Source organism: Saccharothrix longispora (genome assembly GCF_030852425.1).
GTDB lineage: Bacteria > Actinomycetota > Actinomycetes > Mycobacteriales > Pseudonocardiaceae > Actinosynnema > Actinosynnema longispora.
On sequence record NZ_NSDM01000001.1, the window covers coordinates 1 to 56477 of the forward strand.

The window sequence follows — 56477 nt, forward strand, 5'->3', positions numbered from 1 at the left end:
CAACTCGCCGACGCCACCACCACCACCCCCTTCACCCCACCCGACGACGACACGGCCACCCTGCACGTCGTCCACTACCGGTGACCGCCCACGCCCCACCAGACCGCGGACGGACGGGCGGACGAGCCGCCGCCAACGTCGCCGATCGGACCGGACACGTCCGCAGTGGACGGCACGGTCACACGTTCGTGTGTGACTGGCACCACACGCCCTTGCCCTGGCGGTCCGGGGCGAATCGATACAGCGCCCGTGCGGTGTCTCGTCGCTCACAGACGGGTCGGGCCGTTGGGTCGGCCGATGTTCACGGGACTAGCATCGGATGGTCAAGGTCCGCGTACTCAGTCAAGTACCGGAGACCAGTCCACCACTGACGCTGGAGGCCGTAGCTCATGGCCGGCACCACCGCACCCGAGCGGGCGGGCAGCAGCTCCAAAGGGGGCGGAACGCTCTACCGCGGCGACCTGGGCATGTGGTCCTGGGTCGCCCACCGCATCACCGGCGTGCTCACGTTCTTCTTCCTGTTCGCGCACGTCCTGGACACCGCGCTGGTGCGGGTGTCGCCGGACGCGTACGACAAGGTCATCGAAACCTACAAGAACCCGGTGGTCAACCTGTTCGAGGTGGGCCTCGTCGGCGCGGTGCTCTACCACGCGCTGAACGGCATCCGCGTGATGCTGATCGACTTCTGGGAGAAGGGCGCCCGGTACCAGCGTCAGATGCTGTGGGCCATCCTGGGCCTCTGGGTGCTGGTGATGATCCCCGGCACCTACTTCATGATGGTCCGCACGATCACGGACATGTTCGGCGGGGGTCACTGATCATGAGCGAACTGATCCTGGACAAGCCGCGCTCCCCGCGTCGCCCCGCCGCCCGCCGCAACAACTTCGAGCTGCACAGCTGGCTGTTCATGCGCATCTCGGGCGTCGCCCTGGTGGTCCTCGTGCTCGGCCACCTGTTCATCATGAACATCCTCGACGGCGGCGTGCACCGCATCAACTTCGGCTTCGTCGCGGGCCGCTGGGCGTCCCCCTTCTGGCAGATCTGGGACCTGGCGATGCTCTGGCTGGCGCAGATCCACGGCGGCAACGGCCTGCGCACCGTGATCAACGACTACGCCCGCAAGGACGCGACCCGGTTCTGGTTGAAGATGCTGCTCGTCGTCTCCATGGTGCTGATCCTGTTCACCGGGACGTACGTGATCTTCACCTTCGACCCGAACATCACCGACTGACCCGCCGCGGGAGCAGACAGCCATGCAGTTCCACAAGTACGACGTCGTGATCATCGGCGCCGGCGGCGCCGGGATGCGCGCGGCGATCGAAGCCGGCCAGCGCGCCCGCACGGCGGTGCTCACCAAGCTCTACCCCACCCGCTCCCACACGGGCGCCGCGCAGGGCGGCATGTGCGCCGCGCTGGCGAACGTGGAGGAGGACAACTGGGAGTGGCACACCTTCGACACGATCAAGGGCGGCGACTACCTGGTCGACCAGGACGCCGCCGAGATCATGGCGAAGGAGGCCATCGACGCGGTCCTCGACCTGGAGAAGATGGGCCTGCCGTTCAACCGCACGCCCGAGGGCAAGATCGACCAGCGGCGGTTCGGCGGCCACACCCGCAACCACGGTGAAGCCGCCGTGCGCCGGGCCTGCTACGCGGCCGACCGCACCGGCCACATGATCCTCCAGACGCTGTACCAGAACTGCGTCAAGCACGGCATCGAGTTCTTCAACGAGTTCTACGTCCTCGACATCTGCCTCACCGAGACGGAGAACGGCCCGGTCTGCACCGGCGCGGTGGCCTACGAGCTGGCGACCGGCGAGATCCACGTCTTCCAGGCCAAGTCGGTCGTGTTCGCGACCGGCGGCTTCGGCAAGGTCTTCAAGACCACTTCGAACGCGCACACCCTGACCGGCGACGGCATGGGCATCGTGTTCCGCAAGGGCCTGCCGCTGGAGGACATGGAGTTCTACCAGTTCCACCCGACCGGCCTCGCGGGCCTGGGCATCCTGCTCACCGAGGGCGCCCGAGGCGAGGGCGCGATCCTGCGCAACGCCTCCGGCGAGCGGTTCATGGAGCGCTACGCACCGACCATCAAGGACCTCGCGCCGCGCGACATCGTCGCCCGCTCGATGGCCCTGGAGGTCCTCGAAGGGCGCGGCGCGGGTCCGAACAAGGACTACGTGCTCCTCGACTGCACCCACCTGGGCGCCGAGGTCCTGGAGACGAAGCTCCCCGACATCACCGAGTTCGCCCGCACCTACCTCGCGGTCGACCCGGTGAAGGAACCCGTCCCCGTCTACCCGACGGCGCACTACGCCATGGGCGGCATCCCGACCAACATCCACGGCGAGGTGCTGCGGGACAACGACCACGTCGTCCCCGGCCTCTACGCCGCCGGCGAGTGCGCGTGCGTGTCCGTGCACGGCGCGAACCGCCTGGGCACCAACTCGCTGCTCGACATCAACGTGTTCGGCCGGCGCGCGGGCATCGCCGCCGCCGAGTACGCGAACGGCACCGAGCACGTCGAGCTGCCGGAGAACCCCGCGGCGAACGTCGAGGCGCAGGTCGCCCTGGTCCTGTCCGAGCACGGCGAGGAGCGCGTCGCGGACATCCGCACCGAGCTCCAGGCCACGATGGACGCCAACGCGTCCGTCTACCGCACGGAGGACACGCTCAAGCAGGCGCTGCACGACGTGCAGGCGCTGAAGGAGCGCTACCAGCGGATCACCGTGCAGGACAAGGGCAAGCGGTTCAACACGGACCTGCTGGAGGCCGTCGAGCTGGGCTTCCTGCTGGAGCTGGCCGAGGTCCTGGTCGTCGGCGCCCTGGCGCGCAAGGAGTCCCGCGGCGGCCACGCCCGCGAGGACTACCCGAACCGCGACGACACGAACTTCATGCGCCACAGCATGTACTACAAGCAGGGCGAGGGCCTGGCGTCCGACATCCGGCTCGACTACAAGCCCGTGACGTTCACCCGGTACCAGCCGATGGAGCGCAAGTACTGATGACCGCAACCGCTGAAGTCACGACCGGTTCGCGCGGCAACCAGCCCCCGGTGCCGGACGGCGCGATCACCGTCACCCTGAAGGTCCGGCGCTTCAACCCGGAGTTCGACGACGAGCCCCGCTGGGACAGCTTCGAGATCCCGGCGCTGCCCTCGGACCGCGTGCTGAACCTGCTGCACTACGTGAAGTGGTACCTGGACGGCACGCTCACGTTCCGCCGCTCGTGCGCCCACGGCATCTGCGGCTCGGACGCGATGCGCATCAACGGCGTCAACCGCCTCGCCTGCAAGGTGCTGCTCAAGGACCTCCTCGCGGGCGGCGGCAAGCGGACCGAGATCACCGTCGAGCCGATCAAGGGCCTGCCCGTCCACAAGGACCTCCTGGTGGACATGGAGCCGTTCTTCGAGGCGTTCAAGGCCGTCAAGCCGTACCTCATCACCTACGGCAACGAGCCCACCCGCGAGCGCGTGCAGTCCATCGCCGACCGGGAGCGCTTCGACGACACGACGAAGTGCATCCTGTGCGCCGCCTGCACCACCTCGTGCCCGGTGTACTGGACCGAGGGCAGCTACTTCGGCCCGGCGGCCATCGTGAACGCCCACCGCTTCATCTTCGACAGCCGCGACGAGGGCGCCGAGGAGCGGCTGGACATCCTGAACGACGTGGACGGCGTGTGGCGCTGCCGCACGACGTTCAACTGCACCGACGCGTGCCCCCGCGGCATCCAGGTGACGAAGGCGATCCAGGAGGTCAAGCGCGCGCTGCTCTTCAAGCGCGTCTGACCGGCAGGCACGGGAAGGGGCGGGGACCACGTGGTCCCCGCCCCTTCCGACGTCCGGCGCCGGTCAGGCGGGCGGGCCGGTGCCCGTCGCCGCCGTGCGCCGTGCGCGCGCCGCCCTGGCCCGCCGGGCCCGCAGGTACATGACGAACGCCAGCACGAGGCCCAGCCCGGCCACCGCCGTGATGGGGCCGCCGACGTTGCCGAACGCCTTGTGCATGGCCGAGTTCCGGGGGTCCTCGCCGGCGTCGGCGGCCTGGCCCGGCGCGGCGCTGGTCGGGTTGGTCGCCCTCGGCTCGGTCTCCTTCTTCTTCGCCTGGGGCGCGCCCTCGACGAGCCGCCCCACCGGGTTGCCCGCGGCGGCCGGCTCCAGGGCGAACCCGTAGTCGAGCAGCAGCGCGGCCTGGTCGGTGATCCGGATCGGCTGCTGCCGGCCGCGCAGCAGCACGACCACCAGCCGCTTGCCGCCGCGCTGCGCCGCGCCCACGTACGTGTGCTGGGCGTCGTCGGTGAACCCGGACTTGCCGCCCAGCGCGCCCTGGTAGGAGGTGAGCAGCCGGTTGTCGTTGACCACGGGCATCGTGCCGTTGCCGTCCGGGGACGGGAAGTCGATGCGCTGCGTGGTGACGGCCTTGGCGAAGTCCGGGTACGTCAGGGCCGCGCGGAAGATCAGCGCCACGTCGTAGGCCGACGTGGAGGTGCCCGGCGCGTCCAGGCCGGAGGGCGTCACGGCCCGCGTGTCCATCGCGCCCAGCTCCCTGGCCAGCGCGTTCATCTTCCGGATCGCGGACGGGATGCCGCCGAGCCGCCGGGCCAGGGCGTGGGCCACGTCGTTCCCCGAGGCCATGACCAGCGCCTGGAGCATCTGCTCGACGGTGTACTCGGCGCCGACCCGCAGGTTGATGCAGGTGCACTCCTGCGCGACGTCCTCGGCGTTGACCGCCACGGTGGCGCTCGGGGACAGCTCCTTGGCGACGACCATCGCCAGCAGCACCTTGATCACCGACGCGGGGCGCTGGCGGCCGTGCGGGTTGTTGGCGGCCAGCACGGCGCCGCTGTCCATGTCGGCCAGCAGCCAGCTCGCCGCCGTGATCGAGTCCGGCAGGGGCCGCGCGTTCGGCGGCAGCACCAGCCCGCACTCGCCGAGGCGCTCGCCGCCGACGGGGGTCTCCGGCACCTCCAGCGGCTGGGGCGCCTGCTGACCGGGTGGCACCTGCTCGGACGTGTCCACCGCGGGTGGCGGTGACACCTCGTTCGGGCAGGCGGGCTGGGCGCTCGCGACCGGCACCGCGGCGAACACCGCGGAGGCCGTCAGCGCGCAGGCAGCCAGGACTGTGGCAACGGGCCGTCGGAACGCGGAGGAACGCACCCGTCCAGGCTAGCCACCCCGGATGAGTGACCTGCACCCGCCACGTCCGATACTGCTCGGGTGAAGCTCTCCCGCGGCATGTCCTGGTTCCTGCTTGCCTTCGGGGTGTGGTCCTGGGTGATCTGGCCGAACTTCCTGCGCAACATCTGGAAGGACCCCCGCTCGTGGGACGCCGGGCCCACCGCGTTCTTCACCGTCCACCTGCTGCTCGTCGTCGCCTCCCTCGCCTTCGGCACCGTCATCGGGCTGCTGGGCGTGCGCGGCGTGCGGGCGGGACGCAGCAAGTAACCCCACCACACCTGGAGGCTCCGCCGTGGAGTTCGTGCGCCTACTGCTGGTGTTCCTGCACCTGCTCGGCATGGGCATGCTCGTCGCGATGTTCTTCGTCCAGCGCCGCGCCGGGGCCGACGCCCCGATGAACAAGGGCTGGCTGCACGGCAGCGCGCTCCAGCTGCTCACCGGCGTCGCGCTGGTCGGCCTGGCGCCGCTCACCGACCAGGACTACGACCACGTCAAGATCGGGGTCAAGACGCTGGTGCTGGTGGTCATCGCGGCCCTGGTCGCGGTCAACGTGAACAAGAGGCCCGCGTCGTGGCTGACCCCGGCGCTGGCCGGGCTCGTGGTGCTCAACGTGGGCATCGCCGTCTTCTGGACCTGAGCCGCCTCCCGGACCCGGGCCGCCTCCCGCACCCGGGCGGCGACCGCGGTCACCGGCGCCGGAACAGGGCGCCCAGCAGCACCCCCGCGCCGACCAGCCCGGCGGCGGCGCGGGGGCCGGGGCCCGAGCGGACCTCCACCACCGGCCGGATCACCGCCGGCGGTGGCGGGGGCGGCGGGTCCCTGAGCAGGTTCTCCCGGGCCGTGGCCGTCCAGGCCGTGATGAACAGCAGGAACTGCGCGACGAGGTTCGCGAAGAACAGCACGCCGATGACCGGGCCGAACGCCGCGCCCGCGGGCGACGCCGTGACGCTGCTCAGGTAGATCGTCCCGGCCTGCTTGAGCACCTCGAACCCGATCGCGGCGGCGGCGGCCCCCTTGAGCGCGCTGCGCAGCCCGACCGGCTTGCGCGGGAGCTTGGCCAGCACCCAGAGGAACACCAGCCAGTTCGCGACCAGCGCCAGCATGATCGTGCCGACCTTCAGCATCGCCTGCGCCCACCGGACGCCCTCCAGGCCGATCCACCGCAGCACCAGCTCGGCGAACCCGCTGCCCAGGGCGGTGAGGCCGAACGACACCACCAGCGCCAACCCCAGGCCGAGCAGGGCCAGCAGGTCCTTCAGGGCCGTTTTCAGGAACGGCAGGTCCGCCTTCGCCTGGCCCCACTGGGCGGTGAGCGCGTCGCGGAGGTTCCGCATCCAGCCGAAGCCGGAGAAGACGGCGGTGAGCAGGCCGAGCACGCCGACCGTGCCCTTGCTGTCGATCGCCTGCTCGACCACCTTGTTGATCGTGTCGCCGAGCGCGCCGGGCACCGCCTCGGCGATGCTCGCCTTCATCTCGTCCAGCAGTCGGGGCTCGGACGCCAGCACGAAGCCGGCGACCGCGAACCCGATCATCAGCATGGGCACGAGCGACAGCACGCTGAAGTACGTCACCGCCGCGGCGTAGTGCGTCCCGTACTGGTTCTGGTAGCGGTCGAAGGCCCGGAGCAGGTGGTCGAGCCACGGCTTCTCGCGCCGGAGCCGCTGGATCTTCGACTCGGCCTTCGCCTCTTCCGCCACGGCGAGAACGCTAGGCGAGCGGGTGATCACCTGCCACTCGAACGGGGCAGGTCAGGTCCGGGCCAGGAACCCGATCCGCTCGTAGGTCCGCGCCAGCGTCCTCGACGCCACCTCGCGCGCCCGCTCCGCGCCCCGCGCCAGCACCTTGTCCAGCTCGGGCAGGTCCGCCAGGTAGGCGTCCACCCGCGCCTGCACCGGCGTGACGAACTCGGTGAACACCTCGCCGAGCTCCTTCTTCAGGTCGCCGTAGCCCTTGCCCTCGAACCGGGCGACCAGCGAGTCCACCGACTCCCCGCTCAGCGCGGAGTGGATGACCAGCAGGTTGCTGACGCCGGCCTTGTGCTCGGGGTCGTAGACGATCTCGCGCCCGGTGTCGGTGACCGCCGACCGGATCTTCTTGGCCGACCGCTTCGGGTCGTCCAGCAGCTCGACCACGCCCGCCGGCACGGACTTCGACATCTTCGCCGTCGGGTCCTGCAGGTCGTAGATCTTCGCGGTGTCCTTGACGATGTACGGCTCGGGCAGCCGGAACGTCCTGCCGTACCGGGTGTTGAACCGCTGCGCGAGGTCGCGGGTCAGCTCCAGGTGCTGGCGCTGGTCCTCGCCGACCGGCACGTGGTGCGCCTGGTAGAGCAGGATGTCCGCGGCCTGGAGGATCGGGTAGGTGAACAGGCCGACGCCGACGCCCGCCTCCTGCCGCGCGGACTTGTCCTTGAACTGGGTCATCCGGCCGGCCTCGCCGAAGCCGGTCAGGCACTGCATGACCCACCCCAGCTGGGCGTGCTCGGGCACGTGGGACTGCACGAACAGCGCGGACCGCTCGGGGTCGATGCCCAGCGCGAGCAGCTGCGCGGCCGACACCCTGGTGTTCTGCCGCAGCACCTTGGGGTCCTGCGCGACGGTGATGGCGTGCAGGTCGACGACGCAGTAGAACGCGTCATGCGTCTCCTGGAGGGCCACCCACTGGCGCAGCGCGCCGAGGTAGTTGCCGAGGTGGAACGAGCCCGCGGTCGGCTGGATGCCGGAGAGCACGCGGGGGCGGCTCGTCGGCGCGGTGTTCTCGCCGGTGTCCCCGGCGGGGGTCTCAGGTGCCACGGGGTGATCCTCCCAGGCGGATCAGACCCCGGTGGTGGCGGGCCGCACCTCGGCCTGCGGGGCCGTCGCCGCGCGCACGACCGCGGCCCGGCGACGGCGCACCAGGCCGGCCACCAGGCCGACCGCGCCGAACGCCACCGCGACGATGCCGACCGGGCCGTTCACGGCCACCGGGCCGGCGGCGAGCACCGCGCCGTCCGCCGCCACCGCGACGCCCTCGACGACCAGGGAGGACGTCGCACCCAGCACCAGACCCAGGACCGCAACGCGACCGCGCACGTGCCCAGCCTCCTCACCAACACCGCGTGCACCACAACAGGGTGAACATCGTTGACGGACGGCCGCGAACCTACCGACGCTGTGGGGCTGGGGTGTTCGGTTCGGGTAAAGCGGCCGGCGGCAGACTAACCACCGCCGGCCGCCCGCGGGAACCCCACCCCCGTCACACGTGCCCCGGCAGCCCCGGGCTTCCCGCTCGGCGCACGGCGTCGACGCGCCCGTACGTGGTGGTCCGCTGCCGGGCCGGCCGCCCGGCCAGCGCCGCCGTCGCCGCCAGCTCCCGCGCCGTGCGGGCCGACCCGTGCTCCGAGCCGGCCATCCGGCTGATGGTCTCCTCCATGAGCGTCCCGCCCAGGTCGTTGGCGCCGCCGCGCAGCACCTCCGCCGTGCCCTCGTCGCCGAGCTTCACCCACGAGCACTGGACGTTGTCCACCCGCCCGTGCAGGGCGAGCCGGGCGAACGCGTGCACCGCCCGGTTGTCCCGCCGGGTCGGTCCGGGGCGGGCGACGCCGGCCAGGTAGATGGGCGCGTTGCGGTGCACGAACGGCAGGCCGACGAACTCGGTGAGCCCGCCGGTGCGGTCCTGGAGCGCGGCCAGCGCCCGGAAGTGCCCGAGCCAGTGGCCGGGGTGGTCGACGTGGCCGTACATCATCGTGGACGAGGAGCGGATGCCCAGCTCGTGCGCCGTGCCGACGACCTCCAGCCAGGTCGCGGCGGGCAGCTTGCCCTTGGTGAGCACCCAGCGCACGTCGTCGTCGAGGATCTCGGCGGCCGTGCCGGGGATGGTGTCGAGGCCCGCGTCGCGCAGCTCGGTCAGCCACTCGCGCACGCTCACGCCCGCCTTGGCCGCCGCGCTGACGACCTCCATCGGGCTGAACGCGTGGACGTGCATGCCGGGCACCCGCGCCTTGATCGCCCGCACGACGTCCGCGTAGTAGGTGACCGGCAGCTTCGGGTCGATGCCGCCCTGCATGCAGACCTCGGTGGCGCCCTCGTCCCACGCCTCCCGCGCGCGCCGGGCCACCTCGTCCACGGACAGCCGGAACGCGTCGGCGTCCCGCTCGCGCTGCGCGAACGCGCAGAACCGGCAGCCGACGTAGCAGACGTTGGAGAAGTTGATGTTGCGGTTGACCACGTAGGTGACGTCGTCGCCGACCACGGAGGCGCGCAGCTCGTCGGCGAGCCGGGTCATGGTCTCCAGCGCGTCGCCGTCCGCGGTGAGCAGGGCCATCGACGCCGCGGTGTCCTCCAGCAGCCTCGCCGGGTCGCTCCCGGCCAGGTCCAGCGCCCGCTTCGCGTCCTCGGGCAGCCGCTCGACCGCCGCGGGCACGGTCAGGGACGCCCAGTCGCCGTAGACGCTGTCGAAGTCACCGCGCCGGTCGCCGGTGCGGCCCTCGGTGTCGATGGCGGTGTTCAGGTCGGCCCGGCCGTACGTGTCGAGCCCGCCGTCGGGCTCCTGCCACTCGCGGCCGACGACCGGCGCGCCCGGGTCGGCCAGGCCGTCGGGCCGGGCCAGCGCCGCGACGTGCGCCGACAGCCGGGTGTCGATCCACTGGCCCGGCGCGGCGGTCACGTAGCGCGGGTAGACGGCGAGCCGCTCGCGCAGCTCGAACCCGGCCTCCCGGGTGCGCTCCGCCAGCGCGTCCACCTGCGGCCAGGGCCGCTCCGGGTTCACGTGGTCGGGCGTCACCGGGGACACGCCGCCCCAGTCGTCGATCCCGGCGCGCAGCATCAGCCCGAACTCGCCGCCGACCAGGTTCGGGGGCGCCTGCACGCTGGTGGACGACGGCATGACCAGCCGGGCCACGGCGATCGTGGCGGCCAGTTCGCGCAGGTCGGCGTCGGGCATGCCGCGCATGGCGGTGTCCGGCTTGGCCCGGAAGTTCTGGATGATCACCTCCTGCACGTGCCCGTACTGGCGGGCGACGGCGCGCATGGCCAGCAGCGACTCGGCGCGCTCGGTGACCGTCTCGCCGATGCCGATCAGGACGCCCGTGGTGAACGGCACGTTCACCCGGCCCGCGTCGGTCAGCACCCGCAGCCGCACGGCGGGCTCCTTGTCGGGGCTGCCGTGGTGCGGGCCGCCCTTCTCGCTCCACAGCCGCTCGGCGGTGGTCTCCAGCATCATCCCCATGCTGGCCGCGACCGGCCGCAGCCGCTGGAGCTCCTCCCAGCTCAGCACGCCCGGGTTGAGGTGCGGCAGCAGGCCGGTCTCCTCCAGCACCGCGATGGCGCTCGCCCGCACGTAGTCCAGCGTCGAGGAGTACCCGCGCGCCTCCAGCCACTCCCGCGCCTGCGGCCACCGCTCCTCGGGGCGGTCGCCCAGCGTGAACAGGGCCTCCTTGCACCCCTGCCCGGCCGCGCGGCGGGCGATGTCCAGCACCTCGTCGCGCTCCAGGAACGCGGCGGGCAGCTTGTGCGGGACCGTGGCGAACGTGCAGTAGTGGCACCGGTCCCGGCACAGCCGCGTCAGCGGGATGAACGCGTTGCGGCTGTAGGTGACGGTGCCCGGGCGGCCCTCGGCGAGCAGGTGGGCGTCGCGCACCCGGCCCGCGGCGTCGAGCAGGGCGTCCAGGTCGTCACCGCGGGCGTGCAGGAGGACCGCCGCCTCGGTGAGGTCGAGGGCGGCGCCGTCGGCGGCGCGGCGCAGGGCGCGTCGCATCGCCGACGGGCTCGGCGTCGGTTCGGGCGGGGTGATCGAGATGTCCACGGCCACGACAACGACCTTAGGTGCGGAAAATTCCTGATCACGCCCGGAGTGACGTCCGGCACGCCGGCTCACCCCGCCGTGGCGTCCCCGTCCGGGCTCAGCGCACGGGCGCGCGCCCCGCCAGGACGAGCTCGGTGTTCCGGTCGGTCACCGCGCCCGCGGCGGCCGGGTCGGCGTGCGGGTCGTTGAACGCGAACTCGCGGGCCAGCGACGCGAGGCCGGAGGGGGTCGGGTCGTCGTAGCCGGCCTGGTAGGGGGCGTCGCCCTCGACCAGCGTGGTGAACAGCGACAGCGTGCCGTCGGCGTTGTCGACCAGCTCGACCACCCGCGCGTGCTGCGGGTGGTCGACGTGCGCGGCCGTGTTGATCTCCCAGAACGCCCGGTCGCCCGTGCCGTGGGGCACGATCCGGTTCTCGTGCGTGTGGCCGTTGACCCAGGCCACCACGTTCGGGAAGCGCTGGAGCAGGTCCACCAGCGCGTCGCCGGTCAACCGGGGGTCGAGCGGGCGGCGGCGGTCCGGCAGGACGTTGGTCATGGTCCAGCTCGTGTGGTGGCTGAACAGCACGAACAGCTCGTCCGTCACGTCCTGGCGGTGCTGGAAGCCGAACGCGTCGAAGTACCGCGAGCTGTTCCGCTTGAGCACCTTCTCCAGCCACAGGTACTGGTGCAGGCCGATCGAGCCCTCGGCGAACCCGGCGTCGGTCGTGGTGTCGAGGCTCACGCCGGTGACGCCGGGCGCGATGCGGAAGGTGTAGAAGACGTCCACGCCGTCGGCGTTGTCCTGGGTGAACCCGTGCCCGACCGGTCCGGGCCCGGTGTTGCGCGGGTCGAGGTGGGCGCGCACGAACTCGCCGGTGCTGAACGGCCTGCGCCGGGGGTCCGGCGTGACGGTCCGCACCAGGCCCGCCCCGCTCGCCAGCAGCGCCAGCGCGTCCGGCACGTACGCGGGGTCGCGCAGCGCCCGCCCGATCACGTCGGCCGCCGCCGGGTCGAAGCCGAAGACCTTGCGGTCGCCGGTGTAGAGGGCGTCGATGAACGGGATGCCGTCGGGCAGCGAGCCGACCACGCTGTCGTCGTGGTTGCCGAACGTCGAGTACCACGGGATGCGCAGGCCGGGGCTGTCGAACGGGCGGCGGGCGGCGTCGAGCAGGCCGGGTACCAGCGGGAAGCCCTTGGCCTTGTAGTCGTCGGGGGTGCTGCGGTGCGGGTTCCAGTAGGAGGCGACGCCGGAGTCCTGCACGCCCTCGTACCGGCCGGCGTCCCCGGTGTCGGCGGTGATCCGGCCGCCGTTGAGGACGGTCAGGAACCAGTCCAGCTCGACCAGCTCGTGGTTGTCGGTGTTGTCGCCGGTGGTCATCACGAAGTCGATCGGGCGACCGCTGAACGGGCCGTTGCGGATGTCGTTGACCTTGCGCACCAGCGCCGTCGAGGTGTGCTGCGCGAGCGTCTCGTGCGCCCGGAAGGCCCCCGCGCCCAGCAGCGGGTGGGTGTACTCGAAGCGGGCGGGGCTCTGCGCGTCGACCACGTGCATGTCGCTGAACTGCACGAAGCACGCGAGCGGCACCCGCCGGTCGGCCCGACCGCCCTGCGGCGGGGCCAGGTCGGACCGCACCACGACCGGCCACCCGGGTCCGGCCTGGAGCCGCCGGTACCCGGCCGGGCCGACGGCCCACGCCGCCACGTCCAGGGTGGTGCCCGTGGTGGCGGCCCACGCGGGCCCGCCCCACACCAGGGAAGCCCCGGCCACCCCACCCGCCTGCAAGAACCGCCGTCGGCTGATCCCCATCGACCGCTCCCCACGTTCCGGTTGTCGTGAAAACTTCTCACGATCTCGTAAGGAGGTCACCAACTCGGCGTGAAGTGCGTACGAACGAGCGAAGCCGAAGGTCCGGTCGACCGATCGGGTTCCGTGAACGGCGCTCGGGAGGACGAAGCCCGCGCCGAACCGGCTCGGCGGCTCCACGGCGTGCGACGCGTCCCGGGGTGCGGGGATCAGGCCCCGTACAGCTGTTCCCGGTCTCCATCATTCGCTGCCGGGGGTACGGGTTGCGGATGCCGGCCGCGCTCACGAGATCGGCCGGCCGGCCGAAGATCCGCTCCAGCCCGTCCTCCAGGGCGAAGTAGCTGCCGAAGTAGCCGAACCCCGGACCGGCGTCGAACTCCACGAGGACGTCCACGTCACCGGCCACCACGTCGAACGAGTCACCGACCGCGGACCCGAACACGTCGAGACGTCGGACGCCCAACGCGCGGCACACGTCCTCGACCTCGGACCGCTTGGCGGCGATGACCTCGTGCACGGACGTCACCCCCTCCGTCGCCACCTGGTGGTCGATCCGCCAGCGGATGCGCGTTGTCGAACCCGTCAGTCATCCGCCTGGTCGAGCAATCGGCGAAGCACCTGGTCCAACGCGGGCACCTTGTCGGTGAGCGTCTGCCAGACCAAAGCGTCATCGACCGATGCGTACCCGTGGATCAGGATGTTGCGGAAAGCGACGATTCGGTTGACGTCCGGGATGGCCGACGCGAGTTCGGCATCGACCTCGCGGAGCTGGTTCAGGGCTTCACCGATGATCTCGAACTGCCGCTCGACCGCCGACCTCAGCATGGCGTCCGCCTCGTAGTCCGTGAACGACTTGCCCTCGCTGAACTGGCTCAGCAGTTCCACGGCGTGCAACGCGTCCCAGAGGTAGGCACGGGGATCAGGCCGCATACAGCGGTTCCTTGGTTTCCATCACTCGCTGCCGGAAGTACGGGTTGCGGATGCTGGAACCGCTCACGAGGTCGACCGGTCGGGCGAAGATCCGTTCCAGCCCTTCCTTGAGGGCGAAGTAGCTGCCGAAGTAGTCGAAGCCCGGACCGGCGTCGAACTCCACGAGGACGTCCACGTCAGAGGACAGCACGTCGAACGAGTCACCGACGGCGGACCCGAACACGTCGAGACGGCGAACGCCCAACACACGGCACAAGTCCTCGACCTCGGGCCGCTTGGCGGCGATGATCTCGTGCACGGACGTCACCTCCTGACCACGATTGTGCCCGATCTCAGGCTCTCGGCCAGTCAAAACTCACGGTGACCGGCGCGTGGTCCGACCAGCGCTCGGCATAGGTCGCGGCCCGCTCGACCACCGCGCTGGTCGCCGTGGCCGCGATGCCCTCCGTTGCGCAAACCAGATCGATCCGCCAGCCGGAGTCGTTGTCGAACGCCTTCCCCCGGTACGACCACCACGTGTACGGCCCCGCCACGCCCGGGTGCAGCGACCGCACCACGTCGACGTACCGCGCCTCGCCGAACACCCGGTCCATCCAGGCCCGTTCCTCCGGCAGGAACCCGGCCGACTTCTGGTTCGTCCTCCACGCCTTCAGGTCCTCGGGCCGGTGGGCGATGTTCCAGTCGCCGCACACCAGCACCTCGCGCCCACCGGCCGTCGCCTTGTCGCGCAGCTCCACCAGGTACGGCAGGAACGCCGCGGTGAACCGCTCCTTCTCGTCCTGCCGCGGCGTGCCGACGTCACCGCTGGGCAGGTACAGCGACGCGACCACGACGTCCGCCAGCTCGACCTCGACGTACCGGCCCGAGTTCTCGAACTCCGCCGCGCCGAACCCGACCCGCACGGCCCGGGGCTCCTCGCGCGTCAGCACCGCGACGCCGTTGCGGCCCTTGAGCTCGCAGTGCGCCTGCGCCACGTGCCACCCCGGCGGCGAGCGCACCTCGTCGGGCAGCTGCCCCGGCTCGGCGCGCACCTCCTGGAGGCACACCACGTCCGCGGACGTCGCGGCGAGCCACTCCAGGTAGCCCTTCTTGGCGGCCGCGCGCAGCCCGTTGACGTTGACGGTGGAGACGGTCAGCACCCGAACAGCCTAGCCGCGCCCGACCGTCGCCCAGCCGTGCGGGTAGGTCGCCCCGCACCCCGTGCACGACGCCTCCAGCCCCAGGGCCAGCACCAGCGGGCTGCTGCCGCCCGGCGACGGCACGCCCGCCAGCTCGTGCCCGTCCAGCGATGCCCGCAACCCCGGCCACTCCGGCGAGCAGGCGCACGTCACCACGTCCCGGCGGAACGACCGCCACCTGAAGAACATGCGCCCATGACACCACTCAGACGCAGGCGCCGACCGACTCGGGCGTCACGAACTCGTCCTTCACCCACCTGCCGTCGACGAGCAGCCGGAACCCGTTCTCCACCCTGGGCTCGGCGTCGACCACCGCCCCGCGCGGGAGCGTGGCCACGATCGGCTGGGTGTCGGCCGGCCCGGACCGCACGTTGAGCACGTCGGCGGCCACCGTGACGCGGCACCCGCCCGTCGCGGCTCCCTCCGCGCCCAGCTTCTCCCCGCCGTTGGCGACGTACATGACCCCGGCGGTCGCCAGCACCCCGACCACCACGAGCCCCCGCGTGGGAATCCCGAACACAACGCCTCCCCGCACCTCTCCCGAAGTGCAGGTATAGCGCGCACGGCGGCCCCGACACCGCCACCGCGCCCGATCCACCCGACCGTCGAACCGACCGGGTGACGCGGTCACCCGCGATGACGGAGGGCCCGACCGCGCCGGAGCGCGATCGGGCCCTTCGCCGAAGAGGGGGGCGGGCTCAGCCGGCCATCCGCTTCTGCAGGTTCTCGTCCAGCGTCGCGAGGAAGTCCTCGGTCGTCTGCCACTCCTGCTCCGGGCCGACGAGCAGCGCCAGGTCCTTCGTCATCTTCCCGCTCTCGACGGTCTCGACGACGACCTTCTCCAGCGTCTCGGCGAAGCCGGTGACCTCGGGGGTGCTGTCCAGCTTGCCGCGGTGCTTCAGGCCACCGGTCCACGCGTAGATCGAGGCGATCGGGTTCGTGGAGGTCGGCTTGCCGGCCTGGTGCTGGCGGTAGTGGCGGGTCACCGTGCCGTGGGCCGCCTCGGCCTCGACGGTCCGGCCGTCCGGCGTCATCAGCACCGACGTCATCAGGCCGAGCGAGCCGAAGCCCTGCGCGACCGTGTCGGACTGCACGTCACCGTCGTAGTTCTTGCACGCCCAGACGTAGCCACCCTCCCACTTCATGGCGGCGGCGACCATGTCGTCGATCAGGCGGTGCTCGTAGGTGAGGCCCGCCGCGTCGAACTGCGCCTTGAACTCCTCCTCGAACACCTTCTGGAAGATGTCCTTGAAGGCGCCGTCGTACGCCTTGAGGATGGTGTTCTTGGTCGACATGTAGACCGGGTAGTCGCGCTGGAGGCCGTACGAGAACGACGCCCGCGCGAAGTCCTCGATCGACTTGTTGAAGTTGTACATGCCCATGGCCACGCCGCCGTCGGCGCCGTAGTTGGCGACCACGTGCTTGATCGGCTCGGAGCCGTCCTCTGGCGTGAAGGTGATCGTCAGCTCACCGGCGCCGGGCACCTTGAAGTTGGTGGCCTTGTACTGGTCGCCGTGGGCGTGGCGGCCGATGATGATCGGCTTGGTCCAGCCCGGCACCAGCCGCGGGATGTTCGAGATGATGATCGGCTCGCGGAACACCACGCCGCCGAGGATGTTGCGGATCGTGCCGTTCGGCGAGACCCACATCTTCTTCAGGCCGAACTCCTCCACCCGCGCCTCGTCGGGCGTGATGGTGGCGCACTTGACGCCGACGCCGTGCTTCTTGATGGCGTGCGCCGAGTCGATGGTGACCTGGTCGTCGGTGGCGTCCCGGTGCTCGATCCCCAGGTCGTAGTACTCGAGGTCGACGTCCAGGTACGGGTGGATCAACTTGTCCTTGATGAACTGCCAGATGATCCGGGTCATCTCGTCGCCGTCGAGCTCGACGACGGTCCCCTGAACCTTGATCTTGCCCATACTCAGGGCGCTCCTCTCGCGACAATGCAAGCAAGACAAGCGTACTGCTATGTCGGGTTGCTTGCGTCCACCCCGGGCCGAAAAGGGAACGGCGTCACACCGCCGGGCGGGGCGGCACGTGTGGTCCGGGCCAATACAACCAGCCCGGCCGCCGGTCCGCCCGTGGGGGCGCGATCGGGTGCCCGGTCGAACACGCGTTCGCCGAATACCGCCGCACGGGCCGCCCGACCGCTAACCTCGAACCCGGAAGAGTGATCAAGGGGGGCAGCGTTGTCGACGGGTCCGACCCACGCCATGAGCGGTCTGCTGGCCTGGGCGGCGGTGACCGCGCTGGCCCCGGAGCACCCCATCGGCCAGCTCACGCCGCAGAGCTGGGCGGTCGGCGCGGTGCTCGCCACGGGCGCCGCCCTGCTGCCCGACCTCGACCACCCGTCGTCGACGATCTCCCGCACGTTCGGGCCGGTCAGCGCGGGCGCGTCGGCCCTGATCAACACGATCAGCTCGTTCGTCTACCGCACGACCCGCACCCGCAAGGACTCCAACCGCGACGGCGGCCACCGCGGGCTCACGCACACCCTCGTGTTCGCGCTGGTCGCCGCCATCGCCACGACGGCCGTCGTGCAGCAGTCGCAGAAGTGGGCGCTGCCCGTGCTGATGTTCGTGTTCGCGGGCCTGGCCGTGCGCGGGATCATGAACGACTGGTGCCCGCAGAAGGACGCCCTGCTCATCACGGGCGTCTCGGCGGCCATCACGGTCGCCTGCGTGGCCTGGACGGCGCAGACCCCCGCCAGCGCGGCGGCGTGCGGGGCGGCCGTGGGCATCGGCTGCGTCGCCCACTACCTCGGCGACGCGATCACCGAGCAGGGCTGCCCGATCCTGTGGCCGATCCCGCTCGCGGGCAAGACGTGGTTCCCGGTCGCCCCGCCCAAGATCATGCGGATGAAGACGGGCGGTAAGGTCGAGATGGCGATCGTCGGCCCGATCGTGACGGCCGCGAGCGCCTGGCTGTCCGCCGCCGCCCTCCAGCAGGCGGGCGCCCTGCCGTTCCTCGACGGCTTCGACCTCCTGCCCATCTGACCCCCGCGCGTCCGAATCCGGTCACCCCCTCGGCTCCCGCCACCTGTTCGGAGCCCGCCACCCGTTCGGCCCCGGCCGCTCCCCCCGATCGGGCCGCCCATTCGGATTTCGGATACCGACCATTCGGTGGCTACCACTTCATCACCCGATCGGACTAGTCTCCACGAATCCCCGCACCGCGCCGACCGCGCCCAGGAGGACTCGTGCCCCACCCCACGCGCGACAACGTTGTCGGAGTTGCCGGATGACGACCTGGCTCGGCCTGAACGCCGGTCACGACGACCCGGCCACCGCGGACTCCACCGCCGTCTCGCTGTACGAGACGCTGCTGTTCCACGCGCAGGTCGTCTGCGTGCACCTCGTCGAGGAGCGGCACGCCATGTCGTTCCGGTTGACCGACGAACCGTCGGAGAACACCGTGTCGACGCTGATCGAGCGCGGTTACGGCGTCGCCGTGCACAACGGCAGGCTCCAGCGCCTGGCGGGTCCGGAGGAGCTGACGCGCGGCGCGCTGCGGGCCGCCCTGGCCCACCGCGACCGGAAGGAGGGCCGGGCCCTGCGGTTCCCCGGCCAGCGCACGCTGCGCGGTCGCTACGGCGTCTCGGACATCATCGCGTTCAGCGCGATCGAGGAGGTCCTGCCGCACGGCACCAAGAGCGTCGACGCGCGCGGCGAACTCCGGCCGTCGTTCGTCAACGGCCGCCTGGTCCTGCACGCGCCCTAGCCCGGTCCGGACCCCGGTCCGGTTCTAACCGGGGTGGGCGCCCACCGCGTCCCTGATCTCGGAGCCCAGCTCGGCGGCGTTGCGCGCGCAGTGGGCGCAGCAGAAGAACCGGCCCTCGACCTCGACGCCGTGACCGAGGATGCGGGTCCCGCAGTGCTCGCAGCGCGGCGCGAGGCGCTGGGCCGCGCACTCGAAGCTGTCGAAGGTGTGCACGCCGCCGCCCACCGTGCGCACCTCGAAGGTCATCCAGTAGTCGTTGCCGCACACGTCGCAAGTCGCCATGGGCGCAGCCTGCGCCGGTCGTGACGACCCGGCAACCCGACCTTCGGGGCGGTGACCAGCACGTACACCTGTTGGTGGGACGAACCGCCACCGTCGGGGGATGAGCGGACCAGGCCGGACTCGAACCGGCGTCCTCCCTCCCAGGGGGAGGGCGCGTCAACCACTGCGCTACATGGTCCCGAGCCGGGCCGGATTCGAACCGACGTCCTCCCCCGCGCAGGGGGCGCGACAACCACTGCGCTACCAGGCTCCTGGGAACAACCCTAACCATTCCCACACCCCCGAAGACAGTGCCGCTAAGGTCTGCCGCGTGCGCGGGGTCGACTACTACGAACTCCTCGGGGTCGGTCGCGACGCGTCCGAGGCGGAGATCAAGTCCGCATACCGCTCCCTGGCGAAGGTCATGCACCCCGACGCGGGAGGGTCCTCCGGGACGTTCCGGATGCTCCAGGAGGCATATGACACGCTGCGTGATCCCGTGCGCCGGCGTGACTACGACCGGGGCTGGACGCACACCCGACCGGGCTCGCGGCCGTCCTCGCCGACCCGGCCACCGCGGTCCGCCCGCACCGGCCGGCCCCGCAACCTCGGCGACGATCCCGACTTCGTACCCCCGAAGCCCTCGGTCGACCTCGGCGGCGTCCCGTGGTGGCACCTGGTCGACGTCGGCCAGCGCGTCCGGTACGTGCCGGCCTCCGGCCCGGGCCACGCGCCGGCGCTGGCCGCCGTCTGCGGCTGGTTCTTCCTCCTGCTGCCGGTCTTCGCGGTCGACTTCCCGCCGCTGGCGCTGGGCGTGTGGCTGCTGGTCGTCGCGGCGGCAGCGGCGGCGGCGTTCCGCCTGGTGCGGCGCTACCTGCGGGCCGCGCGCGAGGACCGGGCGTTCGCCCGCGGGACGGACCGCGAGGTCGTCCACGGCACCACGGACGACCGGGTCGCCGAACACCTGACCGCCGACCTGCTCAGCCGCTACCTGACCCGCCTGCCGGGCGCGCGCGTCTTCCACGGCCTGGCCTGGCCGGGCTCGGTGTTCGCCGACGTCGACCACGCCGTGCTGTGCGGGCGGCGGCTCGTGCTGATCGAGTCGAAGTCCTGGCTGCCCGGCCACTACGAGGTCGAGGACGACGGCGTGGTGTGGCGCAACGGCCACCCGTTCCGCGGCGGGGGCACCAGGCTCCCCAGGAGCCTGGCCGTCTACCGCAAGCTCATGCCGTGGCTCGACATCAGGTGCGCCCTGGTGGTGTACCCGAGCCGCGCGGGCGCCGTGACGGCGGAGGACCCGTCGGACGCCGTCGTGCCGCCGATGACGCCCGCCCAGTTCGTCGAGCAGGTGGGCGACTGGCTGGCCGAGGACCCGGCCACCGTGGACCGGGAGGCCCTGGACCTCCTCCTGCGCCAGGTCGTGCCGGTGTCGCGCGCGCGGTGATCACCCTTCCGGCCTGACCGGTCAACCGTTCGGCGCACGCAGGCCGGGCACGCGGCGGGCTAAGTTCCCGGTGCCCACCACCGTCGCCGGGAGCGGAGCCTGATGCAGGTCGACGTCTTCAACGAGATCCAGGACCCCCGCCCCTGGCAGGAGGGCCACGAGGGCGCGCGGATCGCCGAGGCGCTGGAGCAGGCCAGGCTCGCCGACTCCCTCGGCTACGGATGCTGGTGGCAGGTCGAGCACCACGGCGCCGAGGAGTTCAGCCTGTCGTCCGCGCCGGAGCTGCTGCTGGCCGCGATCTCCCAGCAGACGTCCCGCATCCGCCTGGGGCACTCGGCCGTCCTCGCCCCGGCCAACTTCAACCACCCCATCCGGATCGCCGAGCGGGCCGCGGTGCTCGACCACCTCAGCGGCGGGCGCGTGGAACTCGGCCTCACCCGCTCCACCGGCCGGAGTGGCGGCTGTTCGGCATCGACCCGGCGGACGTGCGGCGGCAGACGCAGCAGGCGTTCGAGATGATCCCGCGGATGTGGACGTCGGAGCGCTTCTCGCACTCCAGCGAGGACTTCGAGATCCGCGACGTGCCCATCGTGCCGAAACCCCTGCAACGCCCCCACCGCCGCTGTGGCAGGCCGCCGCGAGCCCCGCGTCGTTCGAGGAGGCGGGACGCCGGGGCGTCGGCGTCCTCGGCACCACCATCTGGGAGTCCGCCGAACGCGTCCGGCGCATGATCGCCCTCTACCGCGACGCCGCCGCGGCGTGCACCGACCCGGTGGGCGCGGGTCGACGACCAGGTCGCCTTCTTCACGTTCGTGCACTGCGCCGAGACCGACGAGCAGGCGGTCCGCAACGGCGCCGTCGCCGCGGCGGCCTGGTACACGGTCAAGGCCCTCACCTTCTTCGAAGCCGGCGACGCCTTCGCCGCCACCGTCCGCCACCAGCGGGAACTGCTGGACGCCCCCGACGGCGGCGGCCTGACCGGCGACTTCCTCCGGGCGGAAGCCGCGACGACCACCGGGCCGACCACGGCCCAACAGGTCATCGCCCGGGTCCTGGAGGGCGACGACGTGCCCGACCGGGAGATCTTCGAGGCGCTCAACGAACAGGACTCGCTGATCGTCGGGAGCCCGGAGACGTGCCGCAGGAAGATGCGCACCTACGCGGACCTGGGCATCGACCGCCTGATGACCTTCCACCAGGTGGGCGGCATCGAGCACGAGGACGTGCTGACGAGCCTCCGCCTGATCGGCGACCTGATCCCGGAGTTCGCCTGACGGCGCACGTCTGTCGTCGTGGTGCCCACTGGAGCGCCACGACGACAGACTCTTCACAAACCACGTCCCGTGCGATGACCTCAGCTCAGTGAGCGCCGTCCACCAGCGGCAAAGGAGTGACGTGCTCCGGGGTCCGCAGCCCCACGACCTCCATGACCTTGGCGGCCGCCACGCGTCCTGGGGCACGGGTGGTACTGATCTTGTCGCCATTGATGACGTTGTTGCGCCAGATCTCGGCGTTGCGGTTCCAGTCGACCTTGGTCGCGAGATCGACGTACCGCGCCGCGCGCCACTGCGGTTCCGGGCTTTTCTCGATCTCGTAGGCGACATGCCCGATGATCACCAGACCGGTCGCGGTCATATCGACGTAGTGCTTGCGGAAGTCCACGACCTGATTCGCGGGACCGCCCGTCGTGGGCAGCGCTGCGATGGCGTTCCACGGCGTCGTGTGTTCGGTGAGGATGGCCATCATGGCCAGGGTGCGCTCCACGAAGGCATATCGACAATGCCCTGAGTCGGGCTGATCACGTGGACGGTGCCCGCCCAGCCTCATCGACGACATCACGAATGCCTCGGCTCATGGCCTGGAGCACCAGTGCGGCACGAGGTGACCCCATGTCCCTCGCCAACCGCCCCATCAACTCGTCGTCGTCCAGGATGCGGAGCAACTCGGCGATGCCGTCGTCATCGAGCAAAGCCGGTATGTGCGATCCCAAGAGCCATGCTCCTGCCGGTGGCGGCTCGTAGTCGAACTTCTCGAGCACGTGGAGATCCTCACCGTAGAGTCGCTCCACGTACTTCCCGGACGAGTACCACCCGATCATCGTCGCCAGGTCGAGCGCGTCGCGCGTGTCGTCGTAGTGCCGATCCACCCAGGCCAAGAGTTTCAGGAGCGCGAGCGCCGGAATCGACGGAATCCTGATGGTGACGCCGTCCGGCAGAAGCACCGTCTGCGCGGTGTGGACCGCTTCGCGGAAACCGAGGACGTTCATCGCATGGTCATCGGACCACACGATCCTCCGGCCCTCTTGTCCGATGTCGCCGTAGGGCACCACATCGACTTCGACGCCCTCGACGATGCACTTGTGCGCGCTGTTGCCGTGCCGGTCGGACTTCCGGACCAGGTTGTCGAACTCACCCCAGGAACCGACCTCGGCAGCGATGTCGACATCTCTCGTCTGACGTGCAGGGCTCCGGCCCAGCAGGTCGAACGAGACGAGCGAGCGTGCGGTGGCCCCGACGACCAGGTAATCGACCCCCGCTTCGCGAGCCACCTCATCGATCGCACCAGCACCTTGGCGGCCCGCGGGACCTCACAGTCGGTCGAGATGCGCAAGTCGATCGCCACTGAGCCTGATCCTGTCCGCGTGCTCGCGTTGGCGGGGGTCGCCGGAGGCGAGGAGATCAGCGTAGATCAGCGTGGGCGGCACGATCCAAGCCTGCCGCGCCACCGTCCAGAACCGTCGTCGCACGTGGACGTTGCCCGCTTGTTCGGCGCGCGCCAATCGGTGCTTGCCGATCAGCGATCGCGGCCGCTCGTCGGCGTAGAGGGTGAGAGTGGAGGGAATGAGGTGCGGGTCGAGGACGCTCGCAGCGGCTTCCCCTCCCACCTGGACGTCGAGCCTCGTCAACTCGTCCTCCGAATCCCGCCACCACGAGATGTCGGAGGCCTCGAAGTCGCCGAGGGAAAGCACTGGTGCGAGCCTCGTCGAATAAGCCTCCGACCATCGGTTGAGCAGTTCCCCCGCCCTGCCCAGCCTGCGTTCGCCCGCCACCTCGTACAGGTACCCGGCCCTGGTGAGGTCGTCGACCACCGCCTGAGCCGTGCCGAGCGAGACCCCGCCGGCGCTTGCGAGTTCACGCAGCGGCTTGTGTGCCATCGACGGCCAGCTGAGCAGGACGAACCCCACCTGCAGGCCTGCACGGCCGAACGCCTTGCCCCTACGCGATGAGGACCGCTGCTGTGCCCCGCCACCCTGGGGCGTCCCCGGACGTCGATCAGCACGTCACCCCGGGCGATGTGCGCATTGCCCGCCTCGTCGACGTAATCGATGCCGCGCTTCCGTAGCAGGCCCGCTGCCCGCTCCGTGATCGAGCGCGCGACGACCAGCGTGGGCGGCGAAGCGTGCGGGTGGAGAGCGGTCGCGAGTTCGGGCGGCACGGCCCGCTTGATCAGGACGGCGTAGCTCCGGGCCGCACCTGACCCCCGGCTGAGGCGGGCCACCGCATCGACCCCTTCGTCGGGGGCGTGCTTGACCGGCCTCATGTCCACCTCGAGACCAAGCCTGCGCAGCCACCCCCGCAGCTCGCCCAACCGGGTGCGCTCGTTCAAAATCTCACTATGTTCATTTTCGCTGAACATGCGTCAATGCTGAACACAGGGCAACCGGGCGCAAGTTTGACCAGCTCAACACGCCGGCCACCATGACGGGTGAGAGATGGGTCACGTAGCCCTGTCAGGATGTTGACTACTATGCCCCCGTCCGCCTTGAGGCCACAGACCATGTGCACCCCTCCGCTGATGAGGCCAGGCTGCACCCGGCTCGGGAGCCGGACGCCGATGGGTCGCTGTCCACCAACCCGTTGGCCGGCTCTTCGGCACGCAGGACCCTCAGGGCGGGACGAACGGTCACCAGCTTTCTCGAACTCCACCCAGTTCATCGAGGCGCTCACGGGACATGCCCGTCAGGACGGCCACCTGACTGGCTTCCGTGCCGTCGATCATCTGCATCGTGCGGCGCAGGGCGGCGTTGATCTCCTCCCGACGACTACGCAGGTACTCGCGAACCGCCGCAGAGAGAAGATCCTTCTGCGACATGTGCAGCGCGGTGGAGGCATGAGCGATCAGGGCGTGCGTCTCCTGATCAACCTTGACCGGAGCGGACTGGGCGGCCATGAACCACCTCCAAGTACCCAGGGTTACTTCGGTACCAACATCCGTCAATCCGGGTGGACTCGAACGCCCGAGGGCACGCACAGTCGCTTCCGACACGACAGCATCATCCAGCGCCTCGTGACCGACGTGGCATCCTTCCGCGCATGAGCCCGAAGCTGTGCCTGACCCAGGACCCGGACGCCGACGAACTGCTGTCCACCAACCCGTCGGCCCTGCTCTTCGGCATGTTGCTGGACCAGCAGATCACCCTGGAGAAGGCGTTCCGGGGACCGAAGGACCTGGCCGACCGGATGGGTGGCCTCAGCGTGCACCGGGTCGCCGAGGCCGACCCCGACGAGTTCGCCGCCATCGTCGCCCGGAAGCCCGCCGTCCACCGGTTCCCCGGCGCCATGGCCAAGCGGCTCCAGGTGCTCGCGCAGCACCTCGTCGAGAACTACGACGGGCAGGCCGAGCTGATCTGGGCGCGTGGCGAGCCGGACGGCGCGGAGGTGTTGCACCGGCTCAAAGGGCTGCCGGGGTTCGGCGAGCAGAAGGCGAAGATCTTCCTCGCCCTGCTGGGCAAGCAGTTCGGCGTGACGCCCGAGGGGTGGCGGGAGGCTGCCGGGGCGTACGGGGAGGAAGGGTCGCGCCGCAGCGTCGCGGACGTCGTGGACTCGGCGTCGTTGCGGGAGGTCCGGGACTTCAAGAAGGCCGCGAAGGCGTCGGCGAAGAACGGTTAGAGTCGCCGGCGTGCAGCTGCCGGGACTCACCGACCTCACCCCGTTGGGCCAGGGCGGGTTCGCCACCGTGTACCGCGCCCGCCAGGTCCAGCTGAACCGCGAGGTCGCGGTGAAGATCGACAACCGGGTGCTCCAGACCGAGCGGGACCGGCGGCGGTTCCTGCGGGAGGCGCACGCGGCGGCCCGGTTGTCCGGTCACCCGCACGTGGTGGGCGTGCACGACGCGAACTTCACCCCCCAGGGCACGCCCTACCTGGTCATGGAGCTGTGCTCGGGCGGGTCGCTGGCCGACCTGATCCGCCGGGACGGGCCGTTGCCCGCCGACCGGGTGCGGCAGCTCGGGGTGCAGCTCGCGGACGCGCTGGCCGCCGCGCACGCGGAGGGCGTGCTGCACCGCGACATCAAGCCCGGCAACATCCTGCTCGACCGGTACGGCACGGCGAAGCTCGCCGACTTCGGTCTCGCGGCCCTGCTCGACGCCGAGGGCTCCAGCACGGTCACCCGGGACTCGCTGAGCCCCGGCTACGCGCCGCCCGAGGCGTTCGCGATGGCCCACCCGACGCCCGCGGCCGACGTGTACTCGCTGGCCGCGACCCTGTACGACCTGCTCGCGGGCAGGCCGCCGCGCCCCGTGCCGTGGCCCATCGAGTCGTTCGACCACCTGGGCGAGGTGCTGCGGTCACCGGTGCCGCACGTGCCGGGCGTGCCGCAGGACCTGCACGACGCGCTCGTGCGCGCCCTGGAGCACGACATCGCCTACCGGACGCCCAGCGCGGCTCAGCTGCGCCGGGAGCTGGAGGCGGGCGCCGGCGCCCCGGCGGCCTGGACGCCGCAGCAGGTCCCGGCGACGCCTCCGCCGGTGACGCCCCCACCGGGGGTGCCGCGGCAGCCGTTCCAGCAGCAGTCCGGGCCCCAGCCGGCGCACTCGGGGCCACCACACCCAGGACCGCCGCACTCCGGGCCACCGCACTCGGGGCCACCGCACTCGGGGCCACCGCACTTCCGGCCCGCCGGGCCACCGCAGCCCTACCGGCCCCCGCAGTTCCAGCCGAAGCCCACGCGCAAGCCGTGGCCGCTGGTCATCGGGGCCGCGGTGCTGGCCACGGCCGTCGCGCTCGGCACGTGGTGGTGGGCGGCACGGGAGTCGGACCGCACCTCGCCCGGCGCGAGCGGGACGGGCACCACGAACCCCTCGGAGGGCAAGCGCCTGCCCCCGCCGCAGCTGGCGGAGTGCGAGACGGGGTACTGCGTCGCCGAGCCCACCTGCTACCGCGGCATCGTGTCGATCGGCGGGCAGCCGGCGTCGGCCCGGCGGGTCGGCAACTGCTCGGAGGACCACTACTGGGAGGCGTTCGCCGGCGGCTGGCTGAACGGCCCCGTCCCGGACCTGGACTCCGACGAGCTGGCCAGGCAGCCGCAGATCGCCGAGGTCTGCACGGCCGAGGTGATGAAGGCCAACACGCGCCCCACCGTGGACACGTCCGGCTGGCAGTTCACCGCGGTCGGGTTCACGGACGGCGACGAGGCCTACTTCCACTGCCTGGCGAGCCCGGCGGAGGGCGGCGAGACGGCGACCAGCGCCTTCGGCTCCGAGTAGGACTGGGCCCGGGGCGCGAGCACCGGCAGCGCCAGGCCGACGCGGGGCGGTGCGTCGACGCGTGGCGGCCGGGTCGGCCGGCGACCGCACTACGACATCCATCGAACTCCGATCGGTATCGTGTTGTGCGCGGGCGCTGGCGGAGCACGCCGAGGGTCTGTCGTGCGAGGGTGCTCGACCTGGGCGTCACGGCGTCCCGGCGGCAGGGAGATGCCCGGCGCGGACAACACGACCGGTGTGAACGACATGGACAACGCGGACGACGTGGACGGGACGACGGTGGGCGACGCGAACGACTGGGAGTGGGTGCGCGTCACCGCGCAGGGCCGCGTGTACGACGACGGGCGGCCGAGCGCGAACCGGCTGGCCTGGGCGGCGGTCGCCCTCGCGGCCTCGCACGGCGGCGAGCGCAGCGGCGTGCGCCGGGCCCGGGCGGTGGTCGACCGGTTCGCGCTGCGCGCCCGGCTCATCCGCAGCCTGGGGCCGTGGGCCGCCGACCCGGACGCGCTGGCCGAGGAGGTCATGGCCGAGCAGGGCATCCCGGACCGGCAGCGCCGGATCGCGGCCCGTGCCCTCGAACCGGTGGTCGGCCACATCCGCGACACCGACCTGCGCGCCCGCGCCGAGGAGTGGGTGCGCGGCGCGTAACCGGTTCCGCCCGCACCGGAAAACCGGTTGCCCCCGTTCCTGGGGTCGGAAGACGTGCTCGCCTACGCGCGTCTCGCGCCGGCCGGTTTCCGCAGGTACTCCACCTATCGACAGGCGATGTCCGCCGGGCTGGCGACGAACGTCGTCTTCGGGCTGCTCAGGATGGCCGTGCTCGTCGCGGCCGTCTCGCAGGGCCCGATCGCCGGGTACGACGTCGCCGCCACCGCCACCTACGTGTGGCTCGGGCAGGGCATCATGGCCTTCGTCGTGCTCTGGGGCGACAAGGCGCTCGCCGAGCGCGTCCGCTCCGGCGACGTGGTCGTCGACCTCTACCGCCCCTGGCACCTCCAGGCGGCGCTGTTCGCCGAGGACGTCGGCCGCGCGGGGTTCGCGCTGCTCGTGCGGTTCGTCCCGCCGGTCCTGTTCGGGGCGCTCCTCTTCCCCTTCCACTGGCCGCGGCCGGCGGCGTTCCCGCTGTTCGCGGTCAGCCTGCTGCTCGCGCTCGCGGTGAGCTTCGGGATGCGCTTCCTGCTCAACACCGCCGCGTTCTGGCTGCTGGACAGCCGCGGTCTGCTCGGCCTGTACACGCTGGCCACGTGGCTGCTGTGCGGCCTCTCGGTGCCGCTGGCCTTCTTCCCCGGCTGGGCGCGGACCGCGCTGGCGTTCACGCCGTTCCCGTCGATGCTCCAGTCCCCCGTCGACGTGTTCCTCGAGCACGGCGCGGCGTGGACGACCCTCGCCCACCAGGCGGGCTGGGCCGTGCTGGTGCTCGCGGCCGGCCACCTCGCGCTGCGGCGCGCGGTGCGCAAGGTGGTGGTCCAGGGTGGCTGAACGCGTCTACCCGAAGCTCGTCGGCGCGCGGCTGCGCGGCCAGACGTCCTACCGGGCGTCGTTCGCGCTCCAGTGCGTGTCGTCCGGGCTGGGGCAGCTGGTCGAGCTGGGCGTCATCCTCATCCTGTTCGGCCGGGTCACCTCGCTCGGCGGGTTCTCCGTCACCGAGGTGGTCCTGATGTACGCGATCGCGGGCGTCGGGTTCGGCCTCGCGGACATGGTCGCGGGCCAGCTTGACGAGCTGCCCGCGCACACCCGCACCGGCACGTTCGACGTGGTGCTGATGCGACCGCTGGGCACGCTCGCCCAGGTGATGGCCTCCGACCTGCACCTGCGGAAGATCGGCCGGATCGTGGCGAGCCTCGTCGCGCTGGTCTGGGCGCTGGCCCACAACGACATCGCGTGGTCGCCCGCCACCGCCCTGCTGGTGGTCCTGGCGCCGCTGAGCGGCGCGGTGATCTTCTCCTCGATCTGGGTCGTGGCGAACGCGGTGTGCTTCTGGCTGGTCGAGGGCCAGGAGCTGGCCAACGCGGTGACGTACGGCAGCGGCTCGTTCGTCGCCTACTACCCCGGCCTGGCGCTGCTCGGCCGCCCGGACCCGCTCGGCGGGCCGGCGCTGCTCGGCTGGGTGTCACCGCTGGTAGCCGTCGCCACCGCCGCCGTCGCGGGCCTGGTGTGGCGGTTCGCCGTCCGGCACTACCGAGGGACTGGATCATGATCGAGGTTCGCGACCTGTGCCGGGACTTCACCGTCACGAGGAAGACCGGCCGGTTCCGGCGCGAGAAGCGCACGGTGCGCGCGGTCGAGGGGGTGAGCTTCGACGTGGCGCGCGGCGAGGCCGTCGGCTACGTCGGCCCGAACGGGGCGGGCAAGTCGACGACGATCAAAATGCTGACCGGCATCCTGGTGCCCACCTCCGGGCACGTGCGGGTGTCCGGCGTGGACCCGTCGCGGTCGCGGCGCGAGCTGGCCCGGCGCATCGGCGTGGTGTTCGGCCAGCGCAGCCAGCTGTGGTGGGACCTGCCGCTGGCGGACAGCTTCGACCTGCTCAGGGCCATCTACCGGGTGCCGCGCGAGGACCACGCGAAGCGGCTGCGGGAGTGCGTGGACCTGCTGGAGCTGGGCCCGTTCCTGGACACGCCGGTGCGCCAGCTGTCCCTGGGGCAGCGGATGCGCGGCGAGGTCACCGCGGCCCTGCTGCACGGCCCCGAGCTGCTGGTCCTGGACGAGCCGACGATCGGGTTGGACCTGGAGTCCAAGGAGCGGCTGCGCGAGTTCCTGGCGGAGCTGAACACCCGGCGCGGCACCACCCTGCTGCTCACCACGCACGACCTGGACGACATCGAGCGGCTGTGCCCCCGGCTGGTGGTGATCGACCGCGGCACGGTGCTCGCCGACGGGCCGCTGGAGGCGCTGCGGGCCGAGGTGGCGCCGGAACGGGTCCTCGTCGTGGACCTGGAGGAGCCCGTGGACGACCTGGCCGGCGTGCCGGGCGTCGCCTCCGCCACCGCCGAGCTGAACGGCCTGCGCCACCGGCTGGTGTTCCGCCGCGCCGACACCACGGCCGCCCGGCTCATCGCGGCGGTCGCGGCGCGGGCTGAGGTGCACGACCTGGTGGTCGAGGAGCCGGAAATCGACGATGTGGTGCGTCGCCTCTACGCGCGTCGGTAGAGTCGGACGAAACGGTCACGGCCGGTCAGCCGGTCGTTCCCCACGGCAATCAGGGAGCACTCCATGCGCGCAGGTCGTCCGGTCGCCACCATCCTGCTGGCCCTGGGGCTCGTCGGCGCCGCGACCGGCTGCGAGGCCGTGCAGGAGGCGCAGAACACCGCCAACCAGGTCGGCCAGGCCGCGGACAAGGCGCAGCTGTGCATCGACGCGCTCCGGATCGCGGGCTTCACGCCGGACGCGACCGACCCGCAGAAGGCCGTGGAGGAGACCCAGCAGAAGGCCAAGGAGCTGGAGGAGCTGGCCGCGAAGACCGGCGACACCACGCTCAAGGACGCCATCACCGGCGTCTCCACCACGATGAGCCAGGTGACGCTGGAGGACCTGAACCCGTCGGGCATCGCGGAGTGGTCGCAGCAGAAGCTGGACCAGGTGGCCGCGCTGTCGAGCGCCTGCGGCTGACACCGGCGGGTGTCCCACGTTCGGCTGAACTTGGCCGGTTGAGCGGATAAGCCACCCTGTCGGTACCTCCGGAACAGTCCTACGCTGTGACGCACCGGAGGTGTTGCAGATGCACGCGACAGTAGGCGACCGGCTGCACGTCCACAGCCGCTCCGTGGGCCTCGACGAGAACATCGGCGAGATCCTGGAGGTGCGCGGCTCGGAAGGTGCGCCCCCGTACCTGGTCCGCTTCCCCGACGGCCACGAAGGGCTGGTCTACCCCGGCCCGACGAGCCTGGTGAAACCCCGGACCCCGGAATCCCCCAGGCTCAAGGACTCGGCCCCGGCGCGGTAGCGCGGCGCCGGGTGGGGCACCGGCGGTCCGGACCCCGCCGGCGGGCGGCACGGCGGGGCACGTCGCCCTCGACGCGCCTCCCCGGGAGCACGCGCCCGGTCGGCCCGCACCGCCCCGCGCCGTCGCCGTCACGGCGGCGTGAGCAGAACGGCAACCCGGCGGGGCGTCAGCCGAGGATCGTGGCGATCAGCTCGTCGGCGAGGGCGGGCGTCGCGGCGGCGACGCCCGACCACCGGCGGGACAGGTCGGGGCCGAACGTGAGCGGCCGGCCGTGCAGGTCGAGCAGCACCCCGCCGGCGGCGGGCAGCGTGACCAGGGCGGCGATGAGGTCCATCAACCGGTGGGTGTCCGAGCCGGGGTCGGCGAACGCGTCGACCGAACCCTCCGCCACCAGCATCGTCTCCAGGCACGAGGTGCACAGGACGCGGATGCGGTCGGCCTGGTTCGCGACCCGCATCCACGCGTCCTCGGTGCCGCGCTTGGGGCGCATGAGGCAGACCGAGGCGCCCTTGAGCGCCGTGCGGCCCGTGGTCCGGAACGCCGCCGGCTCCCCCGCCCGCGCCGACCACGCGCGGCCCGTGTCGAACCAGACCGTCAACGCCTCCACCGGCTCCTCGTCGACCACCAGGGCGCCCGCGAAGCACGACAGCGGCACGCCGAGGGACGCGTTGGCCGACCCGTCGACCGGATCGACCACGAGGGTCGCGGCGGAGCCGTTGTCGAGGAACCCTGCCTCTTCGGACAGCAGGTTCACGCCCGCCGCGGCCGCCGCCTCCGCGATCGCGCCCTCCACGAGGGCGTCCACCCGCATGGTCGGCGTGCCGTCCGCGCCGTCGGCCACCTCCTCGCGCAGCTCGGCCCGGGTGAAGTCGCGGCGGGCCCGGCCGTAGGCGTCCGCGGCGGCCCGGACGGTCGCGGCGAGCACGGGGTGGACGGAGTCGGGCAGCTGGGGCACGGGCACGGGCCACGGGTTCTTCGTCACGCGTCCAGCCTCGCACAGGACGCGGAGCGCCCCCTCGCCGAACGATCCGACGAGGGGGCGCTCCGCACGCGTGGGGCTCAGATCAGGCCGAGGGCCCGCACCGCGTCGCGCTCCTCGACCAGCTCGGCCACGGAGGCGTCGATGCGGGCGCGGGAGAAGTCGTCGATCTCCAGGCCCTGCACGATCGAGTACTTCCCGTCGGCCACCGTCACCGGGAACGACGAGATCAGGCCCTCCGGCACGCCGTAGGAGCCGTCCGACGGCACGGCCATCGACACCCAGTCGCCCTCGGCGGTGCCGTTGACCCAGTCGTGCACGTGGTCGATGGCCGCGTTGGCCGCCGACGCCGCCGACGACAGGCCGCGCGCCTCGATGATCGCCGCGCCGCGCTTGGCGACGGTCGGGATGAACTCGTTCTCCAGCCACGCCTGGTCGTTCACGGCCTCGGCCGCGACCTGGCCGTTGACCTCGGCCCGGAACAGGTCGGGGTACTGGGTGGCCGAGTGGTTGCCCCAGATGGTCAGCTTCTTGATGTCGGTGACCGACACGTTCAGCTTCTTCGCCAGCTGCGCCAGCGCCCGGTTGTGGTCCAGGCGGGTCATCGCGGTGAAGCGCTCGGCCGGGACGTCCGGCGCGTGCCGCTGCGCGATCAGGGCGTTGGTGTTGGCCGGGTTGCCGACCACCAGCACGCGCACGTCGTCCGCCGCGCCCGCGTTGATCGCCTCGCCCTGCGGCTTGAAGATGCCGCCGTTGGCCTCCAGCAGGTCGCCGCGCTCCATGCCCTTCGTGCGCGGGCGGGCGCCCACCAGCAGCGCCACGTTCACGCCGTCGAAGGCGGTCTTGGCGTCGTCGGTGATGTCGATGCCGGACAGCAGCGGGAACGCGCAGTCGTCCAGCTCCATCGCGGTGCCCTCGGCGGCCTTCACGGCCTGCGGGATCTCCAGCAGGCGCAGGCGCACCGGGACGTCCGCGCCCAGCAGGTGGCCGGAGGCGATGCGGAACAGCAGTGCGTAGCCGATCTGGCCGGCCGCACCGGTGACGGTGACGTTCACTGGCGTGCGGGTCATGTGCCTTCCCGAATGTTGTGGCTCCACGTCCTCGGGCACGACACCACCAGGCAGGCTGACGACCTGTCAGCGGCGGTCTCTACACCGGGACCGCGTGCCGGACGGGGTTGCCCGGCAGGTCGGAGGTTACCAACTGGTGGACGATGACAAGGTGTGACAGTGGACATCATCGGCGAGGACTACTCCGACGCGAACCTGTACGAGCAGCGGTGGGAGGGCCGGTCGTTCGTGCGCTGCGACTTCACCGAGGCCGACATGCGGGGCCTGGTGACGTCGAACTGCACGTTCACCGACTGCGTGTTCGACCGCACCGACCTGGGCGAGTCGTCGCACACCGCGTCGGCGTTCCGCTCCTGCAAGTTCACCCGCGCGGTGCTCGGCGACGCGGTGTTCCGCTCGTGCACGTGGCTCGGCTCGGTGTTCATGGACTGCTCGATGCGGCCCATCACCGTGGAGGAGACCGATCTCACGCTTGTCGGGCTCTCCGGCGCCGTGCTGCCGAAGGCGTCGCTGCGCGGGCTGCGGCTGCGCGAGGCGAACCTGGAGCAGGCCGACCTGCGCGAGGCGGACCTGCGCGACGCCGACCTCACCGGCGCCCGCCTGCTCGGCTGCCGGTTGGGCGGCGCCGACCTGCGCGGCGCGCGGCTGGACGCGGACGGCCTGGCGCAGGCGTCGCTGCGCGGTGCCCGGGTGGACCTGGGCACCGCGGTGGCGTTCGCCGGGGCGCACGGGCTGCGCGTCGACTGACCCGTGACCGTCGACCGACCCGTGACTAGTGCGTCGGCGCTTCCTGGTTGGCGACCTCGACCAGGACGCCGTCGGCGAGCATCTCGTCGATGGTCTTGGGCATCAGGTACGCCGTGCCGCCGCCGGGCTGCTCGAACCACGGCACGGCGATGCCCGTCAGCGCCTCGACCGGGCGGCGCAGCCGGTACACCTTGTACGGGCGGTTGATCCACGACGGCACCAGCGACCGCTCGGCGAACGGCGTGCCCGCGGCGTAGACCAGGTTGCCCGAGCCGTCGCCGAAGCGGTCGACCTCCAGGCCCGGGGGCAGCTCGATCATCTTCTTGTGGCGGAACAGCGTGAGCGGCGGTTCGCCGTTCATCGGCTTGATCGGCCACGTGCGGACGGGCTTGCCCTCGCCCTGCTGGGCTGGCTGCTGGGGCTGCTGGGGTTCGACCGGCGGGCGCTGCGGCGGCGCGGGACGGCGTGGCGGCTCGCCGGCGAACCCGTTGGCCACCGGCGGGCGGGGCCGCTGCGGCGGCGGGGGCGGCGGGAGCAGCGGCGGCGGGACCGGGCGCGGCGCGCGGCGGTGCGCCAGGACGAGCTTGCCGATCAGGTAGGCGGTGGCGTCCTCGACGCGGTCGAAGCGGACCGGGTTGGTCGGGCCGCGGTCGAACCACGACACCTCCCAGTCCCGGCCGTCGACGCGCAGCAGCCACGTGCGGTCGACGGGTTCGCCGAACCGGTAGGCGGCGGGCGGCACGTCCAGCTCGTCCAGGGCGCGGCGGGTGCCGGCCAGCTCCCGCTCCTCCTCCGGGGTGACCTGGCGCGGTTCCGCCGGCGGCGGGGGCGTGACCTGGACGGGCTGCGGCGCGCTCGGCGTCGGGTCCCGGAACGGCTGCGCGGCCTCGGTGAACCGGGGCGGCGCCTGGTCCGCGAACGGGGGCGGCACCTGCTCGGCGAACGGGGCGGGCGCCTCGTCCCGGTCCTCGGTCCGGCGGGGCTCGTCGTGGTCGTGCTCGTCGTGGTGCTCGTGGTCGTGGTGCTCGTGGTCGTGGCGCTCGTCCTGCTCCTCGAACCGGGACTCGACGCGCTCCTCGCGGTCCTCGTGCTCGCGGTGGTCGTCGTGCCCGTCGTGCTCGCGATGCCCGGTGAACGACTGCTCGGCGAACGGCTGCTGCTCGGCGAACGGCGGCTCGGCGTGCTGCTCGAAGGCCGCGTCCCCGTGGCGGTCGCGGTCGTCGTGGCGGTCGCGGTCGTCGTGCGGTTCGACGTGCGGGTCCTCGTGCCCGTCGTGCTCGTCGAAGCGGGTGTCCTCCCGCCCGTCGAAGCGGGCGTCGTCGTGCGCGGCCGGGGTGTAGAGGTGCTCCTGGCCGACCTCGAACTCGGCGGTCACCTCGTCGGGCGCGTGCCCGGTGTCCGCTTCGGCCGGGCGGTCGGCCTCGTCGGCGGCGACCCCCACCTCGGCGGTCTCCTCGGCCGCCACCTGTTCGGGGTCGTCGTCGGAGAACGGGTTCCACGCCTGGGTGTCGCCCGGCCCCGGCTCGACCCGCTCGGGGCGGTCGTCCCGCGCCTCGTGGTCGTCCCGCTCGTCCCGGTCGTACGCGGGCACCGGCGCGAACAGGTCCATGCCGTCCACGTAGGACTCGCGCCGGTACCGGTCGTCGATGACCGGACCGTCCTCCTCGAACCGCACCCGGTAGGGCGGGCCCTCCTGGGCGTACTCGACGACCTCGGGCTTGAGGTCGGCGAGGTTCGCGGTCTGCTCGACGTCCGGGCGGACCCGCTGCGGGTCGTCGGACGGCGGCTCGGGCAGCGGGGCGACGACCGTCGCGCCCACCTCCACCGGCTCGGGCGGGGCCTCCGGCGGCTCGGCCACCGGCAGCTTGGTGCCCTGCGGCGCGGCGGGCGCGCCCAGGTTCGCGGCGGCGGCGACCCGCGCTTCCTCGGACACCTCGGGCAGCACGAAGTCCTGCTGCGCGGCCCGCTCCACCAGCTCCGGCTCCGGCGGCACGCCGTAGGCGCGCAGGTAGTAGCCGACGGCGGCGGGCCAGATCCACTGGCCGTCGGTCTGGAACGCCACCGGCACGACCTGCGGCGCGTCCGGGTTGAGCACGTCCGCGTCGAACCCGCGGCCGACCACGGCGACCGGTGCGCGGTCGAGGTAGCTCAGCAGCAGGTCGCGGTCGGCCTCGGGGACCGGCGGGCGGTTCACCGAGGGGCGGCCGCCGGGACCCGCGCCGTCGAACACGCGGGCCGTGCGGAACGCGCGCGGCGCGGACCCGGCCTCGCGCCCGGCCGGGGGGACCGGGGCGGGGGCGGGCTGGAGCTTGCGGCGCAGCCAGTCCGGCACGTTGTCGTCCGTGCGCGGGAAGAACCGCATCTCGTCGAGGTACGCCTGCGGCGGCGGGGGCGTCTGCCAGGACGGCTCGGCGCGGTCGAAGTCCAGGTTGTAGCTCGACGGGTGGTCGAGCTGGTACCGGGCGTTGGACCAGCTGCCCCGGCCCTCCCGGTACATGCCCGCGCGCAGCCGCGAGAACAGCTGCGCCACGTCCGGGGGCGGGGACCACGCGCGCACGGCGCCGTCGACCGACCGCACCTCGGCGGCCAGCTCGAAGTACCGACCGGTCGCGCGGTACTCGGCCGTCACGTGGCGCCACTCCTCGGGAGCGGCGCGCATCAGCGTGAGGCCGATCTGCTTGACCAGCGCATCCTGCTCGGTCGGGTTCAGCGGCTTCAGCTCGGACACGTGGACCATCTTCCCCCGCGACTCCCCGTGCCCGCACGGGACCCCGCTGGGCCGATCGGACTAATGACGCCCAGCGATCACCCCTGGACCTTCGGTGGCGGTGGCTGCGTCGTCGCTTCCGGCACCTCCACCAGGCTCCCGTCGGCCAGCAGGTCGCGGACCGACGAGGCCAGGAAGTACCCCGTGCCGCCGCCGACCTGGCCGAACCACGGCACCGCGATGCCGTGGAGCGCGGGCACCGGCTTCTGCACCCGGTACACGTGGTAACGACGGTTCAGCCAATCCGGTGGCAGCGAGCGGTTGCCGAACATCGTCCCGGCCGCGTACACGAGGTTGCCCGTCTCGGCTCCGAACCGATCAAGTTCGGTGCCGGGCGGCAGCACGACGGGTTCGCGGTCGCGGAACAGCGACAGCGGCGGCTCGTCGGGCAGCGGCTGGATGTCCGGCACCGGCTGCACGACCGGCGTGCGCCCCGCGCCCCGCGCCTGGTCGAGGTCCGACCGCCACAGCAGCTCGGCGAGCAGCACCTTCGCCGCGTCGACGGCGTGCTCGTGGACCCGCGGCCGGCCGTGCGGGCCGCGGCTGCCGTCCCAGAACTGCACCTGCCACCCGGACGGGCCGGGTGCGGGTTCGAGGACGAGCGCGTCGAGCCTCGGTTCGACGATGCCGTACTCGGTCTCGGCGACCCCGTAGTGGTCGAGCCGCTCCTTGAGGTGCTCCAGCACGCGCCGCTCGGCGTCCGTGATCACCCGCTCGTGGTACTCCGGCAGGGGCGCGCCGTCGGCCCGCCCGGTGGCGACCGCGGCCGCCGCGTCCTCCTGCTCCGGGGTCACGGCAGGCACGGCGTAGCCGTTGTCGCGGATGTGCTGGACGAGCTGCGGCACCGGCGGCACGTGGTGCGCGCGCAGGTAGTGGGCCACCCCGCCCGGCCACACCCACGTGCCGTCGGTGTGGAAGGACAGCGGCACGGACGGCTCCGCGCCCGGGTCGAGCGCGTCCTGCCCGTAGGAGCGGGCGGCCAGCACGACCGGCGCGCCCTCCAGGTAGGCGAGCACCGCGTCCCGCTCCTGCGGGTGCACGGCGGGCCGGTGGTGCACGGGGGCGCCGTCGGCGGCGAGGCCGTCGAACACCGGGGCCTCGTGGACGGCGTGACCGGGCGCCGGCCCGGGGGTCGCGGTGGTGAGGCCCGCGCGCTCCCGCAGCCACGCCGGGACCGCGTCGTCGTCGCGCGGGTACAGCTCCAGCTCCTCGACGTGGTGCCGGGGCTCGGGCGCCTGCTTCCAGTCCGGCTCGTTCTCCCGGTCGAACGTCGCCGAGTACGTGTCCGGGTGCACGAGGTGGAACTTCATCGAGAACCACGTGCCCCGGCCCGGCACGGCCATGCCGTGCCGCAGCTGCACGAAGAACGGCAGCGCCTCCGGCGGCAGCTCCCACTCGAACGACGAGCCGTACATGGTCAGCCCGGACACCTCGGCCTCCAGGTGGGAGCCGATCATCCGGAGGTCGACCCAGAGCTGCTCCCAGTCACCCGGCAGGCGCTGCACCAGCAGCGTGGTGACCGAACCCAGGATGGCGTTCTGGTCCTCGACGTCCAACTGCGGGGCGGTCATGCGTTCTGCTCCTCGGTGCTCGCGCCGGCCTCGACGAGCCTGGCGCGCAGCCAGTCCGGGACGTAGGCGTCGTCGCGGGGGAAGACGTGGAGGTCACGGGCGAAGTCGGCGGCCGGCACCGGCGGGTCGAACCGCGGGTCGTGGTCGAAGTTGTACGTGATGTCGATGCGGACCGGCGCGTTCACCACGCAGCGCGCCGAGAACCAGGTGCCCCGGCCCTGCCGGTACATCACCTGCCGCATCTCCTGGAACGCGGCGTTCAGGCCGTCCGGCGGGACCACGTCGGGCGTGCTCCCGTCCGGCAGGTAGACCTTGAGCGCCACGTCCTGCACGGCGACCGTCATGCGCACCAGCACGTCGATCCGGCGGAAGCCCTCCGGAGCGGCGTCCAGCAGCATGCCGCCGATGTGCTGGAGCAGCTCGTCGTGGCGCTGCTCAGAAGTCGGCCGGCCAGAGGGCTGCGTTGTGCTCATTCGGGTAGCTCCTGACGTAGATCTCGGTCGTGCCGTCGTCGAGCGTCACGCGCCAGCGGGTCTGGTACGTGTGCGGGTGGCGCTGCAGCGGGTCGCGCAGGGCGAACGTGTCGATGATCTCGACCGTACCGCCGGCCCTCATGAACGCCGCGCGGTCCCGCTCCATCCGGTGCCAGGTCTCCTCGGTGACGAACGCCGGCCGCTCGTTGCCCTGGTTCTGGTCGCGCTGCTGGCTCGACTGGTTCGCCGCCTCGCCGGGACCGCCGGTCTCGTTGCCCTGGTGGTGGCCGCCGTCGGACAGCTTTCGCCCGTTCGAGTCGACCTCGCCGTGCGTGCCGACGTCGAGTTGGGCCGCGCCGTCCCGGCGGATCGCGCCGCCCGAGGACAGGTCGGGCCGACCGGTGGTGGCCACCGTCTCGCCGTCGCCGTTCGTGCGACCGCGCCACGAGTCGCCGTCCGCGACCAGCACCGCGTTCGGCAGCGGGTTGTTCAGGTCCGCGCTGAACGGCCGGAACGTGTGGATGTGCGACGTGGCGCCGTCGTCACCCGTCTGGAACGTGCCGTAGCCCTGCCCCCTGTTGTCGTCCAGCACGAACCGGGTGCCCGGCGGCAGGTCTGCCCGGGACGAGAACGGGTTCCTGTTGTCGTACGGCTGGAGCACGGCGTCGCGCTGCTCCGGCGTCCACCCGCCGGTGTCGCCGCTGACCACCCTGACCGAGTACTCCCACTTGCCGTCGACCTTGACGCGCTCCACCGCGAGGTGCACCTCGCCGTTGGCGGGCGTCGGCCACGTCCGCGTCGGCTGCTCCGCCCGGCCGAGGCCGTAGAAGCCGTCCGACGTGACCTGCGCGGACGCCGGGGCCTGGGCGATCTCGTTGTTCACCCGGCTGCGCTGGCCCGAGTGCGTGTCCTCGAACACCACGTGCCCGGACTCGTCGGTGAGGAACCGGCCGCGGTGCTGGCCGTGCTCGTCGCTGACGACGTACTCGGTGTTCGCGTCGTGCACCTGGCCGGGGCTGCTGAACGGCTCGCCCTGCCCCAGGCCGGTGACCGGCACCTGCCGGGTGGTCGTCGGCTCCGTGCGCGCGACGGCGTCCTGCGGGTGGCCGTTCGCGTCGGTCCGGTACTCCTGGTGCAGCGGGCCGCGGTCGATGTTGTAGTTCGTGCCCTGCGAGGAGTGCATGACCTCGGGGTTGCGGGTGCCGTCCGCCAGGAAGTCCGGCGCCGCCACCCACCTCGGCCGGCCGTCGGCGTCGGTCTGCACCGTGCCGCGGTACGTGCCGTCGGTGTCGTGCACCTCCATGCGGGTGTCCGCCGGCAGGTCCGTGCGGGCGGTGAACGCCTCGCCCGGCCTCGGCGCCAGCGGGTGGTCCGCGCCGATGACCTGGCGGCCGTTGGCGGGCTCCGGGATCGGCTCGATCGGCGCGGTCCGCTCGATCGGCACGGTCCGGTCGCCGACCCGGATGGTGTCCTGCGTGACGGCGCGCGTGCCGTCGGCGGTGGCCACGAACACGTCGTGCCGGTGCCCGACCTCCACCCGGTAGTGGGCGTTCGGGATCGGGTTGCGCACCTCGGGGTTGTCGCCGTGCCGGGTGTTCGGCGCGACGGCGTCCACGTAGGCGTTGCCGTCGGCGTCGACGTGCACGACCGTGCGGACGGTGCCGTCCTCGCCCTGGATCGAGACGCGGGTGTCGCGCGGCAGGTCCTGGCCCTGGAAGAACGACTGGTCGTCGCCCAGCCGGACGGTCTGCTCGTGCCGGGTCTCCGGGGCCGACCACGGCTCCTGGACCTGCGGCTCGATGTCCTGGCGGCCGCGGTGCGCCTGGTCGTCGTTCGCCAGGTCGCCGGTCGGCTGGTGACCGGGCGGCATGCCGCGCTCGCCGACCGGGCCGTGCGTGCCGTCCGGGTCGAACGCGTGCCAGCCGCCGTCCGGCGGGATCCTCGGCCCGGTGCCGGCCTCGTTCGGCGAGCTGGAGTAGACGTTGCCGTGCTGGTCGGACCAGGCGAGGTTGTCCGGCGCGACCACCCGCTGACCGGTCTCCCGCGCGACGTGCGCGGCCAGGCTGTCGGCGCCGCCGACGCCCGCGTCGCAGCCGACGAGCACGATCGGCCGACCGGCGAGGGCCGGGTGGTTGCCGACCAGCTCGACCAGCTCTGCGCGCGTGTAGCGCGTGTCGCCGATGCGGACGCCGTCGCCGTCGGTGTGGACGTCGAGGACGACGTGGTCGCCGTTGGCCGGGATGCGGCTCGACAGGTCGCGGAGCCGGTCCTCGGTGTGCAGGGCGACGCCCGCGTCGGTGACCTGGCTGTTGCGGATCGCCTGGTCGACGCGCTGGGAGACCTCGCCCAGCGGGATCGGCCCGTTGTGCGCGACCGGCCCGAGGTCCGGGTTCGGCGCGAGGTCGGCGGCCTGGTTCGCGGGCGCGTGGTCGTCGAACGCGCCGTTGCGGGCCTCGTCGACGGTGACGGTGTCGGGCCTGGAGACGTTGCCGTTCTCGTCGAACGTGCCGAAGTCCGGCGGCAGCACCCGACCGTCGGCGGGCGGCACGTCCACCTCGTGCAGCACGCCGAGGTCGATCAGGCGCTGCACGCTCATCCGGCCGGTGGCCGGGTCGGCGAGGTCCGCGTTCAGGACGGGCTGGAGCTGCCGCGCGCCCCCCGCCTGGTCGAACGCCGGCGCGACCGGTGCCAGCTCGACGGTGAGCGGCGCGTCGAGGACGTAGACGTGGTAGCCCTTGCCGAGGCTGTCCGGCATGATCGCGCGCTCGCCGAACCCGTACGCCTGCCCGTCCGGGCTCAACGGCGACAGGAAGTCGCCGCCGGGGCTGCCGAACCGGTCGAGGACGGTGCCGGCGGGCAGTTCGACGACCACCCGGGGGCCGCCCGCGCCCTGGTTGGGCGGCCAGGCGATGCCGCCGTCGGGGGTGGAGTGGGCGGCGCGGAACGGCTCGTAGCTGCCGTAAGGGCCGTAGGGCTGGTAGCCGGGTTCCACGATCGCGGCGGCGCGCTGGTCGTACGTGCCGACCGACTGGTCCGTGGGACCGGTGGACTCGTGCACCGAGTAGTAGGGGCCGTCGTGCGAGAAGCCCTCCACGACGCCGGCCGGCTGGTTCCAGACGTTCTTCCGGGGGAACGGGTCGGTGGCGGGGTCGGTACCCGGGTCCGCACCGGTGCTGGTGCCGGTGTCGGCGGGCCACTCGTGCGCGGCGGCGGGCGAGTGCTCGTCACCGGGCGCGCCGGTCGTGTCGCCGGCGGTGTCGCCCGTCGTGTTGCCGGTGCCGTCCGTGCCCGGCGTGGGGTTGTCGCCCGACGCGGGACCGCCGGCGGCCGGGTCCGGAGCCGGGGTTCCGACGGGCTGATCGGCACCCCGCGGAATCGGCGCGGTCTCGGGCCGACCTGCATCGGGCCGGGCCGTGTCGGGCCGACCCGCGTCGGTTCCCCGAGCAGCCGGAGCGAGGTCGGGTCGAGCGGGAGCCGAGTCCGTGCCGCGCGAAGCGGGGGCCGGTCCATCGGTCCGGGGAACAGCGGGAGCGGCCCCGTCCGCCCGAGGGGCGACCGGACCACCGGGCTGCTGACCGGCCGGCCCGAAACCACCGGGCTGAGGCTGGTAACCACCGGGCTGGGGCCCGAACGAACCGGGCTGGGGCCCGAACCCGCCCGTCGGGTTCGTCGGCGGCTGCTGCGCGGGCGCACTCCCGCGCTGCTCGGGCAGCGCCACCGGCCCGGCGTTCTGGACGGGCTGAACCGGCATGCCGGTCACCGAACTCGCACTGACCGCATCGGTCCCGCGAACGTCCTGACCACCGGTTCCGCCGTCGGTGAAGAACTCGCCACCGGAGTGCGCGGAAGGTCCACGCCCACCGCCGCCACCGCCACCGGGAGCTCCGGCGGGAGGCGGCGCGAACCCACCGGCGCCACCCGCCATGGGAGCGGGCCCACCAGCGGGGACACCTCCAGCGGGCGCACCTCCACCGGGCGCACCTCCACTGGGCGCACCTCCACCGGGCGCACCTCCCACAGGCGCAGGACCACCCGTCGGGGGCAACCCGCTCCCCGCGGGAGCCGCTCCTCCACCGGGTGCGACAGGCGCGGCAGGAGCACCGGGCACCGGCCCGCCGGTAGCCACCGGCCCACCGGCGGGCATCCCACCGGCAGGCACTCCACCAGCGGGCACCCCGCCGGGAACAGCGCCACCACTGGGCACGGGACCACCAGACGTGCCACCGCCCGGCAGCGACCCGCCGGGCGCGGCAGGCCCACCGGGAGTCACGCCGCCGGGCACGCCGCCACCAGCGGGCCCGCCACCGGCAAGCGCACCAGGGGTCACTCCCCCGGCAGCAGGACCGCCGGGCGCGCTCCCCCCGGCCGGAGTCCCACCCGGCACAGCACCACCGGGAGTCGTCCCACCGAACGAACCACCGGGCGAGGCACCACTCGGCGAGCCACTACCCGGCATGACCCCACCGGGCACTGCTCCGCCAGGCATCCCACCACCGGGCATCCCACCACCGGTCACACCTGCACCGGGCCGGAGCCCGGGCGAACCACCCTGAGCCGATCCCCCGGCGGCAGGACCACCGGCAGCGGGTCCGCCGGCAGTCGCCCCACCGGGCGCAGCACCACCGACCGGCGCACCCCCCGAAGACCCGGGCGTGAAAGCCGCCCCACCGGTCACCGACGCACCACCGGGCATCCGCGCGGCCGATCCACCGGACGACGACCCGGCGCCACCAGGCGCCGCACCACCACCGGCCACCGGACCGCCGGGCGTCGAACCACCGGGCGAAGTCCCACCGGGCGAAGTCCCACCGGACACCGGCCCGCCGACCGGCGCGGCCACCGACGGCGCCGCACCGGACGTGCCCAACCTGCTGCCGATCGACGACCCGCCCCCACCGGCACCGGGCGCGGTGGGCAACGACGCCCGCCCTGCACCCTGCCCGGCCGGCGCACCACCGAACGACGACGGCGCGCCACCACTCGACGACGCCCCGCCACCGTGCGACGAGTCGCCCACCGACGGCGGTGCGGCCACCGACGGCCCCGGCGCGGGCGGCGCGGCCACGGACGACGTGGACGTCGCGCCCCCCGGCATCCGGTTCAGCCCGTCAGGGCTCACCGACGGCCCGCCCGGCGCACCACCCGTCCCGCCGGACGGCCCGCCCGCGGGCGCGCCGCCACCGGCGGGCGGTCCGCCCACGGTCGGCGGCGGCGGGACGGGACCACCGGCCGGCGGTCCACCGTCGGGTCCACCGGGCGTGACGCGCGGCGCCTCGACGGTGATGCCGTCCTTCGCCCCGCCGATCCCACCGGACACGGCGCCCGCCGACGCACCCATGAGCACGTCGCGCGCCGAGATGTCCTGCCCCAGCGCGGCCGCCGTGCCGACGGTCGACGCGGCGCCCTCCACCGCACCGCGGGTGGCGCCGACGGCCACCTGCCCGGCCAGCCCGCCACCCTCGAACTTGAGACCACCCGACACACCGCCGACCAGGCCGGACACCGCACCGGACACGGCGGCCTCGGTGGTCTTGCCCCAGTCCCACGACTCCCGGTCGCCGCGCGCCACCTGCACGGCCTGGATGGCCGCGTCGATGCCGACCGAGATCGCGACCTCCCTGAGGATCGCGATGATCAGCTGCCGGAACGTGAACTGCACGATCAGCCGCGTCGCCTGCTGCGCGATCGGGATGCCCGCGGTGGACGCGCCGAACGTGCCGAACGCCGCGGCGATCAGCGCGGCGATCTCGATCGCCAGCGCGATCAGCGACGCGATGATCGACAGCTTGGTGTACTCCACCTCCAACGCGGTGTTGTCGCAGCTCTCGGCCAGCTGCTCGCAGATCTTCTGGAGCTTCGGCAGGTACGAGTCGTCGCCCTCGGAGAACTTCTTCCAGTACTCCTCGAACGCCTTGACCGCGTCACCGGTCTGGCTGGCGTACACGCTGGACGCGGCGCCGTTGCCCTCGTCGATGACGGACTTCACGCCCTGCGCGGCAGTGCGGTAGGCGTCGGCCATGCGCCGCAGCGCCGTCTCGTCACCTTCCGGCCAGCTCTGCCCGACCACGATCGGGAAGAGCCAGGTGACCTCGCTCGGGATCTCGATGCCCACCGCAGTGCCCCTCAGTAAGTCCGGGAGATCCCGGTCGCGTTGCCCTGGTCCGAACCCTCGTACGCGTCGGCGGTCTGCTCCACGCCGGTACGGATGTCGTCGAGGGCCTGCGCGAGGCTCCCGAACGCCTCCAGCGTCGCCTGCGAGTTGGGCACGTACTCCTTCGCGAAGGCCTGCCCCGACTCGTCACCGCCCCAGCACTGCCCCTCGGCCTGCAAGGCGGAGTTCAACGCCTGGAGCACGCCGTCGAGCGAATCACCCGCCGCACCGAACTGCGCCGCACCGCGGCGCAGGCCGGACACACTGACGTCGAAACCGGTCACCAGCCACTCCTGTCCATGAAGCTGCCACCCTCGTCGTCGTCCCGGGGCGCGGGACGCCTGGGCGGCGTCGACGCCTGCGGCACGACGGGCGGCTTCGGGATGAGGTCGGACAGCGACGGCACGCCGGGCAGCATCTCCGACAGGTCGACGCTCGCGCCCTGCTGGGCGGGGGCGAGCACCTCGTTCAGCTCGGTCCGCGCCTTGGCGACGGCCTGCTGCACGGTCTCGGTGGTCAGGCGTGCCAGCTTGTCGGGGGTGGTTCGCTCGAAGGCGCTCGCGGAGAACTCCAGGGACGTCAACGCGCCCGCGGAGTCGACGGTGGCGCGCACCGAGCCGTCCTTCGAGACCGCGCTGGCCGTGATCGCCATCGCCTTGGCCTGGGTCTCGCGCAGTTCGGCCGTCTTCTTGTTCAATTCGGCCAGGAGGGAGTCGACCTGCTCGCGCATGGCCGCGTTCCGCGCCTCCAGCTCGGCCCGTCGTCCGGTCGGATCGGTCACAGCTGTCCCCTCGTGAGCGGCGTGCAGAGGTGCTGACGCTAACCGAGGGCCGCGGGTTCCCGTGGATGTTCGGCATCCCGCTGTCGGTGCCGGCGGGCAGAGTGTCACCGTGCTGCGCCCCTACCGAGAACTCGCCGGCGTCCCCCACCTGCCGTGGCTGCTGCTGTGGTCGATGCTGGGCCGCACGCACCTGCCCGCGACACCGCTGGCGGTGTCGTTCCTGATGGCCGGGTGGACCGGGTCCTACGCGGTGGCCGGCGTGGTCGGCGGCGCGTTGACGTTGGGCATGGGCGTGGCGGGCCCGGTGCGCGGACGGGCCGCCGACCGCAGTCCGGCCGGACGGCTGTTGCTGGTCACGGCACTGGGCTACGGCACGGGCATCGCGGCGCTGGGGCTGCTGCCCGCGGTGCTGCCCGGCGGCGCGTGGCCGGTGGCGGTGGTCGTCGGCTTCCTGACCGGGTCGAGCACGCCGCCGGTGACGGCGATGAGCCGGGCGAGCTTCCCGCGCCTCGCGAAGGGGGCGGCGCAGTCGGCCGTGTTCACCGTCGAGGCGTCGATGCAGGAGGTCATGTACGTCGTCGGACCGGCGCTGGCCGCGACCGTGGTGGCGGTGTGGAACGCGCAGGTCGCGCTGTGGTTGTGCGGCGTGCTGGCGGTGTTCGGGGCGCTCGGGTTCGCCGGGGCGCTGCGCCGGGCGGGCCTGGACGAACCGGTGGCGAGGGAGAGACCGGCGGGTGGCCGGACGCTGCTGGCCGACGGTTCGCTGGCGCTCGCGCTGGTGACCGCGATGTTCCTGGTCGCGTCCCTGGTGTCGATCGACATGGTGATCATCGCCTGGGCCCGCGACCTGGGCAGGCCCGCGGTGGCGGGAGTGCTGACGGCGGTGTGGGGCATCGGGTCCGTCGTCGGCGGCCTGATCGCGGGCGGGCTCACCGGGCGGGTCCGGTTCGCCCGGCGGATGCTGTTGATGGCGTTGGGCGTGGCACCGCTGGTGCTCGTCCTGCCGCCGGTGCTGGACCCGTCGTCGGTGTGGCTGATCGGACTCGTGCTCGGAGTGGGGGGGATGGCCATCGCACCCGCCATCGCGGCCAACAACCAGCGGGTCAACGGACTCGCCCCGGACGACCGGAAGGCCGAGGCGTTCGGCTGGATGGGCACGTTCACCACGGCGGGCTCGGCGTTGTCGCTCCCCCTGGCCGGGACGCTGCTCGACCACGTCGGCCCCGCCGCGGCGGCGGGTGCGAGTGCCGCGCTGGCGCTGTTCGGGGCGCTCCTGGCGAGCCGGGTGCGCGACCGCGGGGCCGTGTCGGTTGGGTGACCGCGCCCGGTTCGCCGGCGCGTTCCTCGCGTTCGTCGGCGGGGTGTTCCTGGCCGTCCAGGGCCGGTTGAACGGCGAACTCGGACTCGTCTTCGGCGATGGTTTCCTGGCCGCGCTCGTGTCGTTCGGCGGCGGGCTGGTGCTGTTGCTGCTGGCCGTGCCGACGTCACGGGCCGGCCGCGCCGGGGTGACCAGGCTGGCGGCGGCCCTGCGCGACGGCCGGATCCGCTGGTGGCAGTGCGTCGGCGGGGCGTGCGGGGCGTTCTTCGTGTCCACGCAGGGCCTGACGGTCGCGACGCTGGGCGTGGCCGTGTTCACCGTGGCGGTCGTCGCCGCGCAGACCGTGAGCAGCCTGGCGGTCGACCGCGTGGGCGTCGGACCGGCCGGCCGCGTGCCGCTGACCCGGCCCCGCGTGACCGGCGCGGCGCTCGCCGTGGTGGCGGTCGCGGTGGCCGTGTCGGACGAGGTCGGCGACCCGGCCGACCTGTGGCTCGCGCTGCTGCCCGCGCTGGCAGGCCTCGGCCTCGGCTGGCAGCAGGCGGTGAACGGGCTGGTCAGGGAGGCCGCGAACAGCACCCGGGTGACCACCATGGTCAACTTCGGCACCGGGACGGCGGTGCTGCTCGTCGTGTGCGCGGTGGACGTGGCGGCACGCGGCCTGCCGTCCGCCGCACCCGCCGAGCCCTGGTTCTACGCGGGCGGCGTGCTCGGCATCGTCACCATCGGCTCGGCCGTGCTGGCGGTGCGCCGGCTCGGTGTGCTGCTGGTCGGGCTGTGCCAGGTGGCCGGCCAGCTCGTCGGCGCGCTCGCCGTCGACCTCGTGGCCCCCGCCGCAGGTGAGCAGCTGTCCGCGGTCACCGTGATCGGCACGGCGTTGACGCTGATCGCGGTGGCGGTCGCCGCGCTGCCCGCCCGCCGGTGATGAGAGGATGAGGCCCGTGACTGCGACGATCCTCAACGGCAGGGCTACCCGGGACGCGATCTTCGAGGACTTGCGCGGGCGGGTCGCCGCCCTGGTCGAGCAGGGCATCACGCCCGGCCTGGCCACCGTGCTGGTCGGCGACGACCCCGGATCGCACTCGTACGTGCGGGGCAAGCACCTCGCGTGCGCCAAGGTGGGCATCACCTCCCTCCGCCGCGACCTGCCCGCGGACACCACGCAGGAACAGCTCGAAGCGGTCATCGACGAGCTGAACGCCGACCAGGCGTGCACCGCGTACATCGTGCAGCTGCCGCTGCCCAAGCACCTCGACCCGAACCCGATCCTGGAGCGCATCGACCCGCGCAAGGACGGCGACGGGCTCCACCCCGTCAACCTGGGCAAGCTCGTGCTCGGCGACGAGGCGCCGCTGCCCGCCACCCCGCGCGGCGTCGTCGAGCTGCTGCGCCGCTACGACGTGCCCCTGGCCGGCGCCAACGTGACCGTCGTCGGCCGCGGCGTCACCGTCGGCCGCCCGATCGGCCTGCTGCTGACCAGGCGCTCGGAGAACGCCACGGTCACCCTGTGCCACACCGGCACCAAGGACCTGGCCGCCGAGGTCCGGCGCGCGGACATCGTGGTCGCGGGCGCGGGCAGCCCCGGTCTGATCACCGCCGACATGATCAAGCCCGGCGCGGCCGTCGTCGACGTCGGCATCACCCGCACCGAGGCCGGCCTGGTCGGCGACGTCCACCCCGACGTGGCCGAGGTCGCGGGCTACCTGGCCCCGATCCCCGGTGGCGCGGGACCGATGACCATTGCCATGCTGCTGACCAACACGGTCGAGGCAGCCGAGCGCAACCTCGCGACGGCCTGAGGCGGAAGCGGTGGAGCTGTTGCCCGAAGAGCGCTGGCGGTCGGCGGCGGGTCGGCACCTGCCGTTCGCCCTGGTGCTGGCCATCACCTCCCTCGGATTCGTGCGGATCGTGCAGTACCACTGGCGGCAGGGCGTGGTCCTGATCGGCCTCGCCCTGCTGGTCGCCGCCCTGCTGCGGATCATGGTGACCGACGAGCAGGCCGGCCTGATCGCCATCCGCAGCCGCAGCGTCGACGCGCTCCTCTACACCGGCCTGGGATTCGCCGTGATCGTGGTCGCCATGACCATCATCGGCGGCCCCCTGGAGCGCTAGGCACCACGACCACCGACGCGGCTCCGTCCGGTCGCGCGGCCCTCGCCCGACCGCGTGTCGGCCCGCCCCGCGTCGCCGCCGATCAGGTGCGCTCGACGAGCGCGGTGATCAGTCGCGTCATCTCCTCCTCCGGCAGCACGTCGGGCAGTGTCAGGTGCTCCACGACCAGCCCGCTCATGGCCAGGTAGAGCGAGACGACCGTGGTGCGGTCGCCGGGCAGGCCCGCGTCCAGGTGGAAGCGGACGTTCTCCTCCAGGTGCGTGCTGATCGCCTTGGTCAGCGCGGCCTGCAACTCGGGGCGCCTGGTCGCCTCCAGCCGCAGCTCCAGCAGCGCGAGGTACCCGCTCCGGTCCACCTGGAGCCGCCCGAGCAACTCCTGGAGCAGCCGCACCACGAGGCTCTTGTCCGGTGGCGCGTCCATGGTCTCGGCGAGCCGCACCGCGTCGGGCGTGAGGCGGACGTGGATGTGCTCCGCCACCTGGCGCAACAGGTCGTCGCGGTTGGCGAAGTAGTTGGACGCCGTGCCCTTCGGCACGCCGGCCTCCACGTCGACCGCCCGGAAGGTCAACCCGCGCGCACCCTCGCGGGCCAGCACCTCGATCGCCGCGTCGACCAGCGCCGTTCGCCTGGTCGGGTTACTTGTCATGATCCCTCCTTGACAACCACTCCAAGCATAGTACTACAGTCGTAGTGGTCGACGCCGGACACGGAGGAACGAGCCATGCGAAACCTGACCTACTTCATCGCCACCTCGCTCGACGGGTTCATCGCCGACCCCACCGGCGGGTACGGCGACTTCCTCTTCGAGGGCGACCACATGACGGCCATCTTCGAGGAGTACCCCGACACCCTGCCGAGCCAGGCGCGCCACGCACTGGGCATCGACGCCCCGAACAAGGACTTCGACACGGTCCTCATGGGCCGCGCCACCTACCAGGTACCGGGCGGACCACCCAGTCCGTACCGGCACCTGCGCCAGTACGTGGTCTCGTCCAGGCTCAGCACCACCCCGCCTGACGTGCAGGTCGTGTCCGACCCGTTGGAAACGGTCCGCGCGCTGAAGGCCGAGCCGGGCCTGGGGATCTGGCTGTGCGGGGGCGGCAGGTTGGCCGCCGCCCTACTGCCCGAGATCGACGAACTGATCCTCAAGGTCCACCCGATCGTGTTGGGCAAGGGTATTCCGCTGTTCGCGGGCGACTTCCCGACGGCCCGCTTCGCGAAGGCGTCCACGCGAACCTTCGACACGGGCGTCGTGTTCACCACCTACACCAAGGAGGAGGTCACCTGATCGGATGAGCTGTCCTCGACCTGCACCGGCTGCCGACGCGCTCCTCGCGATCCGACTCGACAACCACACCAGCCCGACCGTCGAGCAGCCCCACTCCCCACCGTCCCGACCTCGGCGACGCCGGCCGCCGCACTGTCAGCGGAAGTCGCGGGAACGGGAAGGAATGCGCAGGTCCAGGCGTTGGAGGCGGTCGGCGTGGAGGCTGACGACTCCCTCCGCCGACTCGACGACGCCCCGGACGAGCAGCGCCGGGCTCGTACGGGCGACTCGGCGGTAGCGGGCCCAGAGCCCGGTGGTGCAGACGACGTTGACCGTGCCCGTCTCGTCCTCGATGTTGAGGAACGTGACACCGCCCGCGGTCGCGGGGCGTTGGCGGTGGGTGACGGCACCTCCGACCAACACCCTGGTGCCGTCGGGCACGTCGGCCAGCGCCGCGGTCGACAGGGCGCCGAGGGCGGTGAGCCGTTCGCGGACGAACTCGGTCGGGAAGCTGTCCGGGGACAGACCCGTCGCCCAGACGTCGGCGACGGCCAACTCCACCTCGTCCATGCCGGGCAGGGCGGGGGCGTCCGTACCGACGGCGGTACCGGGCAGGCGGTCGGGGCGGATCTTCGCCACGGCGCCCGCCGCCCACAGCGCGGCACGCCGGTCGAGGCCGAAGCAGCCGAAGGCGCCCGCGGTGGCCAGGGCCTCGACCTGCGCGGTGGTGAGCCGGACGCGGGCGCCGAAGTCCGCCATGTCATGGAACGGGCCCGCATCCCGTTGCGCGACAACGGCTTCGGCAACCTGCGACCCGATGGTCCGGATGCCGCCGAGGCCGATGCGGACGGCCTGTTCGCCGTCGACGGGTTCGAGGGTGGCGTGGGTGAGGCTGGCGTTGACGTCGGGACCGAGTACGCGCACGCCGTGGCGGCGGGCGTCGGCGACGAGTGATTGGGAGGAGTAGAAGCCCATGGGCTGAGCACGCAACACGGCCGCGCAGAACGCGGCCGGGTGGTAGAGCTTGAACCAGGCGCTGACGAACACCAGGTGCGCGAAGCTGAGCGCGTGGCTTTCCGGGAAGCCGAAGTTGGCGAACGCCAACAGCTTCGCGTAGACCTGCTCGGCCAGTTCCTCCCCCAGGCCGTTGGCCCTGGCGCCCTGGTGGAAGCGTTCGCGGAGGCGTTCCATGCGTTGCGTGGAGCGTTTGGCGCCCATGGCGCGTCGCAGTTCGTCGGCCTCGGCGGGGCTGAAGTCGGCCACGTCGACGGCGATCTGCATGAGCTGTTCCTGGAACAGCGGCACGCCGAGGGTCTTGTCCAACGCGCCCGCCAGGCGCGGGTGGTCGTGCCGCCACTTCTCCTGGCCGTTGCGCCTGCGGATGTAGGGGTGCACCGAGCCGCCCTGGATCGGGCCGGGGCGGATCAGGGCGACCTCGACCACCAGGTCGTAGAACTCCCTCGGCCTGAGCCGCGGCAGGGTGGCCATCTGGGCGCGGCTCTCCACCTGGAACACCCCGACGGTGTCGGCGCGGCACAGCATGTCGTAGACGTGCTGGTCCGCCAGGTCGAGTTTGCCGAGGTCCACCTCGACGCCCTCGTGCTCGCGAACGAGGTCGATCGCGTAGTGCAGCGCCGAGAGCATGCCCAGACCGAGCAGGTCGAACTTCACCAACCCGATGGAGGCGCAATCGTCCTTGTCCCACTGCAACACGGTGCGATCCGCCATGCGGCCTCGCTCGACCGGGCACACCTCGCTGACCGGTCGGTCGCAGATGACCATGCCGCCGGAGTGGATTCCCAGGTGGCGCGGGGAACCCTCCAGCTGCGCGGCCAGTTCCAGCACGGCGCGCGGGATACCGCCTTCGTCCACCGTGGAGCGCAGGGGTCCCTGGCGGTCGATCTGCTTGCTCCACGCGTCCTGCCGGCCGGCGGAGTGGCCCAGGGCCCGGGCCACGTCGCGGACGGCCGACCGGCCGCGGTAGGTGATGACGTTCGCGACCTGGGCGGCGTGGCGGCGGTCGTACTTGTCGTAGACGTATTGGATGACCTCCTCGCGGCGGTCCGACTCGATGTCGAGGTCGATGTCGGGTGGGCCGTCGCGGGCGGGGGCCAGGAAGCGCTCGAAGAGGAGGCCGAAGCGGACGGCGTCGACGTTGGTGATGCCCAGCGCGTAGCAGACCGCGGAGTTCGCGGCCGAGCCGCGCCCCTGGCAGAGGATGCCGTTGCGGCGGCAGAAGTCGACGATGTCGTGCACGACGAGGAAGTAACCGGGGAAGCCGAGTTCCTCGATGATCTTCAACTCGTGCTCGATCTGCTCGTAGGCCCTGGGGTTCTCGCCGATGGAGCGGTACCGCTTGGCCGCGCCCGAGTAGGTCAGTTCGCGCAGGTGGCTGTTCTCGTCGTGACCGGGAGGAACGTCGAAGGGGGGTAGTCGTGGAGCGATGAGCTGCAGGTCGAACTGGCACTGCATGCCGAGCACGGCCGACCGGTGCACCGCGCCCGGGAACCGGGCGAACCGGCGGGCCATGTCCTCGCCCGACCGCAGGAAGGCCGTGCGGCCGGGTGGGAGCCACCCCGTCATCTCGTCCAGGCTGCGGCGGGCACGCACCGCGGCCATGGTCGCCGCCAGCCGGCCGCGCCCGGGTACGGCGTAGTGCACGGCGTTCGTCGCCACGGTCGGCAGGCCGAGGTCGTGGGCCATGGCCCACAGCAGGTCGTTGCGCGGACCGTCCTCGGGATGACCGTGGTCGGTGAGTTCGACGAACACCCGGTCCTCGCCGTACAGGTCGACGAGCCGGCGCGCCTGCGCGAACGCCGCGTCGGGTCCGTCGCGGTCGAGTGCGCGCCGCACCGCGCCCTTGCGGCAGCCCGTGAGGACGACGCACTCGTCCCGGGTGTCCGCGACCACCTGCTCCAGGTCGTAGACGGGACGGCCCTTCTCGCTGCCGGGGCCGAGCTGGCCGCTGGTGATCGTGCGGCACAGCGCGTGGTAGCCGTCGCGGTCGGTGGCGAGCAGCAGCAGGTGCTCGCCGCCCGGGTCGGGTGCGCCGTTCTTCGGTGCGGACAGGCCGAGGCCCAGCTCGGTGCCGAAGACCGTGCGCACGCCGAGTTCCCGGGCGGCCTCGGCGAACCGCACCACGCCGTACATGCCGTCGTGGTCGGTGAGCGCTATGCCGTCCAGTTCGAGCTGCTGTGCGGTCTCGACCAGTTCCTCGGGGTGGCTCGCCCCGTCGAGGAAGCTGAAGTTCGAGTGGCAGTGCAGCTCGACGTACGGAACGCGCGAACGAGTGGAGCCCAGTTCGTCGACCTTGATCCCGAAGTCGGCCGGCGCCTCGTACCGGTCGCGGCGGCGCGACCATCCCGGGCCGTCACCGCCGTCGGGGACGTGGGGCTTGCCGGCCGGCGCCTGTTCCAGGTCGGACCACCGGGCCGGCGGGTTGTTCCAGCCCATCAGCGCCAGTTGTCCGGGGCGGGCCGCGGGGCCGGGATCAGCGACAGGAGGTCGAGCGGCTGCCAGTCGGAGGGCGGCTGCGGTGTCGAGGGGCATGCGGTGGGCGGGTGCGCCGGGAGGTGTGACGGAGGGAGGTGTGACGGCGGCAGGTGCCAGGTGTGCGGGTGGGAGGTTGCCGGTGGCGGTGGCTTCCGGGGGACGCGCCTCGGGAGTGGGGGCGTGGTCGACTTCGGCGGGTTCGGGGGTGGGGTCCAGCCGGGGTCCGTCGGGTGGGCCGGTTCGTCGGCGCGTTGTCCGGGCACGTCGAACCCGGTCAACCAGTCGGTCAGGTCCCGGGCGGTCCGCTCGCGGTCGGTGGGGATCGCCGGGCCGGGCGGGCGGTCGTGCTCCGGGTCGTGCCGCGTGGTCGGCGTGGACGGCGTGTTGTCGTCGTGGTGGTCCTGGCGACGGTTGTGCTCGGGACGGCTGGTCATCTAGTCGTACACCCCTTCCACGGCCCACTTACCGCCCGCGCGGATCAGCAGGAATGCTTGTTCTTCCCCGTCCGGCGCGGTACCCAGGACCTGGAGGCGGGCGGCGCGGACGGCGGTGGTTCCGTCCCACCAGCGTTCGTCCACGGGCCACGGGCCGGACCAGGCGATCACCTGGCGGGTCCGTCCCGCGTGGACGATGCGGTGGGGGTCGGCGATGAGTTCGGCGTAGCCGGTGACCACGACGTCCGCACCCGACTCGTCCACCAGCGCGACCGGTTCGGGGTCCGGGAAGACCGTGGCCGGGGACGGTGCCGGCAGGCGACCCGGCCAGGGTTGGTCCGGGTCGGCCGCCGGGGTTCGTTCATCACCCCACGGCACCAGGCGGACGCGTTCCACCGGGCCGCGACCACCGCCCAGGACGGGGGTGAGCACGGCGTCGGGGCCCAGCAGGCCCTGCACGCGCACCATCGCCCGTGCCGCGCGTTCGGCTGCTTCGCCCTGGTCCTGGCCCGCGCCCGGCCACAGGCCGGCTTGCAGGGCGGTGGCGTCGACGACTTCCTCCGGGTCGAGCCGGAGGACCTGGATGCCGGCGGTGAGCCGGGCTCGGGTGAGCCACCCGTCGAGCTGCCAGCGCACCCGGTCGGCGGTGCCCTGCGGGGTGAGGGGGTCCGCGCAACGCCACACCCGCCGGAGCTGCTCGCCGTTCTCGGTGGTGGCCTGGATGCCCAGGCGCGTGCAGGCGAGACCGTGGGCGGCGAGGACGGTGTGCAGGCGTTCGGCCAGGCCCTTGGCGGCGAAGGCCGCGGCGTCGACCCGCTCCACGGGCGGGTCGAGCTGTCGGATCACCGACAGCTCGGGTGGTGGGCGGCGGCGGGACCCGGGGCGTTGCTCCAGACCGGCGGCTTGGCGGTGGGCGAGCACGGCTCGTCGTCCGAATCGGGTGGCGACGGCGCGTTCGGGGATCGCGGCGAACTCGCCGAGCGTGCGCAGGCCGAGGCGGCGCAGCAGGTCCACCAGGTCGGCGCGGTCGGCCCGGCGTTCGGCGGGGTGGTCGAGTTCGCGGATGCCGAGCGGTGCCAGGAAGTCGGCGCTGCGGCCGGGCGGCACGATCACGCCCCGGTGGGCGGCCAGGGTCGCCGCGAACAGGCCGTCCGCGAAGCCGACCAGGGCTTCGACGCCGGTGCGCACGGCGATGTGGTCGACCAGGCGTTCGGCCACCTGTTCGGCTGCTCGTGCGGCCGGCTGCTCGGCCGGCTGCTCGACGGAGCCGAAGTAGCCGATCGGGCCCTGCGCCGCGACCACGACCAGTCCGGCTCGGACCACCTCGATTCCCGGTGCCAGTTCTTCGACCGCCGCCGCGACCGGTTCGAAGAGGCGCGTGTCGCGAGCCTCGTCGTGGTCGAAGACGACCAACTCGGGGCACTGGCCCTGAGCCGTGCGCTTGCGCATCCCGCGACGCACGCCTTCGGCTCGTGCGACCGCCGAACAGGCGATGACCTCACCCGAGTCGACAACGGCCGCGGGCACGTGCGGGAGCAGGGCTGCTTCGGCGGACGCGGCCACGACCGGCCAGTCGGGGCACCAGACAGCGAGCGTGTACAGGATTCACCTCTTCGACGGAAATGGCGGGAGGACGTGCACGACGAGCGGGCGGTGGGTCACACCGCCTCGGGGTTCCGGGGTTTCGCCGGCACCGGGGTCAGCGGACGGCGGTGCCGGGTGGGCGATGGGGCCGCGGTGCCCGGGAGGGGGAAGGTGCTGCGTTGCGGGCGCGCGGCGGCGCCCCGGCCTGTCGCCCGGACCGTGGTGGGACGGGCGGCCAGGAGGCCGTGGCCTCGTGACAGACCTGCCCAGGGGCCGAAGGTGGCGGTCAGCTCCACGTCGGCGCCCGGCCACTGGACGGCGAACGGGAGCAGGACGGACCTGCGGTTCCTGGCCCGGGCGGAGAGCGTGCGCGCGGCCGAGTGGGTGACCTGGGTGGCCACCGCCACCAGGTCGAAGCCGTCCAGGAGGGCGGCGATCGTCTTCTCGACCTCGCTCCGGTCCCCGCCGGGGCGGGGGACCAGAGCGAGGCGGTGAACGGCCACCCCCAGTTCGGCCGCCGCGAGCACCCCGCACCGCGGCAGGCCGACGATGGCCGCCCAGCATCCTTCTGCCGTCGCCGCGGCCATCAGCGCGAGCAGCAGCGATGTCGACCCTCGCACCGACACCGTGCTACCCCGTCGCAAGCCACCCCGGGGAAGGAGCTCTGCCAGTTCCCCGCGAACTGGCAGAGCCCGGACCGGTGCGCTGGTCAGCTCGCCTGCCGCGCCTACCCCGAGCGCAGCCGGCGTCGCCGTTGCCGACCTCGACACCCGCCCTCCCTCACCACTGATCCGCGCGCACCCCTGTGCACGGATCGCCGTGGGAAGTCGGCGACCTGTCTATCGAACACGTGTTCGAATGACATGGTGATCTTATCGCTAGGGAGGCCGTGCGTGTCAATGCCGATCGGGGACACGATCGGGGGAGATCGAGGACGGCAGGCGGGAGGCGTGCCGGCAGACTGCTCGCGGCCCCGTCGGCCTCGACACGTCGCGGCCGCAGCGGGGCACGACGCAGCAGGGGCACGACCACAGC

The 56477-nt window shown here is 72.5% G+C and carries 56 protein-coding genes, 2 tRNA genes and 2 pseudogenes; 26 read left to right on the forward strand and 34 right to left on the reverse strand.

The window, feature by feature from the left end:
• Positions 1–389 precede the first annotated feature (389 nt).
• The 4 genes from sdhC to CKY47_RS00020 are packed head-to-tail and all read left to right on the forward strand — an operon-like array spanning position 390 to position 3787.
• Entirely contained in the window at positions 390–818 is a 429-nt protein-coding gene (sdhC, locus tag CKY47_RS00005; RefSeq protein WP_306743493.1) for a succinate dehydrogenase, cytochrome b556 subunit, read from the forward strand.
• A 2-nt stretch (positions 819–820) separates the two neighbouring features.
• On the forward strand, positions 821–1231 hold the full coding sequence (locus CKY47_RS00010; RefSeq protein WP_306743494.1) for a succinate dehydrogenase hydrophobic membrane anchor subunit: 411 nt from the start codon (positions 821–823) through the stop codon (positions 1229–1231).
• A gap of 22 nt (positions 1232–1253) precedes the next feature.
• Positions 1254–3005 (forward strand): succinate dehydrogenase flavoprotein subunit, encoded by a 1752-nt coding sequence (gene sdhA / locus CKY47_RS00015; protein WP_306743495.1) that lies wholly within the window; start codon positions 1254–1256, stop codon positions 3003–3005.
• Positions 3005–3787 carry a succinate dehydrogenase iron-sulfur subunit gene (locus CKY47_RS00020; RefSeq protein WP_306743496.1) on the forward strand — a complete coding sequence of 261 codons (783 nt, stop codon included), beginning with the start codon at positions 3005–3007 and terminating at the stop codon, positions 3785–3787. Before sdhA ends, CKY47_RS00020 begins: the two co-directional genes overlap by 1 nt.
• 63 nt (positions 3788–3850) lie before the next feature.
• Here CKY47_RS00020 and CKY47_RS00025 read toward each other — a convergent pair whose 3' ends face one another.
• A complete protein-coding gene (locus tag CKY47_RS00025; protein WP_306743497.1) occupies positions 3851–5152 on the reverse strand; it encodes a D-alanyl-D-alanine carboxypeptidase family protein in 1302 nt (433 codons plus the stop codon).
• 60 nt (positions 5153–5212) lie between these two features.
• Here CKY47_RS00025 and CKY47_RS00030 point away from each other — a divergent pair, with 60 nt between their 5' ends.
• The gene (locus tag CKY47_RS00030) at positions 5213–5440 is read left to right on the forward strand and encodes an SCO4848 family membrane protein (RefSeq protein WP_306743498.1); all 228 of its coding nucleotides are present in this window, start codon (positions 5213–5215) and stop codon (positions 5438–5440) included.
• A gap of 25 nt (positions 5441–5465) precedes the next feature.
• Entirely contained in the window at positions 5466–5810 is a 345-nt protein-coding gene (locus CKY47_RS00035; protein ID WP_306743499.1) for a hypothetical protein, read from the forward strand.
• Positions 5811–5859: 49 nt separating this feature from the next.
• Here CKY47_RS00035 and yhjD read toward each other — a convergent pair whose 3' ends face one another.
• The 12 genes from yhjD to CKY47_RS00090 all read right to left on the reverse strand — a co-directional run bounded on the left by yhjD (position 5860) and on the right by CKY47_RS00090 (position 16764).
• A complete protein-coding gene (yhjD, locus tag CKY47_RS00040; protein WP_306743500.1) occupies positions 5860–6870 on the reverse strand; it encodes an inner membrane protein YhjD in 1011 nt (336 codons plus the stop codon).
• A 51-nt stretch (positions 6871–6921) separates the two neighbouring features.
• Positions 6922–7965 (reverse strand): tryptophan--tRNA ligase, encoded by a 1044-nt coding sequence (gene trpS, locus CKY47_RS00045; protein WP_306743501.1) that lies wholly within the window; start codon positions 7963–7965, stop codon positions 6922–6924.
• 21 nt (positions 7966–7986) lie between these two features.
• A complete protein-coding gene (locus tag CKY47_RS00050) occupies positions 7987–8244 on the reverse strand; it encodes a hypothetical protein (RefSeq protein ID WP_306743502.1) in 258 nt (85 codons plus the stop codon).
• A 163-nt stretch (positions 8245–8407) separates the two neighbouring features.
• Positions 8408–10960 carry a bifunctional FO biosynthesis protein CofGH gene (locus CKY47_RS00055; RefSeq protein ID WP_306743503.1) on the reverse strand — a complete coding sequence of 851 codons (2553 nt, stop codon included), beginning with the start codon at positions 10958–10960 and terminating at the stop codon, positions 8408–8410.
• A 91-nt stretch (positions 10961–11051) separates the two neighbouring features.
• A complete protein-coding gene (locus CKY47_RS00060) occupies positions 11052–12740 on the reverse strand; it encodes a TIGR03767 family metallophosphoesterase (protein WP_306743504.1) in 1689 nt (562 codons plus the stop codon).
• A gap of 37 nt (positions 12741–12777) precedes the next feature.
• Positions 12778–13278: a nucleotidyltransferase family protein gene (locus CKY47_RS36800; protein WP_371320587.1), complete on the reverse strand. Its 501-nt coding sequence runs from the start codon at positions 13276–13278 to the stop codon at positions 12778–12780.
• Positions 13279–13319: 41 nt separating this feature from the next.
• Positions 13320–13622: a HepT-like ribonuclease domain-containing protein gene (locus CKY47_RS00065; protein ID WP_306743505.1), complete on the reverse strand. Its 303-nt coding sequence runs from the start codon at positions 13620–13622 to the stop codon at positions 13320–13322.
• A 34-nt stretch (positions 13623–13656) separates the two neighbouring features.
• Complete coding sequence (locus CKY47_RS00070) at positions 13657–13965, reverse strand: nucleotidyltransferase family protein (RefSeq protein ID WP_306743506.1); 309 nt, start codon at positions 13963–13965, stop codon at positions 13657–13659.
• A gap of 34 nt (positions 13966–13999) precedes the next feature.
• A complete protein-coding gene (locus CKY47_RS00075) occupies positions 14000–14806 on the reverse strand; it encodes an exodeoxyribonuclease III (protein WP_306743507.1) in 807 nt (268 codons plus the stop codon).
• Between the two features lie 9 nt (positions 14807–14815).
• On the reverse strand, positions 14816–15034 hold the full coding sequence (locus tag CKY47_RS00080; protein ID WP_306743508.1) for a hypothetical protein: 219 nt from the start codon (positions 15032–15034) through the stop codon (positions 14816–14818).
• 16 nt (positions 15035–15050) lie between these two features.
• Positions 15051–15365, reverse strand: coding sequence for an SH3 domain-containing protein (locus CKY47_RS00085; protein WP_306743509.1), 315 nt, complete (start codon positions 15363–15365; stop codon positions 15051–15053).
• A 178-nt stretch (positions 15366–15543) separates the two neighbouring features.
• Positions 15544–16764: an NADP-dependent isocitrate dehydrogenase gene (locus CKY47_RS00090; RefSeq protein WP_306743510.1), complete on the reverse strand. Its 1221-nt coding sequence runs from the start codon at positions 16762–16764 to the stop codon at positions 15544–15546.
• A gap of 270 nt (positions 16765–17034) precedes the next feature.
• Between CKY47_RS00090 and CKY47_RS00095 the strand changes: the two genes are divergently transcribed.
• Together CKY47_RS00095 and CKY47_RS00100 are read left to right on the forward strand one after the other, a co-directional pair.
• Positions 17035–17841, forward strand: coding sequence for a metal-dependent hydrolase (locus CKY47_RS00095; RefSeq protein ID WP_306743511.1), 807 nt, complete (start codon positions 17035–17037; stop codon positions 17839–17841).
• Positions 17842–18085: 244 nt separating this feature from the next.
• A complete protein-coding gene (locus CKY47_RS00100; protein WP_306743512.1) occupies positions 18086–18565 on the forward strand; it encodes a hypothetical protein in 480 nt (159 codons plus the stop codon).
• Positions 18566–18589: 24 nt separating this feature from the next.
• Here CKY47_RS00100 and CKY47_RS00105 read toward each other — a convergent pair whose 3' ends face one another.
• From CKY47_RS00105 to CKY47_RS00115, 3 genes are all read right to left on the reverse strand, one after another.
• Entirely contained in the window at positions 18590–18847 is a 258-nt protein-coding gene (locus CKY47_RS00105; RefSeq protein ID WP_306743513.1) for a metallothionein, read from the reverse strand.
• Positions 18848–18952: 105 nt separating this feature from the next.
• A tRNA-Pro gene (locus CKY47_RS00110) sits at positions 18953–19026 on the reverse strand.
• Positions 19027–19098 (reverse strand) — tRNA-Arg (locus CKY47_RS00115). It lies immediately after the preceding tRNA gene.
• 59 nt (positions 19099–19157) lie between these two features.
• Between CKY47_RS00115 and CKY47_RS00120 the strand changes: the two genes are divergently transcribed.
• The 4 genes and pseudogenes from CKY47_RS00120 (at position 19158) to CKY47_RS00130 (ending at position 21544) form a co-directional block, all read left to right on the forward strand.
• Complete coding sequence (locus CKY47_RS00120; protein WP_306743514.1) at positions 19158–20270, forward strand: J domain-containing protein; 1113 nt, start codon at positions 19158–19160, stop codon at positions 20268–20270.
• A 102-nt stretch (positions 20271–20372) separates the two neighbouring features.
• The gene (locus CKY47_RS00125) at positions 20373–20789 is read left to right on the forward strand and encodes an LLM class flavin-dependent oxidoreductase (protein WP_306743515.1); all 417 of its coding nucleotides are present in this window, start codon (positions 20373–20375) and stop codon (positions 20787–20789) included.
• A gap of 10 nt (positions 20790–20799) precedes the next feature.
• Positions 20800–21006 (forward strand): annotated as a pseudogene (locus CKY47_RS36805) (hypothetical protein); the annotation flags it as partial.
• Between the two features lie 76 nt (positions 21007–21082).
• Complete coding sequence (locus tag CKY47_RS00130) at positions 21083–21544, forward strand: hypothetical protein (protein ID WP_306743516.1); 462 nt, start codon at positions 21083–21085, stop codon at positions 21542–21544.
• Positions 21545–21629: 85 nt separating this feature from the next.
• Here the strand turns inward: CKY47_RS00130 and CKY47_RS00135 are convergent, their stop codons facing one another.
• The 4 genes from CKY47_RS00135 to CKY47_RS00150 form a co-directional block, all read right to left on the reverse strand.
• Positions 21630–22034, reverse strand: coding sequence for a DNA sulfur modification protein DndB (locus tag CKY47_RS00135; protein ID WP_306743517.1), 405 nt, complete (start codon positions 22032–22034; stop codon positions 21630–21632).
• A 34-nt stretch (positions 22035–22068) separates the two neighbouring features.
• Positions 22069–22818 (reverse strand): nucleotidyl transferase AbiEii/AbiGii toxin family protein, encoded by a 750-nt coding sequence (locus tag CKY47_RS00140; protein ID WP_306743518.1) that lies wholly within the window; start codon positions 22816–22818, stop codon positions 22069–22071.
• Positions 22819–22857: 39 nt separating this feature from the next.
• Positions 22858–23454 carry a type IV toxin-antitoxin system AbiEi family antitoxin gene (locus CKY47_RS00145; protein WP_306743519.1) on the reverse strand — a complete coding sequence of 199 codons (597 nt, stop codon included), beginning with the start codon at positions 23452–23454 and terminating at the stop codon, positions 22858–22860.
• Positions 23455–24173: 719 nt separating this feature from the next.
• Positions 24174–24440 (reverse strand): hypothetical protein, encoded by a 267-nt coding sequence (locus tag CKY47_RS00150; RefSeq protein WP_306743520.1) that lies wholly within the window; start codon positions 24438–24440, stop codon positions 24174–24176.
• 143 nt (positions 24441–24583) lie between these two features.
• Between CKY47_RS00150 and CKY47_RS00155 the strand changes: the two genes are divergently transcribed.
• From CKY47_RS00155 to CKY47_RS00190, 8 genes are all read left to right on the forward strand, one after another.
• Positions 24584–25159, forward strand: a complete 576-nt coding sequence (locus CKY47_RS00155) for an HhH-GPD-type base excision DNA repair protein (RefSeq protein ID WP_306743521.1) — start codon at positions 24584–24586, stop codon at positions 25157–25159.
• Between the two features lie 10 nt (positions 25160–25169).
• Positions 25170–26756 (forward strand): serine/threonine-protein kinase, encoded by a 1587-nt coding sequence (locus CKY47_RS00160; RefSeq protein WP_306743522.1) that lies wholly within the window; start codon positions 25170–25172, stop codon positions 26754–26756.
• A 210-nt stretch (positions 26757–26966) separates the two neighbouring features.
• Positions 26967–27404, forward strand: a complete 438-nt coding sequence (locus tag CKY47_RS00165; protein ID WP_306743523.1) for a hypothetical protein — start codon at positions 26967–26969, stop codon at positions 27402–27404.
• Positions 27405–27431: 27 nt separating this feature from the next.
• On the forward strand, positions 27432–28235 hold the full coding sequence (locus CKY47_RS00170; RefSeq protein ID WP_306743524.1) for an ABC transporter permease: 804 nt from the start codon (positions 27432–27434) through the stop codon (positions 28233–28235).
• On the forward strand, positions 28228–28953 hold the full coding sequence (locus CKY47_RS00175) for an ABC transporter permease (protein ID WP_306743525.1): 726 nt from the start codon (positions 28228–28230) through the stop codon (positions 28951–28953). Before CKY47_RS00170 ends, CKY47_RS00175 begins: the two co-directional genes overlap by 8 nt.
• Entirely contained in the window at positions 28950–29906 is a 957-nt protein-coding gene (locus tag CKY47_RS00180; RefSeq protein WP_306743526.1) for an ABC transporter ATP-binding protein, read from the forward strand. Before CKY47_RS00175 ends, CKY47_RS00180 begins: the two co-directional genes overlap by 4 nt.
• A gap of 63 nt (positions 29907–29969) precedes the next feature.
• The gene (locus CKY47_RS00185) at positions 29970–30365 is read left to right on the forward strand and encodes a bacteriophage spanin2 family protein (RefSeq protein ID WP_306743527.1); all 396 of its coding nucleotides are present in this window, start codon (positions 29970–29972) and stop codon (positions 30363–30365) included.
• A gap of 109 nt (positions 30366–30474) precedes the next feature.
• Positions 30475–30699, forward strand: a complete 225-nt coding sequence (locus CKY47_RS00190) for a DUF1918 domain-containing protein (RefSeq protein ID WP_306743528.1) — start codon at positions 30475–30477, stop codon at positions 30697–30699.
• Between the two features lie 166 nt (positions 30700–30865).
• Here CKY47_RS00190 and CKY47_RS00195 read toward each other — a convergent pair whose 3' ends face one another.
• Both CKY47_RS00195 and CKY47_RS00200 read right to left on the reverse strand, forming a co-directional pair.
• Positions 30866–31681 carry an inositol monophosphatase family protein gene (locus CKY47_RS00195; protein WP_306743529.1) on the reverse strand — a complete coding sequence of 272 codons (816 nt, stop codon included), beginning with the start codon at positions 31679–31681 and terminating at the stop codon, positions 30866–30868.
• 77 nt (positions 31682–31758) lie between these two features.
• Positions 31759–32748 carry a malate dehydrogenase gene (locus CKY47_RS00200; protein WP_306743530.1) on the reverse strand — a complete coding sequence of 330 codons (990 nt, stop codon included), beginning with the start codon at positions 32746–32748 and terminating at the stop codon, positions 31759–31761.
• 159 nt (positions 32749–32907) lie between these two features.
• Here CKY47_RS00200 and CKY47_RS00205 point away from each other — a divergent pair, with 159 nt between their 5' ends.
• On the forward strand, positions 32908–33495 hold the full coding sequence (locus CKY47_RS00205) for a pentapeptide repeat-containing protein (protein ID WP_306743531.1): 588 nt from the start codon (positions 32908–32910) through the stop codon (positions 33493–33495).
• Between the two features lie 25 nt (positions 33496–33520).
• Here CKY47_RS00205 and CKY47_RS00210 read toward each other — a convergent pair whose 3' ends face one another.
• The 7 genes and pseudogenes from CKY47_RS00210 to CKY47_RS00240 all read right to left on the reverse strand — a co-directional run bounded on the left by CKY47_RS00210 (position 33521) and on the right by CKY47_RS00240 (position 45238).
• The gene (locus CKY47_RS00210) at positions 33521–36223 is read right to left on the reverse strand and encodes a TNT domain-containing protein (protein ID WP_306743532.1); all 2703 of its coding nucleotides are present in this window, start codon (positions 36221–36223) and stop codon (positions 33521–33523) included.
• A 77-nt stretch (positions 36224–36300) separates the two neighbouring features.
• Positions 36301–37833, reverse strand: a complete 1533-nt coding sequence (locus tag CKY47_RS00215) for a TNT domain-containing protein (RefSeq protein WP_306743533.1) — start codon at positions 37831–37833, stop codon at positions 36301–36303.
• Positions 37830–38306: a hypothetical protein gene (locus tag CKY47_RS00220; protein ID WP_306743534.1), complete on the reverse strand. Its 477-nt coding sequence runs from the start codon at positions 38304–38306 to the stop codon at positions 37830–37832. The genes CKY47_RS00215 and CKY47_RS00220 overlap by 4 nt, the downstream gene beginning before the upstream one ends.
• Positions 38269–42057: a glycohydrolase toxin TNT-related protein gene (locus CKY47_RS00225; RefSeq protein WP_306743535.1), complete on the reverse strand. Its 3789-nt coding sequence runs from the start codon at positions 42055–42057 to the stop codon at positions 38269–38271. Before CKY47_RS00225 ends, CKY47_RS00220 begins: the two co-directional genes overlap by 38 nt.
• Before the next feature lie 1971 nt (positions 42058–44028).
• Positions 44029–44418: pseudogene (locus CKY47_RS37195) on the reverse strand (WXG100-like domain-containing protein); the annotation flags it as partial.
• Positions 44419–44429: 11 nt separating this feature from the next.
• Entirely contained in the window at positions 44430–44741 is a 312-nt protein-coding gene (locus CKY47_RS00235; RefSeq protein ID WP_306743537.1) for a WXG100 family type VII secretion target, read from the reverse strand.
• A complete protein-coding gene (locus CKY47_RS00240) occupies positions 44738–45238 on the reverse strand; it encodes a YbaB/EbfC family nucleoid-associated protein (protein ID WP_306743538.1) in 501 nt (166 codons plus the stop codon). The genes CKY47_RS00235 and CKY47_RS00240 overlap by 4 nt, the downstream gene beginning before the upstream one ends.
• 109 nt (positions 45239–45347) lie before the next feature.
• Between CKY47_RS00240 and CKY47_RS00245 the strand changes: the two genes are divergently transcribed.
• From CKY47_RS00245 to CKY47_RS00260, 4 genes are read left to right on the forward strand one after another with little or no spacing between them, the layout of a single operon-like run.
• Entirely contained in the window at positions 45348–46556 is a 1209-nt protein-coding gene (locus tag CKY47_RS00245; RefSeq protein WP_306743539.1) for an MFS transporter, read from the forward strand.
• Positions 46549–47478: a DMT family transporter gene (locus CKY47_RS00250; RefSeq protein WP_306743540.1), complete on the forward strand. Its 930-nt coding sequence runs from the start codon at positions 46549–46551 to the stop codon at positions 47476–47478. Before CKY47_RS00245 ends, CKY47_RS00250 begins: the two co-directional genes overlap by 8 nt.
• A gap of 16 nt (positions 47479–47494) precedes the next feature.
• Entirely contained in the window at positions 47495–48352 is an 858-nt protein-coding gene (locus CKY47_RS00255) for a bifunctional methylenetetrahydrofolate dehydrogenase/methenyltetrahydrofolate cyclohydrolase (RefSeq protein WP_306743542.1), read from the forward strand.
• Positions 48353–48371: 19 nt separating this feature from the next.
• On the forward strand, positions 48372–48665 hold the full coding sequence (locus CKY47_RS00260; RefSeq protein ID WP_306744505.1) for a DUF3017 domain-containing protein: 294 nt from the start codon (positions 48372–48374) through the stop codon (positions 48663–48665).
• 82 nt (positions 48666–48747) lie between these two features.
• Here CKY47_RS00260 and CKY47_RS00265 read toward each other — a convergent pair whose 3' ends face one another.
• The gene (locus CKY47_RS00265; protein WP_306743543.1) at positions 48748–49311 is read right to left on the reverse strand and encodes a TetR/AcrR family transcriptional regulator; all 564 of its coding nucleotides are present in this window, start codon (positions 49309–49311) and stop codon (positions 48748–48750) included.
• Between the two features lie 75 nt (positions 49312–49386).
• Between CKY47_RS00265 and CKY47_RS00270 the strand changes: the two genes are divergently transcribed.
• A complete protein-coding gene (locus tag CKY47_RS00270) occupies positions 49387–49953 on the forward strand; it encodes a dihydrofolate reductase family protein (protein ID WP_306743544.1) in 567 nt (188 codons plus the stop codon).
• A gap of 135 nt (positions 49954–50088) precedes the next feature.
• Here CKY47_RS00270 and CKY47_RS00275 read toward each other — a convergent pair whose 3' ends face one another.
• Genes CKY47_RS00275 through CKY47_RS00290 form a run of 4 tightly spaced genes read right to left on the reverse strand, consistent with a single transcriptional unit; the run spans position 50089 to position 56062 of the window.
• Positions 50089–53385, reverse strand: a complete 3297-nt coding sequence (locus CKY47_RS00275) for an error-prone DNA polymerase (RefSeq protein WP_306743545.1) — start codon at positions 53383–53385, stop codon at positions 50089–50091.
• Entirely contained in the window at positions 53385–53858 is a 474-nt protein-coding gene (locus CKY47_RS00280) for a hypothetical protein (protein ID WP_306743546.1), read from the reverse strand. Before CKY47_RS00280 ends, CKY47_RS00275 begins: the two co-directional genes overlap by 1 nt.
• Positions 53859–55463, reverse strand: a complete 1605-nt coding sequence (locus CKY47_RS00285; RefSeq protein ID WP_306744506.1) for a DNA polymerase Y family protein — start codon at positions 55461–55463, stop codon at positions 53859–53861.
• Positions 55464–55516: 53 nt separating this feature from the next.
• Positions 55517–56062 (reverse strand): DnaE2-dependent mutagenesis accessory factor ImuA', encoded by a 546-nt coding sequence (locus CKY47_RS00290; protein WP_306743547.1) that lies wholly within the window; start codon positions 56060–56062, stop codon positions 55517–55519.
• Between the last annotated feature and the right edge of the window lie 415 nt (positions 56063–56477).

Bases quoted from the DNA above. Each gene is read 5' to 3' on its own strand.
- sdhC (WP_306743493.1), top strand. From the start codon at position 390: ATGGCCGGCACCACCGCACCCGAGCGGGCGGGCAGCAGCTCCAAAGGG.
- CKY47_RS00010 (WP_306743494.1), top strand. From the start codon at position 821: ATGAGCGAACTGATCCTGGACAAGCCGCGCTCCCCGCGTCGCCCCGCC.
- sdhA (WP_306743495.1), top strand. From the start codon at position 1,254: ATGCAGTTCCACAAGTACGACGTCGTGATCATCGGCGCCGGCGGCGCC.
- CKY47_RS00020 (WP_306743496.1), top strand. From the start codon at position 3,005: ATGACCGCAACCGCTGAAGTCACGACCGGTTCGCGCGGCAACCAGCCC.
- CKY47_RS00060 (WP_306743504.1), bottom strand. From the start codon at position 12,740: ATGGGGATCAGCCGACGGCGGTTCTTGCAGGCGGGTGGGGTGGCCGGG.
- CKY47_RS00080 (WP_306743508.1), bottom strand. From the start codon at position 15,034: ATGTTCTTCAGGTGGCGGTCGTTCCGCCGGGACGTGGTGACGTGCGCC.
- CKY47_RS00090 (WP_306743510.1), bottom strand. From the start codon at position 16,764: ATGGGCAAGATCAAGGTTCAGGGGACCGTCGTCGAGCTCGACGGCGAC.
- CKY47_RS00100 (WP_306743512.1), top strand. From the start codon at position 18,086: ATGACGACCTGGCTCGGCCTGAACGCCGGTCACGACGACCCGGCCACC.
- CKY47_RS00105 (WP_306743513.1), bottom strand. From the start codon at position 18,847: ATGGCGACTTGCGACGTGTGCGGCAACGACTACTGGATGACCTTCGAG.
- CKY47_RS00125 (WP_306743515.1), top strand. From the start codon at position 20,373: ATGCAGGTCGACGTCTTCAACGAGATCCAGGACCCCCGCCCCTGGCAG.
- CKY47_RS00150 (WP_306743520.1), bottom strand. From the start codon at position 24,440: ATGGCCGCCCAGTCCGCTCCGGTCAAGGTTGATCAGGAGACGCACGCC.
- CKY47_RS00155 (WP_306743521.1), top strand. From the start codon at position 24,584: ATGAGCCCGAAGCTGTGCCTGACCCAGGACCCGGACGCCGACGAACTG.
- CKY47_RS00165 (WP_306743523.1), top strand. From the start codon at position 26,967: ATGCCCGGCGCGGACAACACGACCGGTGTGAACGACATGGACAACGCG.
- CKY47_RS00180 (WP_306743526.1), top strand. From the start codon at position 28,950: ATGATCGAGGTTCGCGACCTGTGCCGGGACTTCACCGTCACGAGGAAG.
- CKY47_RS00185 (WP_306743527.1), top strand. From the start codon at position 29,970: ATGCGCGCAGGTCGTCCGGTCGCCACCATCCTGCTGGCCCTGGGGCTC.
- CKY47_RS00190 (WP_306743528.1), top strand. From the start codon at position 30,475: ATGCACGCGACAGTAGGCGACCGGCTGCACGTCCACAGCCGCTCCGTG.
- CKY47_RS00200 (WP_306743530.1), bottom strand. From the start codon at position 32,748: ATGACCCGCACGCCAGTGAACGTCACCGTCACCGGTGCGGCCGGCCAG.
- CKY47_RS00215 (WP_306743533.1), bottom strand. From the start codon at position 37,833: ATGACCGCCCCGCAGTTGGACGTCGAGGACCAGAACGCCATCCTGGGT.
- CKY47_RS00220 (WP_306743534.1), bottom strand. From the start codon at position 38,306: ATGAGCACAACGCAGCCCTCTGGCCGGCCGACTTCTGAGCAGCGCCAC.
- CKY47_RS00225 (WP_306743535.1), bottom strand. From the start codon at position 42,057: ATGCCGGTTCAGCCCGTCCAGAACGCCGGGCCGGTGGCGCTGCCCGAG.
- CKY47_RS00265 (WP_306743543.1), bottom strand. From the start codon at position 49,311: ATGACAAGTAACCCGACCAGGCGAACGGCGCTGGTCGACGCGGCGATC.
- CKY47_RS00270 (WP_306743544.1), top strand. From the start codon at position 49,387: ATGCGAAACCTGACCTACTTCATCGCCACCTCGCTCGACGGGTTCATC.
- CKY47_RS00275 (WP_306743545.1), bottom strand. From the start codon at position 53,385: ATGGGCTGGAACAACCCGCCGGCCCGGTGGTCCGACCTGGAACAGGCG.
- CKY47_RS00280 (WP_306743546.1), bottom strand. From the start codon at position 53,858: ATGACCAGCCGTCCCGAGCACAACCGTCGCCAGGACCACCACGACGAC.